We start from the raw sequence: 53,759 nt of genomic DNA on the forward strand, positions 1-53,759 counted from the left end.
ACAAGGGCCGCACCGCGTGGCGTAACAAGGGCAGCGTGTTCATGATCTCGAAGCCGATCGACGGCGAGCCGGCGAGCGCGGGCAACGGATCGACCATCGGCTTCGCCTTCGACACGCCCGAGGAGGTCGACGCGTGGCACGCGCGTGGGCTGGCGGCGGGGGGCAAGGCGATCGAGGATCCGCCGGGCATCCGCTCGAACGCGTTCGGGTCGCTCTACCTCGCCTACCTGCGCGATCCCGACGGCAACAAGCTGTGCGGGCTCCACCGCCCGGCGCAATAGCGCCTATTGCACCACCGGCGCGGTCGCCTGCGGCACCCGGCGAACGATGTGCGGGGTGACGATGATGAACAGCTCAGTCTTGGTCTTGCTCTTCCTGTCGGTGCCGAACACCCGGCCGAGGATCGGGATGTCGCCGAGCAGAGGCACCTTGACCCGCGTGTTGAGCTCGTCCTCCTGAGTCAGCCCGCCGATGACGAAGCTGTCGCCGTCGCGCACCGTCGCCGAGGTCTCGGCCTCGCGCTGCGAGATGGTCGGATAGCCCTGGCTGTAGCCGGTGACGCTCGAGACCACCGCGAACACATGGCTCGAGACGTAGCCGTCGGCCGACACCCGCGGCGCGATCTGCAGCGTCACGCCGACGTTGACGTACTGGACCTGCTGGCTGACCCCATTGACCCCCGACAGGGTGATCGCGGTCAGGATCGGCAGCGCGTCGCCGGTGATGATCTTGGCGGTCGAGCCCGACTGCGCGGCGATCCGCGGCTTGCTGACGATCCGCCCGTTGCCCTTGGTGATCTGGGCGTAGACCGCGGCCTGCACCTGCGCGCTGGTCAGTCGCCCGCCGACGAGATCGCCGTTCGGATTGAAGTGGCCGCCGTTGCTGGGGGTTTCGCCGATCGGAATGAACGAGCCGCTGGTCAGCGTCCCCGCGAAGATCTGCCCGTTGGCGTTGGTGAAGTCGATCCCGATCGCCTTCGACGCGCTCTCGGTCAGCTCGATGAACTGGGTTTCGAGGATCACGCTGTCGAGCGGGATGTCGATCGCGTTGATCATCGCCTTCATCCGCGCGATGTAATCGGGCGACCCGCGCAGCCAGATCGCGTTGAGGCGACGGTCGATCGCCATGCCGCTGTCGATCCCCTGGCCGAGCGGATCGCTGTCACTTCCCGGTGCCTGGCTGCTCGGCCCGGGATTATAGCTGTTGCCGGTCAGGCTGTTCGACCCGAACGCGGGCTCGCGCGGGACGAACAGGTCGTTCGACTTGACCGTCGCGCCCTGCGACAGCAGCCCGACGATCTCCGACACGTCGGCATATTTTAGCTGGACCAGCTCGAACGTGTCTCCAGCGCCGGGCTGGTAGGCCGCCCCGAGCGGCGCATTGGCGACCGCGGGCGTGGTCGCGAGCCCCGGCGCATTGGCGGGCGTGTTGATCGAGATTTTGACGTCGATCGCCTTGTCGTCGATCGGCTTGGCGACGATCGCCGCGTCGCGCGTCGTGGCGAAGCGCAGGATGAGCACCGTGTCGGCCTGGTCGAAGTCGATCTGGCGGACCAGCCCCTTGAGCCCCGACGGAGCGACCGCCCGCTGGCCGCGCACCGTCAACCCGAAGCCGAGCGAGGGGCGGCGCGTATCGGTGCCGACCGGGGCATAGCCGTTCGCCTTGGGCGCGAACACGAGGCGGAACTCGGCGTCCTGGTCGGACTGGCCGATCAGCTGGATGTCGGTGAGGATCGCCTGGCTGGCCGGCGGGCGCGTGCCTTGCGCGACGGCCGGAATGGCGAAGAAGATGGCGAGCAATAGCGCGAGCGACGCGCGAACTCGCCTGGGAAGCCCCCTCCCCGAATCAAGCTTCATTCGTCCCGCCCGCAAAAAACGCTTTAGATTGAACAAATTGATAGGGGTCCGCGTCGCCGGCCACAAGGCCATAAACGCGAACCCCCTCAATCGATCGCTTCGGTGGCCCTTAGAGGCCGGCAGACCCGATCGGCGTGCCGCGACCGGTCGGACCGTCATAGCCCGCGCCCGCAGTGCAGAAGTAGGTGCCACCGCAGCTGCCGTTGGTGCCCGACGTCACGTCGTTGAAGCCACCGGCCGCATCGGCATAGATAGTCGAGGCGGCGTTGGCGGTCTTGCCGCTCGCCCCGTACATGCCGCCGATCAGCGGCGCCGAGACGCTGGTCCCGCCGAACACCAGCCAGCCCGACTGCGAACCCTTGCCGGTCGGCCCATAGACCGCGACGCCGGTCGCTGGGTCGCCGACCGCCGAGATGTCGGCTTCCATGCGCATCGTGCAGAGCGAGTCGCTCTGGTAGCTCGGCTTGGCATAGACGGTCGAGCAGCCCGAGCTGCCAGACGACCAGGCGGTCTCGGCCCAGCCCCGGGCGTTCGACGCGCGCTTCAGATTGGTCCCGCCGACCGCGATCACGTGGTTCGAGGTGGCCGGGAACTGCGCGCCATAGCCGCTGTCGCCGGTCGACACGGTCACCGCGATGCCCGGGTGGTTGTACGCGCTCTCGTAGCTCGACGAGCCCGATTCACCGCCGCCGTAGCTGTTCGAGATCACGAACACGCCCGGCGTCGCGGCCGCGGTGTTGACCGCCGCCGCCAGGTTGGCGAGCGACGCCGACGAGGCCTGGACCAGCAGGATCTTGCAGTCCTGGCACATGGCCGACGCCATATCGAGGTCGAGCGCCTGCTCCTGCGCCCAGCCGCTGTTGTAGCGCGGAAGCGAGCTTCCGCCGCTCTGGTTCACGACCTTGAAGCAGCCGTTCGCCGTGGTGCAGGCCGGAAGGCCGTATTGCGCGCGGTAGACCGCCAGGTCGGCCTCGGCATTCGGATAGCCGTAGGCGTCGACGATCGCGATCGTCCGGCCCGCACCGCCGGTGCCGCTAGTGCTGTAGGCGCTGCGCAGGTCGGCCGGGCCATAGCCCGACGGAGTCACGTTCGGCGAGGCGGTCGGCGCCTTGCCGGCAAACGGGTTGCCGCGCGCATCGACGTCGACATGGGCGAAACAACGCGCTTCGCCGCGACCGATGGCCCGCGCGCAGACCGCCTGGTGAAGGACGTTGCCGCTGCGCTCGACCGGCTCGCCCGCGAACGCCATGGATGTGCTAACGACACTCAGGGCCCCCAGGCCCAACAGCTTCCAATTCATTGAATTGACCCTCCCATCGTCACGCACGACGCGCGGCGAGAACCGCAGAGACTGGCCAAGAATTTGACATTGGCAAGACTTAATTTCAGTTTACCGCGTCACGATTTTCGGCGCGAAAACATGGCTTTAGAGCATGGCGTCATGCGTGTCCCAGCGCGGGATAACGCAGGTTAAGAAAGGCGTCGTGCTGGCCAGCGCGACGCGTTCGGGCTAGGCGTCGCGGCGTGATCGAGACCATCAGCGAAACGCGCAGCCACGGCGGCGTCCAGGGCGTCTATCGCCACCAATCGGCGGCGACCGGAACCGACATGAGCTTCTCGGCCTTCGTCCCCGACCACCCGGCCGGAACGCGGTTACCCGTGCTCTGGTATCTTTCCGGCCTGACCTGCACGCAGGCCAATGTGACCGAGAAAGGCGAATATCGCGCCGCCTGCGCCGCGGCGGGGATCGTCTTCGTCGCCCCCGACACTTCGCCGCGCGGCGAGGGCGTCGCCGACGACGAGGGCTACGATCTCGGCCAGGGTGCTGGCTTCTATATCGATGCCACCGAGTCGCCGTGGGCGCCGCATTTCGCCATGTGGCGCTACGTCGCCGAGGAATTGCCCGCGATCGTCGCCGATTCCTTCCCGGTCGACCTCGATCGGCAAGGGATCACCGGCCATTCGATGGGTGGGCACGGCGCGCTCACCCTCGCGCTTGGCCTGCCGGGGCGGTTCCGCTCGGTCAGCGCCTTCGCCCCGATCGTCGCCCCGTCGCAGGTGCCGTGGGGCCGAAAGGCGCTCGGCGCCTATCTGGGCGGCGACGAGGCCAAGTGGCGGCGGCACGACGCGGTCGCGCTGATCGAGGACGGCGCGCGCGTCGACGCCCTGCTGGTCGACGTCGGCGAGGCCGATCCCTTCCTCGAGCAGCAGCTTCGCCCCGAATTGCTCGAGCAGGCCTGCGCGAAGGCGGACATCCCGCTGACGCTTCGCCGCCAGCCCGGCTACGACCACAGCTATTATTTCGTCTCGACCTTCATGGCCGACCATGTCGCGTGGCACGCCGAGCGGCTGGCGCCGTGAGGATCGGCTATGCCGGCGCGCCGGGGGCGTTCGGCTACCTCGCCTGCCGCGAAGCCAGGCCCGATGCCGAGGCGGTCGCGTTCGACTCGTTCGCGGGTGTCGCCGAGGCGGTGGCGAGCGGCGCGGTCGACGCGGGGATGCTGCCGATCGAGAACAGCATCGCCGGGCCGGTGCCGGGCAACCGCGAGCTGGTCGCGGCGCATGGGCTTGGCGTGGCGCGCGAGCTCGGGCTCCCGGTCGCGCTCCACCTGATGGCCCGGCCCGGCGTCGCCCTGTCCGATCTGCGGCGCGTCGCCAGCCACCCGATGGCGCTGGCGCAGTGCGCGGGCTCGATCGAGGCGCTCGGGCTTGAGCCGGTCGCCGCCGACAATACGGCGGGGGCGGCGCGCGACCTTGCCGACGGCGAGACCGCGGTGCTGGCGTCGGAAGAGGCGGCGGCGCGCTATGGGCTCGCGATCATCCGCCGCGATCTCCAGGACCGCGCCGGCAATATGACCATGTTCTGGATGGTGACCCCTACGGGAATCGAACCCGTGTTTCAGCCGTGAAAGGGCCGCGTCCTAACCGCTAGACGAAGGGGCCGTGATCGGCAGCCGCGCGGTTAGGCGAGCCGGGGCGGCGGGTCAAGTATCGCGGGTCAGGCGGCGGCGAGATCGTCGAGGTGCATCTCGGCCGCGTTGCCCCCGGTCCACTCGTCGCGCCGGATCGACCCGGCGAGCCACCAGCGCGCGTCGGGCGCGGCCGACAGCATTGCCTGCCCGAGCGGCGTGTCGGCGGCGCGGAAGGCGATCAGCTTGAACGATTTGCCGTCGTCGCCCGCCGCGATCGCGCGGACGTGGCCGTTGCCGACGATGCCGGGCTTGACCAGCCGCGCCGGCCCGACCGCGAGGCGGGGGCCAGGCCAGCCCGCGCCATAGGGCCCCGCCGCCTCCAGCTCGTCGCACAGCGTCCCCGCGACCCCGCCCGGCGACACCAGCGCGTCGATCGTCAGCGCGCGCCCCCCGACCGCGGCCTCGACCGGCGCGGCGAGACGTTCGACCAGGAAGTCGCGCAGCGCGGAAAGCCCGCCCGGCGCGACCGTGACCCCCGCCGCCATCGCGTGCCCGCCGCCCGCGCGGAGCAAGCCGTGGTCCTTCGCCGCGAGCACCGCCGAGCCGAGGTCGACCCCGTTGATCGAGCGCCCGCTGCCCTTGCCGGTGCCGTCTTCTTCTTCGGCGACGACCAGCGCGGGCCGCCCGAAGCGTTCCTTCAGCCGGCTGGCGACGATGCCGACCACCCCGGGGTGCCAGCCGCGGCCCGACACGAGGATCACCGGCGCGCCCGCCTGCTGCGCCGCCTGCTCGAGCGCCTGGTCGGTGACGAGCTGCTCGATCGCGCGGCGTTCCTCGTTGAGCCGGTCGAGCTCGGCGGCGATGGCGCGGGCTTCCTCGGGGTCGGTCGCGGTGAGCAGGCGAACCCCGAGATCGGACTTGCCGACCCGCCCGCCGGCATTAATCCGCGGGCCGAGCGCGAAGCCAAGGTCGCGCGCGGTCGGGGTGCGGACCAGCCGCGCCGCCTCGGCCAGCGCGACCATGCCGACGTTCTGCCGCGCGGCGAGCACTTTCAGTCCCTGAGTCACGAAGGCACGGTTGAGCGACTTGAGCCGCGCCACGTCGGCGACGGTGCCGAGCGCGACGAGGTCGAGCAGGTCGATGATCTTCGGCTCGGCGCCGTCCGCGAACCGCCCGCGCCGCCGCAACTCGCGAAGCAGCGCCACGCCGAGCAGGAAGGCCATGCCGACAGCGGCGAGGTGACCGTGCGCCGCGCCGGTCTCGCTCTCGTCGAGCCGGTTGGGGTTGATGAAGGCGGTGGCGACCGGGTGCCGCGCGGCGCACTGGTGATGGTCGCAGACGATCACCTCGAGCCCGGCGGCGGCGGCCTCGTCGAGCGCTTCGAACGCCTGCGCGCCGCAATCGACGGTGATCGCGAGGCTCGCACCGCGCGCTTTCAGCTCGACCAGCGCGCGGCCCGACGGGCCATATCCCTCCATCAGCCGGTCGGGAATATAGACCAGCGGCTCGACCCCCAGCCGGCGGAGCAGCAGGGTCAGCAGCGCCGCCGAGGTCGCGCCGTCGACGTCGTAATCGCCGAAGATGGCGATCGTCTCGCCCGCGTCGATCGCGTCGGCTATCCGCGCCGCCGCCGCGTCCATGTCGGCGAAGTGGCTCGGGTCGGGCAGGAAGTCGCGGATCGTCGGCTCGCGGTGGCGGGCAAGCTCGGCGCGGTCGACCCCGCGCCCCAGCAGCAGCTGGTCGGTCAGCGACAGGCCGAGCTCGTCGCCGCCGCCGCGCCGCCAGCGCCACGGCTGGCCGACGACCGACTGCGCCACCCCGCACACCAGATCCTCGCGGCTCATCGGGTCCTTATGATTCGGCCGCGGTGTCGCTTCAAGGGCCGCGACCCCGACGGCGGCGCGGTGGCTATTGCGCGCGGTGGGTCTTGTCGAGCGTCTCGGGCTTCTTCTTGTCGTCGCCCTTGGCGTCGATCGTCGCCGCCAGCTGCTCGGCGTCCTTGGCGATCGCCGGCGCGAGCTTCATCATGTCGGGCAGGGCGTCGTAGAAGCCGCGGATCACCTCGGGCTCGAACATCAGGCCGAAGGTCGCGCGGCCATAGGCCTGGCCGGTCGGGGTGGCGTAAAAGGCGTTGATCTGCGCCAGTTGCGCGACGTCGAAGCGGCGGGCCAGCGTCCGCGCCATCCCCTCGCGGAGCCGCGGCTCGAACGTCGCGCCGACCTTCAGCAGGGTGGTCCGCAAAAAGGCCCTGGCGGCGGCCATCTTGGCCTCGGCGTTGGGGTCTTCCTGCGCGAGCTTCGCGCGCAGCGGGACCGTGCTCGGCGAATCGCCCTTCTTTTTCTTGATGTCGGGGATGAGCGCGACCCAGTCGGCCTCGCTCATCGCCAGCCCGTTGTCGACCGCGGTGTCGATCAACCGGTCGAAGCCCTCGCCATAGGTCCCGTCGGGAAGCAGCGTCTGCATGGTGACTCGCGCCGCGGCGAGCCGCGCGGGCTCGGGCTCGGGCCCGCGCGGGAACAGCTTGTCCATCATCCGCGTGACGACCGCCATCAGCTGCTCGGGGGACATGTCGGGTTTCTTGGCGATGCTGGTGACGACCGGCGGCTTGGCCGGCGCGGGCCGGGCGGCGGGCGCAGCCGAAGTGGTGGCGGCAAGCGCGATGAACAGTCCGAACATGAAATCCCCCTTCTTGACGGGGTGCAGACTAGGCCGCGACCCTCACCCGTTCAAGGCGTCATCCGTCCTCGGCTTCATGTTCGAGCAGATGGGTGCCGACGCGGACCGAGCGGGTGCCGAGCCGGGTCTCCTGGAGGAAGATCGAGAAGCCGAACCCGGTCGAAAGCATCGCGCCGATGAACAACAGCGCGACCGCGGTGCCGAAGTGCAGCCCGGTGAGGAAGGCGGTGAACAGCAGGATCACCACCGCGCTGATGAGGACCGCGGCGAGCACGGTGACGAAGATCGCGCGGTTGACGACCTTGATCCGGCGGTCGAGCAGGTGGAGCTCGGCGAGCAGCCGGTCGTGGTCGGCGCCGCGCGACGCCAGCAGCCGCGGCTCGAGCGCGCGCGCCCGGTCGACGATCCGCGCCAGCCGCCCGACGCACACGTTGAGAAAGGCGCCGAGCCCGGCGAGCAGGAACACCGGCGCCACCGCAAGTTGGATGATCCGCGCCAGCTGCTCGAGCTCGGGGGTCGCGGCGAGACCCGGCTCAGGCATCGTCGGCGCCGATGCAGGCGGCGATGTTGAACAGCATCGCCGCGGTGATCGCGAAGCTCGCCGCCAGCGCCCAGGCGAAGCTGGCGATCATCGCCGGGGTCGGGCCGAACAGCAGGACGACGAGGTTGGCGATCGAAAGCCCGACGACGAAGGCGGCGCACAGCAGCAGGTCCATTGCCGCGGCGAAAAAGGTCCAGCGCCGGACCGCACCCCGCGCCCGGCGCCCGGCGACGAACAGGGTGGCGCTGCGCAGCGCCAGCCAGCCGGCGACGATCTGCAATGCCGAGAGGAAGTGGGTCGCCGAACGGGTGAGGAACAGCAGCCCCGCGACCATCGTCAGCACGCCCGCCAGCATCGCCGGCGCGCGCGCCGCGTGCCGCTGGTTGCCGGCGAATAGCTCGGCCGCCCCCGCGCCGAACAGCAACGCGCCGATCACCGGCGCGCCGCGCGGCACGTCGAGGCCGGGGGACAGCGCCGCGCCGACGCCCAGCGCCATGACGACGAACGCCGCGCCGCGCACCAGGCTGGCGCGGCGGGTCGGGTCGCCGGGGATCGCTTCGCTCATCGCCCGCCTGCTAGCAGAGGCGGGCGGTCAGCGGCAATCGATCAGGGAAAACCGATCGCGCCGCTGAACGACTGGTAGCTGCCCCCGGTATAGGCGTCGCCAAGCGGGCCGTAGCCGGGGTAGGGGCCGTAGCCCGCGTAGGGGCCATAACCGGCGTAGGGGCCGTAGCCGCCGCGATAACGCCCCTGAGCGGTGCCGTAGCTGAACGAGGCGAAGGCGCCGTGGCCGAAATCGATGTTGGTCGTCGCGTGCGCCTCGCGGTAGCCATGATTGCCGACGGACACGCCCATCTCGCCGCTGACCAGCGGATAGTGCGGCTGGGCGGCGGCCTCGGCCGCTTCGCGCCGCGCCTCGGCCTCGCTCAGCACCTGCTGGATCTGCGCATCGGTCAGCCGTCGCTCGTCCGTAGGGGAGGCTGGGGTTGAAGAAGCAGGGGCCGGCGGATCGGCGAACGCCGGGACCGCAAGGGGCAGCAGCAACAGGGCCGCGATGGCGCGCATGATCGATCTCCCTTTGGCGCTCGCCTGCGCCCCGCCGCCTGTCGCCGCGATGAACGGCATCAGCCCTTCAGCATCTTCCTGATCCCGCGCGCGGCTTGGCGGAGCCGCTGCTCGTTCTCGACCAGCGCGAGCCGGACGAAGCCCTCGCCCTCCTCGCCGAAGCCGACCCCGGGGGCGACCGCGACCCCGGCCTCGACCAGCAGCTTCTTGGCGAATTCCATCGAACCGAGGTTGTGGAACCGCTCGGGGATCGGGGCCCAGGCGAACATCGACGCCTGCGGCACCGGAATGTCCCAGCCGGCGCGGGCGAAACTGTCGACCATCACGTCGCGGCGCCTTTTGTAGAGCGCGCGGTTCTCGGCGATGATGTCCTGCGGCCCGTTGAGCGCGGCGACCGCGGCGGCCTGGATCGGGGTGAAGGCGCCATAGTCGAGGTAGCTCTTCACCCGGGTCAGCGCGGCGATCAGCCGGCGGTTGCCGACCGCGAACCCCATCCGCCACCCGGCCATCGAATAGGTTTTCGACATCGAAGTGAATTCGACCGCCACGTCCTTCGCGCCCTCGACCTGGAGGATCGAGGGGGTCGGGACGTCGCCGAAGTAGATCTCGGCATAGGCGAGGTCGGAAATGACGATCAGCTCGTGCTCGCGCGCGAAGGCGACCAATTTCTCGTAGAAGGCGAGGTCGGCGACATAGGCGGTCGGGTTCGACGGATAGCCGACCACCAGCACCTTGGGGCGTGGCACGCTGTAATGCATCGACAGCCGCAGCCGCTCGAAGAAATCGTCCCCCGGCGCGGCGGGGATCGAGCGGATCGCGGCCCCGGCGATGATGAAGCCGAAGGTGTGGATCGGATAGCTCGGGTTGGGCGCCAGCACCACGTCGCCCGGCGCGGTGATCGCCTGCGCGAGGTTGGCGAGGCCTTCCTTCGACCCCAGTGTGACGATCACCTCGCTGTCGGGATCGAGCGTCACGCCGAAGCGGCGCTGGTAATAGGCCGCCTGCGCCTTGCGCAGCCCGGGGATGCCCTTCGACGCCGAATAGCGGTGCGCGGTCGGCTTGGCTGCGACCTCGGCCAGCTTGGCGATGACGTGCGGCGGCGGCATCCCGTCGGGATTGCCCATGCCGAGGTCGATGACGTCCTCGCCGCGGCCGCGCGCGGCGGCCTTCATCGCGTTCACCTCGGCGAACACGTAGGGCGGCAGGCGCTGGATGCGGTAGAAGTCGTCGTCGCTCATGATGACGACCCTTAACGACCGTAGGCGGGCAGGCTCAACCCCCGCGCGATCGCCGCCGCGCGAAGAGCGAAGCCGGCGAGCCCGCCGACCAGCGCCCCGAGCAGCGCCGGCCCGCCCGCGATCGCGACCAGCACGTAGAGGCCGGAGGCGAGCGCGGCGGCGGTGACGTAAAGCTCGGGCCGCATCAGGATCGACGGCTCGCCCGCCAACACGTCGCGGATGATCCCGCCGACGCAGGCGGTCATCACCCCCATCGCGAAGGCCGGGACGGGGGCGACGCCATAGGCCAGCGCCTTCGACGCGCCATAGGTGGCGTAAGCGGCCAGCCCGACCGCGTCGAACCATAGCAGCGCCTTGTCGGCGATCGCGTGGCGCGAGAGGAACCACACCCCGAAGGCGGCGGCGATGCAGATCAGCAGGGTCGAATTGGTGTGCACCCAGAACACCGGCGCGCCGATCAGCAGGTCGCGCATCGTCCCGCCGCCGACCCCGGTGACCACCGCGAAGAAAATGAAGGTGACCAGCGTCTGCTTCTTTTCCGCCGCCAGGATCGCGCCCGACACCGCGAACACCGCGATCCCGACATAGTCGAGCAGGACCAGCGCGTCGGGCAGGATCGGTGGAGGCAGCATTGTCGGGGGCAGGGCCATGGGCCCCCATGCCCTGCGTCGCCTTCGTTCGCAATCGGCGCTAAGCAGGCGCCATGACCGACGACAGCACGACGATTCCGACGCTCGAGGACTGGCAGCACTGGGGGCTGGTGATGGCGCGCGCCAACCAGATGATCCTCGAGGCGTGGGCCGACAATCTGACCAAGGGGGCCAACCAGCCCGGCTTCGGCTTCGGCCCGGCGGCGGGCGGGGGCGACCCGATGCAATGGATGACCGCGGGGGCCGAGGCCTGGTCGAAGGGGCTCGAGGCTTGGGGCCAGATGATCGGCCAGGCAACCAAGGCGGGGGAGGCGCGCGACCGCCGCTTCGCCGGCCCCGAGTGGCAGGACCCGATCTTCGACACGGTCAAGCAGAGCTATCTCGCCATCTCCGACCGGCTGCTCGGCACGGTCGACGAGATCGAGGGGATCGACGAGGCTGCGCGCGACCGGCTGCGCTTCGCCACGCGCGGGTTCGTCGAGGCGATGAGCCCGGCCAATTTCATGGCGCTCAACCCGCAGGTGATGAAGCGCACCCTCGAGACGAAGGGCGACAATTTGCTCGCGGGGCTGAAGAACATGCTCGCCGACGTCGCCCGCGGTCAGGTGACGCAGAGCCCGCAGGGCGCGTTCGAACTCGGCCGCAACCTCGCCACCACGGTGGGCAAGGTGATCCACGAGACCCCGCTGTTCCAGCTAATCCATTACGCGCCGACGACCGACAAGCTGCTGGAAACGCCGCTGGTGATCTTCCCGCCGTGGATCAACCGCTTCTACATCCTCGACCTCACGCCCGAGAAGAGCTTCGTCAAATGGACCGTCGACGAGGGCGTGTCGCTGTTCATGGTCAGCTGGAAGTCGGCCGACGAGACCATCCGCGACGTGACCATGGACGATTATGTCGCGGCGCAGGTCGAGGCGGTCGAGGTGATCCGCGACCTGCTCGGCGTGAAGTCGGTCCACACCATCGGCTATTGCGTGGCGGGCACGACATTGATGGCGAGCCTCGCCTACCTGACCGCGACCGGCGGGGCGGACAAAGTCGCCAGCGCCACCTTTTTCACCGCGCAGGCCGATTTCGAGGAGGCGGGCGACCTCAAGCTGTTCCTCGGCGACGAAGTCATGACCACGCTCCAGAACCTCACCGCCGAAAGCGGCATCCTCGACGGGCGGGTGATGGCGGCGACCTTCAACCTGCTGCGCGGACGCGACCTAATCTGGAACTATGTGGTCAACAATTACCTGCTGGGGCAGGACCCGCCGCCGTTCGACCTGCTCCACTGGAACGGCGACGTCACCAACCTGCCGGGCGAGTGGCACCGCGACTATCTGCAGCGGCTCTATCGCGAGAACCTGCTGGTGAAGCCCGGCGCGGTCGCCGTGAAGGGCGTCCCGATCGACCTGTCGACGATCGCCAACCCCGCCTACATCCAGGCGGGGCGCGAGGACCATATCGCCCCGGCGGCGAGCGTGTGGAAGCTGATGAAGCTGCTCAAGGGCGACAAGCGCTTCGTGCTTGCCGGCAGCGGCCACATCGCCGGGGTCGTCAACCCGCCCGCCGCGGGCAAGTACCAATATTGGACCAACGAGGCCGACCCGGCGCCCGCCAGCCTCGACGAGTTCGTCGCCGGCGCGACCGAGCACAGGGGAAGCTGGTGGCCTGACTGGATCGAGTGGCTTCGCGCCCGCGCGCCGAAGACCGTCGCGGCCACCGGCGCGCGGATCCCGGGCGCGGCCGGCAGGCCGGCGATCGAGGACGCGCCGGGGCGCTACGTCAGGACGCGCTAGGCCCGCGCAGCCGCTCGACGATCAGCTGGAACACCGCCGGGTGGAACGGATTGTCGAACTCGACCCCCGCCTGCCAGTCGCGCATCCACGCGATCCGGCCGTGGATCGCGTCCATTCCCGGCACCTTCAGCCACACCTGCTGACCCGCCTCGACCCGGACCGGCGGGCTGATCCGCGCGCCCTCGGGCGAAATGTCAAAAATGTCGACCGGGTAGCGCGACCCGCCGTGCTTGCGAAACTCGAGCTCGCATCGCATCGCGACGCGGCCCGATTGCCGCTGGTTTTCGCTGTCGTCGGTCATATTCAAGCCTGTTCGACGGGGCGAAACGCGCCCCCACCCCTATGTCCATCGCCCCGTTAAGCGATCAACGCGCCGGTCGCCAAGCGCGATTGCGTCCGATCGGCGCGGCTAAAGGATACCGTGGCCGAGAATCAGGCGGACGACGCCGATGACGATCACGAAAATGTTGAGGTTTCGACCTGCCTTGTGGCGCGAGATCATGCCGATCCCCGCACCGACCAGCGCGAGCGGGATGATCAGCCAGTTGGCCCAGCCGAGAAGCGGGAGGAAGGCGACGACCGCGAGCAGCAGCGCGACGAGCCCGATGATCAGCGAGACGAGAGCGAACATGGCCCGCTTCCTTAATCGCTCGACGCGCGATTGTCATGAGGACGACGCTGCCCCGCGACGAACAGCCCCAGCGCGATCCAGATCGCGCCGAAGGCGACCGCGTGGGCATGGGTGAAGCGCTCGTGATAGGCGGCGACGGCAAGCAGGAACTGGAGCGTCGGGGCGATGAACTGCAGCATTCCGACCACAGAATAGGGCAGTCGCCGCGCGGCCTCGGTGAACAGGAGCAGCGGCGTGCAGGTGACGACCCCCGACACGGCGAGCAGCGCCAGCGTCGCGCCGCTCGCGTCGCCGAAGATTGGGCGCCCGGCCGCGAGCCCGAGACCGAGCCAGAGAAGCGCTAGCGGGACGAGGACGACGGTCTCGATCACCAGCCCGGTCAGAGAATCGACCGCCACCTTCTTGCGGACGAAACCGTAGAGCGAAAAGCTGATGCACAGCGCGAAGCTCAGCCACAGCGTCGACAGCGCGCCGACCGCCAGTACCGATACCCCCGCCGCGGCGATCGCGACCGCAAGCCACTGCATTCGCGACAATCGCTCGGACAGGAAGAAATAGCCGAGCAGGATGTTCGCCAGCGGGTTCATATAATAGCCGAGGCTGCCGGCAAGGACCTGACCGCTGTCGATCGCATAGACGTAGAGCAGCCAGTTGGTCGCCACCAGCGCCGACGAGAGCAGCAGCAGGCGGATCACCGCGCGGTCGGCGAAGGCGGCGCGAAGCTTCGGCCAGCCCCCGATCGCGGTGACGACGAGCGCCAGCGTCAGCAGCGACCAGCACACCCGATGGGCGACGAGGTCGACCGGCCCGACGCTTTCGACCGCCTTGAAATAGACCGGAAGCACGCCCCACGCGGCATAGGCCGCAAGCCCGCAGGCAAGCCCCGTGCGGTCGAGCCGCTGGTCCGTCGCTGGCGAAGCCCCCATCGCCCCGGCGGTGCGTGTCGCGCCGGGACAAGTCAAGGCGCGATGGACCGCTTAACGGTTGCAAGCGTTCGTCCTCGCTGTCACCTTCCCACCATGCCGAGAGGGACCAGGGGAATGCGCCGCGATTTCGCCTCGCCGTCGATCGCTCTTCCATCGATCGTCCTCATCGCCGCGCTCGTCGCGGGATGCCAGACGACGCCCAAGCCCGTCGCTCACCCGGTGGTGGTCGCCCCGCGCACCAAGGCTGACGCGTGGATGAGCGTTGCCTCGGTCGCCGACCAGAACCGGCTGGCGCGGATCGGGATGGCGTGGAGCGAGGGGCTGGCCGAGGCCAGGAAGACCCAGGCCGGCCGCGATATCGTCCGCGACGAAGGGATTTTGCTCAAACCGCTCGCCGGGCTGCAGCGCCCCGCGCCGACTCCGGGGAGCTATAATTGCAAGCTCGTCACGCTCGGCCGCGACAAGCTGAAAAGCCCGGTGGCCGAGCGGTTCAAGCCCTTCTTCTGCTACGTCAACCTCGAAGGCGACCTGTTCACCATCGTCAAGCAGACCGGCAGCCAGCGCCCCGCCGGGCGCCTGTGGGAAGACGACACGCCGACCCGCTACGTCTTCCTAGGAACGCTCGCGCTCGGCGACGAGTCGGAGGCGCGGGCCTATGGCGACGACCCAAAACGCGACATGGCTGGCATCTTCGAGCGGATCGGCCCGTTCCGCTGGCGGCTGACGATCCCCTATCCGCAGGACGGCGCGAAGCTCGACGTGTTCGACATGACCCCGGTCGCCGACCAGCCCAAGGACTGATGAGCCTCGCCGACCCCGACGAGGTCCGCGCGCACCTCGTCGGCGCGGCGGCGGCGGGGCATCCGCTGACCTATTCCGAGCTGCTCGCCCGTCTTGGCCACGGCTTTTCGCGCCCGAAGATGCGCGCTCTGTGCAAGACGCTCGGCGCGGTCGACCGCGACGGCGCCGCGCGCGGCGAGCCCGAGCTCGCGGTGCTGGTCGTGCGCCAGTCGGACGGGCTGCCGGGGCAGGGCTGGTGGGTCGACGGCGGCGCGCGCGATCATGGCTATGACGGCCCGTGGGAGGGGCCGCGGGCGGCGGCCTTCGTCGCCGGGCTCCAGCAACGCGCGTTCGATTACTGGGCGGTGGCGCGCGAAGGCCGGCTCGACTAAGGCGCATCGCATGAGCGGCCCCGACAACGCCCGGACCTTTCGCGTCGGCGACGACGACGACGGCATTCGCCTCGACCGCTGGTTCAAGCGCAATCTGCCCGACGTCAGCTTCAACCTCGTCTCGCGCTGGGCGCGGACCGGGCAGCTGCGCGTCGACGGCAAGCGCGCCACCCCCGGCGACCGGCTCGAGGCGGGGCAGACGCTGCGCGTGCCCCCCGCCGAAGCGGCCCCGATCGAAGGCGCACGGCCGAAGCGGATCGTCAAGCCGCTCAATGACGACGAGCAGGCGTTCGTGCGCGAGATGGTGATGGCGGAGGGGCGCGACTGGTATTTGCTCAACAAGCCCCCGGGCCTCGCGACGCAGGGCGGGACCAAGACCCACCAGCACCTCGACCGGCTGCTCGACGGGCTGGCGAACGATGAGGGACAGCGCCCGAAGCTGGTTCACCGGCTCGACAAGGACACGTCGGGGGTGCTGCTCGTCGCACGCTCGGCGCGCGCGGCAGCGCATTTCTCGAAGGCATTTTCGGGCCGCACCGCGAAAAAGATCTACTGGGCGATCATCACCGGCGCGCCAAGCGTCGAGGACGGGCTGATCGACCTGCCGCTCGCCAAGCAACCCGGCACCGGCGGCGAAAAGATGCACGTCGACATGGAGGAAGGGCTGGCCTCGAAGACCCGCTACCGGGTGATCGACCGCGCCGGCAATCGTGCCGCCTTCGTCGAGCTCCAGCCGCTGACCGGGCGCACCCACCAGCTTCGCGCGCACATGGCGGCGATCGGCCACCCGATCGTCGGCGACGCCAAATATGGCGGGGCCGAGGCGATGCTGACCGGCGGGATCAGTCGAAAGCTCCATCTCCATGCGCGGCGGCTCAAGGTCGACGGAAGCGACGCCAAGCCGATCGAGGGCACCGCCGAGCTGCCGCCGCACTTCGCCGAGAGCCTCGCCGCGCTGGGATTCGAGGCGATCGCGGGCGACATGATGCCGATCGACCAGCCGCCCCGCGCGACCCCCGAGGCCAAGGCCAAGCGCGCCGCCGCCAAGGCCAAGGACGCGCGTCGCGCGCGCAAGGGCGAGCGGCGCAACCGCGGCGGCGATTCGAGAACCGCCGCGCGGCCCAAGGCCAAGCCCCGGCGCAAGTGATCCGTCTCGCCATCTTCGACGTCGACGGCACGCTGGTCGATTCGGGCGCGACCATCCACCGCGCGCTCGCGGCCTCGCTCGACGCGCACGGCCACCCCTGCCCGCCGCGCGCGACGACGCAAAAGGTGATCGGGCTCAGCCTCGAGCGGGCGATCGCCTCGCTCGCGCCCGACGCCGATCATGAAGCGGTGGTCGGCAGCTACAAGCAGGCCTTCGCCGACCTGCGCAGCGCGGGCGACGCCGACGAGCGGCTGTTCGACGGGGTCGCGGCGATGCTCGAGGCGATGGAGGAGGACGGCTGGCTGCTCGCCATCGCCACCGGCAAGAGCCGCCGCGGGGTCGACCATCTCGTCGATCTCCACGGCTGGCAGGGCCGCTTCGTGTCGATCCAGACCGCCGACACCAACGCGTCGAAGCCCGACCCGGCGATGGCGCTGGCGGCGATGGCGGCTACCGGGGCCGATCGCGCACGCACCGTGTTCGTCGGCGATACCGGCTGGGACATGGGCTGCGCGCGTGCCGCCAGGATCCACCCAATCGGGGTCGCATGGGGCTATCATGACGCCGACGACTTGCGCGGGGCGGGGGCCCACTACATCGCCGGGGCGCCCGCCGAGGTCGCGCCGCTGGCGAGGGCCTGCGTCGATGGATGACGACCGGGTCTGGCAGCGGCGCCTCCTCGCACTGACCGCGCTTCGGCTCGCCGGGGTGACGATGATCGGGCTCGGCGCGGCGATCGCGGTGACCGACTGGGTGCGGCCGGGGGGCGATCGCACCGTCGGGGCGTTGCTGATCGTGGTCGGGACGCTCGATTCGGCGCTTGCGCCGTTTCTCCTCAAGCGGCTGTGGAAACCGCCGTCGTGAAGCGCTTCTGGACCGAGGTCGCGATTTCGGCCGACGGGGCGGGGCACCAGGTGACGCTCGACGAACGCCCGGTCCGCACCCCGGCGCGCCACCCGCTAGCGGTGCCGACCCGCGCGCTGGCCGAGGCGATCGCGGGGGAGTGGAGCGCGGTCGACGGCGAGATCGACCCGCGCGCGATGCCGCTGACCGGGCTCGCCAACGCCGCGATCGACCGGGTCGCGCCCGACCCAGCGCGTTTCGCCGCCGACCTCGCGCGCTACGGCGAGAGCGACCTTCTCTGCTATCGCGCCGACTCGCCGCCCTCGCTCGTCGCTCGGCAGGCGGCGGCGTGGGACCCGCTGCTGGCCTGGGCGCGGCGGCGGTTCGACCGCGATTTCGCGGTCACCGACGGGCTGGTCCACGTCGCCCAGCCCGACGCGACGGTGGCGCGGCTGGCGCACGCGGTGGCTGCGCTCGACCCGTTCCGGCTCGCCGCTTTGTCGCCACTGGTGACGATCGGCGGGTCGCTGGTCGCCGCGCTCGCGCTGCTCGAGGGAGCAGCGACGCCCGCGGCGGCGTGGGACGCGGTCAGCCTCGACGAACGCTACCAGCTCGACCAGTGGGGCGCCGATGCCGAGGCCGAGGCCGCGCTGGCGGCGAAGCGGCGCGATTTCCTCGCCGCCGCGGCCTTCCTCGCCCTAGTTGGGCCGCTCGACCAGCTCGCGCACGAAGCCTAGCAAATAGGGCTGCCGTTCGCGCCGCAGCCGCTCGGCGGCGACGATCGCGCGGACCTTGGCGGTGCAGGCCTCGACCTCGTCGTTGATCAGCACATAGTCATATTCGGCCCAGTGCCCGATCTCGGCGGCGGCGCGCTTCATGCGGAAGTCGATCACCTCCTGCGCGTCGGTGCCGCGCGCCTCGAGCCGGTGGCGGAGCTCGGCCATCGACGGGGGCAGGATGAAGATCCGCACGAGGTCGGTGCGGAAGGCATATTCGAGCTGCTGGGTGCCCTGCCAGTCGATGTCGAACAACGTGTCGCGGCCGTCCTTCAGCGCGTCCTTGATCGGCTCCTTCGGGCTTCCGTAGCGATGGCCGAAGACATAGGCCCACTCGGCCAGCTCGTCCTCGTCGACCAGCTTCTGGAACGCCGCTTCGTCGAGGAAATGATAGTCGACGTCGGCGACCTCGCCGGGGCGGATCGGGCGGGTGGTCGCGCTGATCGACATCGAAATGGTCGGATCGTCGGCCATCAGCTTGCGGCTGATCGTCGACTTGCCCGCGCCCGAGGGCGATGAGAGCACGATGAGCAGGCCGCGGCGGCGGCGATCGGCGGTTGGCGCGACGTCCATGACCGCTCTTGCCGCGCGGGCGCGCGGGGCGTCAAGCGCCGACCCGAAAATGCCTTTTGTGCGACGCAACAAAATCGCTTGAATGTTGTTTTGCACTGCATTATATTGCACCGCAGCAAAGGAGATTATACGGTGGCGAACGAGACGATTGAAGCGATTGCGGACAAGGCCAGCGAAGCGGTCGAGGCGGTCAAGGCCCCGGTCGCCGAAGCGGTCGCCGCGGTCGAGAAGACGGTGGCCAAGCCGGTCCGCAAGGTCCGCGCCAAGGTCACCGCCCGCCGCGCCCGCAAGGCGCCGGCGAAGGTCGTCGAGACCGTGACCAAGCTCAACAAGCGGACCGCCAAGGCGGCCAAGCGCACCACCAAGGCGGCGGTTGCCGCCGTGACCAAGATCGAAAAGGATGTTCCGATGGCTTATGATTTCACCAAGTTCTTCAACGGCTTCGAATTCCCGGCCGTGGGCGGGTTCGACTCGTTCGTGACCGAGGGCCGCGAAAAGGGCGAAGAGTTCGTCGCCAAGGCGCAGAAGGGCGCCGAGCAGGCGGTCGAGCTGACCAAGGCGAATGTCGAAGCGATGGTCGAGGCGGGCAAGATCACCGTCGCCGCGGTTCGCGAACTCGGCCAGGAAGCGCTTGCCAACGGCCGTGACGGCTTCGAGCGCGCTAGCCAGAACGCCAAGACGCTCGCCGAGGCGACCAGCCCGACCGAGTGGCTGCAGCTCCAGTCGGAGTTCGCCCGCGCCTCGTTCGACCGCATGGTCGCCGAAAGCTCGAAGCTGACCGAAAAGATGGTCAAGCTGGCTGGCGAAGCGGTGCAGCCGCTCCAGGCCCGTGCGAGCCTCAACGCTGAAAAGATCAACGAGCTGATGGCCTGACCCCTCTCCTCCTCTCCTGAGGGTTGGACCATTGAAGGGCGGTCGCCTCCCCAACGGGAGGCGGCCGTTTCCTTTTGCGGGACGAAGCGGTCGCCTGCCGACTTGCAGCGCGTCCGGCAGTTGCCATATTTCAGGCGAAGCGATGACCGAGCGACTGACGATTCTCATGGCCGGCGACGAGCCGGGCCGCGGCGACGGCCTCGACGATGTCGAGACCGGCGTCGTCACGCGCACGCGCCCGAAGACCAAGAAGCCGAGCAACTACAAGGTGCTCATGCTCAACGACGACTATACCCCGATGGAGTTCGTCGTCCTGATCCTCCAGCGCTACTTCTCGATGGATATCGAGGCCGCGACCCGGGTGATGCTCCAGGTCCACCAGCAGGGGGTCGCGGTGTGCGGGGTGTTCACCTACGAGGTGGCCGAGACCAAGGTCAGCCAGGTGATCGATTTCGCGCGCGAGAACCAGCACCCGCTTCAGTGTACGCTCGAAAAGGCCTGACCCGCCCCGCCACCGGCATCTTGTGAGTCGCGACCGCTGCGTTAAAGCGCGTCGATGGACTCGATCAGAATTATCGGCGGAAAGCGCCTCAGCGGCGAAATCCACATCTCGGGGGCGAAGAACAGCGCGCTGACGCTGCTGCCCTGCGCGCTGCTGACCGAACAGAAGCTGACGCTCGGCAACCTGCCGCGGCTCGCCGACGTCGACAGCTTCGGTCACCTGCTCAACGAGCTCGGCGTGTCGACCAAGGTGTCGGGCGCGCGAAAGGGCGACGGGCCGAAGCGGCGGATGACGCTCGAGGCGCGGGACATCGCCTCGACGACCGCCCCCTACGACATGGTGCGCAAGATGCGCGCCTCGATCCTCGTGCTCGGCCCGATGCTGGCGCGGATGGGCGAGGCGACCGTGTCGCTGCCCGGCGGCTGCGCGATCGGCGACCGCCCGATCGATCTCCACTTGAAGGCGCTCGAGGCGATGGGTGCGACGATCGAGATCGCCGCCGGCTTCGTCAAGGCGAGTGCGCCCGGCGGGCGGATCGCGGGGGGCGACTACAGCTTCCCGGTGGTGTCGGTCGGCGCGACCGAGAATGCGGTGATGGCGGCGGTGCTGGCCAAGGGCACCAGCCAGCTGTTCAATGCCGCGCGCGAGCCCGAGATCGTCGACCTGTGCAACCTTCTGGTCGCCATGGGCGCGAAAATCGACGGAATCGGCAGCTCGCACCTCACCATCCACGGGGTCGAGGCGCTCGGCGGCGCCGACTACGACGTGATGCCCGACCGGATCGAGGCGGGCAGCTATGCCTGCGCGGCGGGGATCACCGGCGGCTCGGTCGAGCTGGTCGGGGCCAAGGCCGACGACATGCTGGCGATCACCAACGCGCTCGCCGCGGCGGGGCTCATGATCGAAATGACCGGGCGCGGTATCAAGGTGACCGCCGACAGGCCGCTCAAGCCGCTCGCCATCTCGACCGCGCCCTATCCGGGGTTCCCGACCGACATGCAGGCGCAGTTCATGGCGATGCTGTGCGTCGCCGAGGGGCAGAGCTTCCTTGAGGAGACGATCTTCGAGAACCGCTACATGCACGTTCCCGAACTTCGCCGGATGGGCGCCGAAATCGAGGTCCACGGCCGCTCGGCGATCGTCAAGGGCGGGGCGAAGCTGACCGGGGCCAAGGTGATGGCGACCGACCTGCGCGCGTCGATGAGCCTGATCCTCGCCGGGCTCGCGGCCGAGGGCGAGACCGAGGTGATGCGCGTCTACCACCTCGACCGCGGCTACGAACGGCTCGAGGACAAGCTCGGCGCGGTCGGCGCGACGATCGAACGAATCGGCGGCGGCTAAAGCGGTTTCGCGAAGCGCAGGCTCGGCTGGTCGTAACCGAGGCGCGCGTAGAAGGCGTGCGCCTCGGTCAGCCGATGGTTGCTGGTCACCTCAACCATCGCGCAGCCGAGCGCCGCGAGCCGACGTTCGGCTTCCTCGACCAGCCGCCGCCCGACCCCGCGCCCGCGGACCTCTGCATCGACGACGAGGATCGTGATCCGCCCGACCGGCGTCTCGCGATGAAGATGCTCGGTCACCGCCAACCCGCACAGTCCGACGACGCGCCCGCCGACCTCGGCGACGAGTTGCGGCGGGTGGACCCTGCTGAGGCGCGCGGCGACTCCCTCGACGGTCACCTCGTGCCCCAAGAGGGCGATCAGCTCGGCGAGCCGCGCCGCATCCCCCACCGCCGCGTCGCGGACGATCATCCGAGCGTATCGAGCGCGTGGAGCAGGACACCGACGCTCCCGCCGACCAGCGTGCCGTTGATGCGGATATATTGTAGGTCGCGGCCGACCGCCTGTTCGAGCCGGTCGGTGACGGTGCGCGCGTCCCAGCCGCGGATCGTCTCGCTGACCAGCTTGACGATCGACCCGCCATAGCTTGCCGCCATGCCCGCCACCGCGCGGCGGGCGAACTGGTTGATCGCGCGGCGCATCCGCTCGTCGGTCTCGAGGCTCTGGCCGACCGACTTCAACACCTCGCCGAGCTTGCCGGCCATCGCCGCGTCGGGGTTGCGCGCCGCCTTGACCATCGCCTCGCGCGCCTTTTGCCACAGCGTGTCGAGCCACAGCGCGACCGATCGATTGTCGAGCAGGTCGTCCTTCATCCGCTCGACCCGCTCGCGGGTTTCGCTCTTGTGCTGGAGGTCGTCCGCGAGCTGGACCAGCGCCTCCTCGATCTTGCGGCGCACCGGGTGGTCGGGGTCGGTGTGCATGTCGGCGGTCAGCTTGCGCGCCCCCTCGAGCAGCGAATCCGAGATCCGCCCGTCGACCCCGGCAAGCTTGAGCACCCAGTTGGTGCGCTTCTTGACCATCGCCCGGATCAGCTCCTCGTTGGCGTCGAGCGCGCGCGCCGACCAGCGGATCGCCGCCTCGAGCATCGGCACGTGGCGATGCTCGTCGATCGCGCTGGCAAGCGCAGCGCCGAGCAGCGGCGACACCTCGGTCTGACGCAGCCGGTTGGCGACCGCGGTCTTGACCAGGCCGCCGAGCCGCTCATCGCCGAGGCTTTCGAACAGGTCGGCGATCAATCGGGAGGCGCCGCGACGGATCCGGGTCTCCTGCCCCGGCGGCGCCTGCAGGAAGCGCCCCGCCGCGCCCGCGAGATCGAGCCCGCGCATCCGCCGCGCCACCACCGGCGCGATGAGAAAATTGGTCTTGAGGAAATTGGCCAGCGCCTCGCCGATGCGGTCCTTGTTGCGCGGGATGATCGCGGTGTGCGGGATCGGCAGGCCGAGCGGGTGGCGGAACAGCGCGGTCACCGCGAACCAGTCGGCCAGCCCGCCGACCATCCCCGCCTCGGCGAACGCCTTGACCCAGGCAAGACCCGGATAGGCCGGCTGAAGCGCGCGGCACAGGGCGAACAGCGCGGCCATCGCCACCAGCAGCCCGGTCGCCGCGACCTTCATCCCGGCGGCGCCTGGCTGGGCGGGATTGAAACGGGCGAGGGCAGGGGACCGGCGCATCGCGCTCACCCTAGCGGCCGGGACGGCGAAGTCACTCCGCGGGAAGCGGCTCCGGGCTGGGGACATGCTCCTCGCCATTGTCGATCACCCGGCGGAACCCGCGCCCGATCCAGCTCTCGATATCGACCGCGAGCGAGAAATAGGCGGGAACCAGCAGCAGCGTCAGCACGGTCGAGAAGATGAGCCCGCCCATCACGGTGATGCCCATCGGCGCGCGCCAGCTGCCGTCGCCGGTCAGCGACAGGCTGACCGGGACCATGCCCGCGACCATCGCCACCGTGGTCATCACGATCGGCTGCGCGCGCTTGTGCCCCGCCTCGACGATCGCCTCGTCCTTGGTCATGCCGTGGTCGATCATCTCGACCGCGAAGTCGATCAGCAGGATCGAGTTCTTGGCGACGATGCCGAACAGCATCAGCAGCCCGATGAATACCGGCAGCGACAGCGGCTGGCCGGCGATGTGCAACGCCAGCGCCGCGCCGAGCGGGCACAGCAGCAGCGAGCCCATGTTGACCAGCGGCGACAGGAAGCGGCGGTAGAGCAGCACCAGCACCGCGAACACCAGCATGACGCCCGACAGCAGCGCGATCAGGAAGTAGTAGACCAGCTCGGCCTGCCACTTGTCCGCGCCCAGCTTCAGCACCTGTACCCCGTGGGGCAGGTTCTTGACCGTCGGAAGCGCGTTGATCTGCTTCCACGCCTCGCTGGTCACCACGCCGGGCGCAAGGTCGGCGCCGACCGCCAGCCGGTCCTGCTGGTCGGTGCGGTTGACCGAGGCCGGACCCGAGCCGAAGCCGATGTCGGCGACCGATTTCAGCGGCACCGACCCCCCGGTGGTGGTCGGCACCGGCAGGTTCTCGAGCGTTGCGATGTCGGTGCGGTCCGACTGGGGCAGCGCGACGCGGATCGGTACCTGCCGGTCGGACAGCGAGAATTTGGCGCTGTTCTGGTCGATGTCGCCGATCGTCGCGACGCGGATCGTGTTCGACAGCGCGGTGGTGGTGACGCCAAGGCTGGCGGCGAGGTCGAAATGCGGGGTGATCCGGATTTCGGGCCGGACCTGCTCGCCCATCACGCGCGGCGCGCGGATGACGTTCAGCCCCTGCATCTCGGCGCTGATCTTCTCGGCGGTCTTCTGCAGCAGGTCGCCGTCGGAGGAGCCGAGGAACAGCATCAGGTCGCGCGACGAGCCGCCGGGGCCGCCGTTGGTGCGCGACTGGAAGCTGACCTGCGCGTCGGGAATAGCGGCGAGCTGCGGCTTCAGCCGGTTTTCGAACGCGCTGGTCGTGTCGGGCCGGTCCTTTTTGAGGTTCACCACCAGGCTGGCCGAGCCGACGTAGATCCGCTCGAACACGTCGACCACGTCGGGGTCCTTCTTGAGCAGCGCGGCGACCCGGTCGGCCACCGCCTGCGAATCGGCGAGCGTGGTGCCGGGGGCGAGCCCGACGCGGACATCGGTGTTGTCGACGTTGACGTCCGGCTGGAACTGCATCGGCAGCGTCGCGATCAGCCCGATCGTCGCGATGAAGCAGAGAATGCCGACGCCCGCCATGCGGATGCGATGGTCGTAGATCATCGACCGGATCGCGGCGAGCTTGCCCGGATGTTCGGCGCGGTAGCGGTCGGCCTTTTCGTGCGACAGGCTCCAGCGCAGGATGCCCATGTAACGGTCCATCCACTTGCCCGAGGCATGTTCCTGGACGCCGTGACTCTTGAGGAAATAGGCGGCGATCAATGGCGTGATCATCCGCGCCACGAACAGGCTCATCAGAACCGACAGCACGACGGTGAAGCCGAAGCTCTTGAAGAACTGCCCCGAAATGCCGGGCATCAGCGCGACGGGAAGGAACACCGCAACGATCGACATGGTCGTCGCCAGCACCGCCAGCCCGATCTCGTCGGCGGCATCGAGCGAGGCCTGGTAGGCGCTTTTGCCCATCCGCATGTGCCTGACGATATTCTCGATCTCGACGATCGCGTCGTCGACCAGCACCCCCGCGACGAGGCTCATCGCCAGCAGCGACAGCCCGTTCAGGTTGATGTCCATCAGGTGCATGAAGGCGAAGGCGGGGATCGCCGACAGCGGGATGGCAAGCGCCGAGATGGCGGTGGCGCGCCCATCGCGGAGAAACAGGTAAACCACCAGCACCGCCAGCGCCGCGCCTTCGAACAACGCCTCCATCGACGATTTATACTGGGCCCGGGTGTAATCGACGCTGTTCGAAATCTCGTCGAAATGAATGCGGGGATCGCTCTTCTCGATCTCGTGAAGCTTCTTCCACGTCCCATCGTAGACCGACAGGTCGGACGTGCCGTTCGATCGCTGGACGTAGAAGCTGACGACCTGCTGGTTGCCCAGCTTGGCGATCGTGCGCTGCTCCGAATAGCCGTCGACCACCTGCGCGATGTCCGACAGCCGTACCGAGCGTCCACCGCCGACGTTGATCTGGGTCTGCGACAGCTCGTAGGCGGTCCCGGCGTTGCCGACGACGCGCACCGACTGCTCGGACCCGGCGACCTCGGCGCGTCCGCCGGTGGTGTTCAGGTTGACCTGTCGAAGCGACTGGTTGACCTGCGCGGCGGTAATGCCCTGCGCGGCCATCGCCGCGGGATCGAGGATGACCTTGATCTCGCGGTCGACCCCGCCCTCGCGGCTGACCGCGGCGACGCCGGGGACGCTGCGGACCTGCCGCGCGACGTCGTTGTCGATGTACCAGCTGAGCTGTTCCAGCGTCATGTCGTTGGTGCGCGCGGCGACATAGGTGATCGGGTCGCCGGTAATGTCGACCCGGCTGACCTGCGGCTCGAGAATGCCGTCGGGCAGGTCGCCGCGGATCTGGGTGATCGCGTCGCGGATGTCGTTGACCGCGCGGTCGGTCGGGGTGCCGATCTGGAACTGGACGAAGGTCTGGCTGTTGCCCTCGCGGACCGAGCTGTTGATCTCGTCGATGCCGGTCACCCCGCGCACCGCCGCCTCGACCTTCTGGGTCACCTGCGTCTTCATCTCGCTCGGCGCGGCGCCGGGCTGGGCGATATTGACCACCGCCGCCGGGAAATCGATGTTCGGGTTCTGCGTCACCGTCATCTGCGAAAAGGCGTAGAGCCCCGCCAGCATCAGCGCGACAAACAGGACGATCGGCGGAACCGGGTTCTTGATCGACCAGGACGAGATATTCCGGAAGCTCATGGATCTACGCTCTCGCTCGGTCGATTATCGCGCCGCGGTCCGGCGCGGCTGGACCTTCTGGCCCTCGTTGAGGAACGGCCCGGCCGAGGCGACGATTGTCTCCTGCCCGGTCAGCCCGCCGGCGATCGCCACGCCCGCGTCGGTCACCTGCCCGATCTGGACGTTGCGGCGGCTGACCTTGTCGTCCTTGCCGACGACATAGACGTAGGTCCCCTTGTCGTCGCTCAGCACGGCGCTCTGCGGCAGGACCGGCGAGTTGATCGTACCCGCGCTGATCCGCGCCTCGGCGAAGCCGCCCGGACGGACGTTGGCCGAATAGGGGATCGAAATCCGCACCTCGCCCTGGCGCGAGGTCGGGTCGATCACCGGCGACACCAGCCACACTCTCCCCGCCACGCTTTGCGTGCTGCCAACCGGGGTCACGGTCGCGGGCATCCCGACATGGACCCGCGCCAGGTCCTGCTGCGATAGCAGCGCGCGCATCTCCATCTCGCCGCCGGCGGCGATGCGGAACAGCGCGGGCGAGCCGGCGCTGACGATCTGCCCGAGCTCGACCGAGCGCGACAGCACCAGCCCCGCGGTCGGCGCGCGAACGTCGAGCTGACCGATCTGGGCGCGGGTCGCGCCGAGCTGCGCCTGCGCAACGCGAACCTGCGCGAACGCCGAATCGCGCGCCGCCTTTTTCGCGTCGAGGTCGGCCTTCGAGATGAAGCCGTTGCCGACCAGCGCGAGCGCGCGATCGTAATTGTTCTGCGCCAGCGCCGCGTTGGCGCGCGCCGAGGCGATCGCGGCGGCGAGCTGGTCGGCCTGCTGCACCTGCACCGACCGGTCGACGGTCGCCAGCGGCTGGCCCGCGCGGACCCAGCTGCCGGCATCGACCAGCACCCGGGTCACCCGCCCGCCGGTCCCGGCGATCCCGACCGGCTGGTCGCGCCGGGCGGCGAGCGCGCCCGAGGCGGTCACCACGTTCGCGCCGCCCGCCTGGCCGGGGACGATCACCGTCACGGTCGGCACCTGCCCGCCCGCCGCGCCGCCGCTCGCCGCCGGGGTGGCAGACTTCGACGGCTTCATCAGCGCGAAGGCGCCGACCAGGATCAGCGCGATCGCGGCAATCGCGGCGACCACGAGGATGATCTTGCGGCGCGAGCCGGAGCGATCGATCACGATCAGGTCGTCGGAATGGCGGATCATGGTTTCCCGGTTCATGGCTTCTTGAGTTCTCGTGAGCGTTGGACTGTATTACGCGAATATATCAGTAACCGCAATTGCACCCATTGGGAACGGTGGCGGAACCAAAATTCGACAAGCGACGGAAACGGCTCCACCGGCGCGCGTTGATGGCCCGACACGATCGACAAGGAAGGGGAGTGTGGCGATGATTGAACATTATGGCTGGCTGGGCTGGATCATCATCGGCGGTCTCGCCGGGGCGATCGCCAAGATGCTGATGCCGGGCAAGGACCCGGGCGGATGCATCGTCACCGTCGTCCTCGGCATCGCCGGCGCGTTCGTCGCGGGATATGTCGGCAAGATGGTCGGCTGGTACAAGGACGGCGATGCCGCCGGGTTCGTCGCGGCGATCGTCGGCGCCTTCATCCTGCTGCTAATCTATCGCCTCGTCGCGGGGCGCCGTCGCTACTAGGACTTTCCGCCGATCCCTGTTCATGGTCGGGCCATGACGGCGGCGTAATCGTCCGCCGCATGGTTCGATCAATCAGGGAGACAGAGATGATCACTCGTTATGCCGCCGCCCTGGCGCTTGCCGGTGCGGCAGTCTTCGTGCCTGTGCAGGCGTTTGGGCAGGACAATGTCGCCGCGGTGCGGACGATCAACGGCACGCGGCTCGACGTCAGCGCATCGGGGTCGGTGACTCGCGTGCCCGATATCGCGACGATCAGCGCGGGGGTCGAAACCCGCGCGACGGGCGCCGCGGCCGCGCTTGCCGACAATGCCGCGCGGATGCAGCGCGTGCGCGCCGCGCTGAAGCGCGCGGGAGTCGCAGACCAGGACGTCCAGACCAGCGCGATCAGCCTCAACCCCGATTATGCCTATGAAAACAACCAGCCGCCGCGGCTGACCGGCTACCGCGCGTCGAACACGCTGTCGGTCAAGTTCCGCGACCTCAAGCGCGCGGGGCCGATCCTCGATGCGCTAGTCGCCGAAGGCGCCAACCAGATCGGCGGCCCGAGCCTCGGCATCGACCATCCGGAACAGGCGCTCGACGAGGCACGGGTCAAGGCGCTCGCCGCCGCCCGCGCTCGGGCCGACCTCTATGCGCGGGCGCTCGGGATGCGGGTGGTGCGGATCGTGTCGCTCAGCGAAAGCGGTGGTTACACGCCGCAGCCGCCGATGCCGATGTTCGCGCGCGCCGAGATGGCGGCGGCCAAGACCGCGGTCGATCCGGGCACCCAGAACCTCGAGGTCGGCGTCAACGCGGTGTTCGAGCTGCAGTAGGTACAAACGAAAGGGGCCGCCCGGTCGCCCGGACGGCCCCTCGAAACCGTAACTTTGCGTCGCTTAGCGGACCGAACCGCGGCGAACGAGGTTCACGATCGCCAGCAGGATCACCGCGCCGACGAGCGAGATGAGGATGTTGGTCAGATCGAGCGGGTTGCCGCTGTTGATGTTGCCGCCGCTGAAGATCAGGCCGGCGATGAACGCGCCGACGATGCCGACGACGACGTTGAGCACGATGCCCTGCTGCGCATCGGTGCGCATGATGAGGCTGGCCAGCCAGCCCACGACACCGCCGATGACGAGCCAAAGAATGATACCCATAACTGCGTTCCCTCCTGTTATGCGGCCGCGACTCGATGCGGCCTTCCGGCCCTAAGACGCGCAGCCGCCGATGATTGTTCCGGCGCAACGAACGCAACTTTCGCGCTCCCGCGACGAAAAAGGGCCCCGCCGTCGCCGGCGAGGCCCCGAGTGTTTGGGAAGAAACGAAGGGTAATGAACGCTTAGAAGCGCTGCTGGCGCTCGTACTGGTCCCGGTAATGCTTGATCCGCGTCACGCGCAGGCCCGGCATTCCCGAACGATCGACCGACCGTTGCCAGCTGGTGAATTCCTCGAGGCTCAGCGAATAGCGCTGGCACGCCTCGTCGACGGTCAACAGACCCCCGGCGACCGCCGCCACCACTTCCGCCTTGCGCCGCACGACCCAGCGGGTGGTGCCGACCGGCGGCAGCGACTCGAGCGTCAGCGGCTCGCCCAACGGGCCGATCACCTGTGCGGGACGGATTTTCTGATTCTCAAGCATTCAATTCGCCTCAACGCCGTTAATTCGTGGTCGATGGTCCCTGATTAAACGACGGCCCTTATCAACATCTCAAACCGTCTGGTTTCCCGCCTCTTCATCGTTCCTTACCGGCCGTTAACCATGTTTGCCCGGCAAGCGGCCCGGCGAACGTCCCGCCAAGGCACTCCGCGGCATGTTTCCACCCGCTTCCCCCGGAGAGGAGGCAGGCCATCGCCGAGCGGCGGCCATCGTCGTCGAGGTCCGCCGAAACGACCGTGCGAATCAGCGCCGACAGGTCGACATCGACCTCGTGCGCCGCTTCAAAATCTTTCGTGAACCGTGACAATGCCCGCCCCGCAACGCATGAAAACCAATCCCGGCTCTAGCCGAATAGGGTGAATTTCGAGTAAAGACCTGCCCCGAATGTCCCTCCATTTCGGTCTTGAATCCTGCGCCGGCCGGCGTCCGCGGATCGTCGTCGCCATGTCGGGCGGGGTCGATTCCTCGGTCGTCGCCGCGCTCGCCGCGGGCGGCAGGGCGGAGACGATCGGGGTCACGCTCCAGCTCTACGACCATGGCGAGGCGGTGAAGCGCAGCGGCAGCTGCTGCGCTGGGCAGGACATCTACGACGCCAAGACCGTCTGCGACCGGCTCGGCATCCCGCATTACGTCCTCGACTATGAAAGCCGCTTCCGGTCGAGCGTGATCGACCGGTTCGCCGACGATTATGCCGCGGGCCGCACCCCGGTGCCGTGCAGCCTGTGCAACCAGGGGGTCAAGTTCGTCGACCTGATCGCCTTCGCGCGCGAACTCGGCGCCGACGCGCTGGCGACCGGCCATTACGTCCGCCGCATCGTCGATGGCGACCGGGTCGAGCTGTGGAAGGGCAAGTCGCCCGATCGCGACCAGAGCTATTTCCTCTACGGCACCACCCGCGACCAGCTCGACTACCTTCGCTTCCCGCTCGGCGAGCTGCCCAAGGACGAGGTGCGGCGGCTGGCGGGCGCACACGGCCTCGCGGTCGCCGCCAAGCCCGACAGCCAGGACATTTGCTTCGTCCCCGACGGCGACTATGCCTCGCTCGTCAAGAAACTCCGCCCCGCCACCGCCGCGCCGGGCGAGATCGTCGATCTTCGCGGCCGGGTGCTCGGCGCGCATGAGGGCGTCGTCCACTTCACCGTCGGCCAGCGTCGCGGGCTCGAGATCGGGGGGCAGGCCGAACCGCTCTACGTCGTCCGCATCGAGCCCGAGGCGCGGCGGCTGGTGGTCGGGCCCAAGCGCGCGCTCGCGGTGTCGGGCGCGCGGGTCGAGGGGGTCAACTGGCTGGCAGAGGATCAGCGCCGGGTCGCGGTCAAGGTCCGCAGCCTCGCGCGCCCCGTCAGTGCGTCGTGGGACGGTGAAACGGTGCGCTTCGACGTCGACGAATTTGGCGTCGCGCCGGGCCAGTCGGCGGTATTCTACGACGGCGACCGGCTGCTCGGCGGGGGCACCATCGTCGAGACGGTCGCGGCCGCCGGCGTCGCTGCCTGACCGGACGCACAGCAAGGAGCAGGATCATGGCCGACTTCACCCTCGTCGACGTGTTCGGAAGCGGCGGGCCGAGCGGCAACCCGCTGCCGGTGATCCACGCCGCCGACGCGCTCGATACCGAGACGATGCAGGCGATCACCCGCTGGTTCGGCCTGTCCGAGACGACCTTCCTGTGCGTGCCAACCGACCCCGGCGCCGACTTCCGCGTCCGCATCTTCACGCTCGACCGCGAGCTGCCCTTCGCCGGCCACCCGACGCTCGGCACCTGCCATGCCTGGCTCGAGGCCGGGGGACGCCCGCGCGATCCGGCGACGATCGTCCAGCAGTGCGGTGCCGGGCTGGTCCCGATCCGCCGCGAGGCACAGCTCGCCTTCGCCTCTCCGCCGCTGGTCCGCTCTGGCCCGGTCGCCGAGGCCGAGCTCGACACGCTCGCCGCCTTTCTCGGCATCGCGCGCGCCGACATCGTCGACTCGCGCTGGATCGACAACGGTCCCGGCTGGGTCGGGGTCATGCTCGCCTCGGCCGCGCAGGTGCTCGCGCTCGACCCGCCGCGCCACTGGCCCGATCGGATCGAGGTCGGAGTGGTCGGACCGCACCCCGACGCGCGCGACGGCGCCTACGAGGTGCGCGCCTTTTTCAGCGGCCCCAATCGCGAGATCATCGAGGACCCGGTCACCGGCAGCCTCAACGCCAGCGTCGCCGAATGGATGGTCGACACGGGCCGCTTCGCCCCGCCGTTCGTCGCCTGCCAGGGCACCGCGCTCGGCCGGCGCGGGCGGGTCTCGGTCAGCGGGGAAGCGGGGGCGCTGTGGATTGGCGGGCGGACCGAGACGATCGCGCGCGGGACGACCAGCCTAGCCTAGCGCGTCTCGGTGAGGTCCGACGACAGCATCGTCTCGCGGTCGGTGTGCCCCTCGGGGTCGAGGTGGATGATGATCTCGGTATTGGGAAAGCGCGCCTGCAGCGCCTCCTCGACCCGGTCCATCACCGTGTGCGCATGCTCGACCGTCCATTCGCCCGGGACCCAGGCGTGGAACTGGACGAAGCGGTGGGTGCCGCTGCTGCGGGTGCGCAGGTCGTGGAGCCCTTCGAGCTCGGGATAGTCGGCGGCGGCGGCAAGGAAGGCGGCGCGCTCCTCGTCGGGCCACTCGCGGTCCATCAGCTGGCCGATCGCTTCCTTCGACGCGCCGTAGGCGTTCCACCCGAGCCACAGCGCGATGCCGATCCCGAACAAAGCGTCGGCGCCCTTCAGGTGAAGCATCTGCTCAAGCGCGAGCGCAAGCACCACCGAGCCGTTGAGCAGCAGGTCCGACTGGTAATGGGCGTGGTCGGTCGAAATGGCGACCGATTCGGTCCGCCGCACGACGTAGCGCTGGTAGCTCGTCAGTCCAAAGGTCAGCACGATCGCGATCAGCGACACGACGATCCCGAACTCGGCGTCCTGCGTCTGCTGCCCGCCCGCTAGCCGGTTCGCCGACCGCGCGAAGATCGCCAGCGCCGACAGCGCGATCAGGATGACCTGGACCATCGCCACCAGCGCCTCGGCCTTGCCGTGGCCAAAGCGATGCTCGCGGTCGGCGGGCTGCGCGGCGATCCGCACCCCCGCCAGCGTCACCAGGCTGGCCATCAGGTCGAGCCCCGAGTCGGCGAGGCTACCGAGCATCGCCACCGACCCGGTCTTCGACGCCGCGATAGCCTTCAGCGCGATCAGCACGATCGCCGAGGTCACGCTCGCCACCGCCGCGCGGGTCGCGAGCGAAGAGCGATGATCGTGGCTGATCCCGGTCCCGCTCACGGGTAAAGCAGTCCTTCGTCCCAAGAGCCGTCGTTCTGCGCCAGGAACAGTCGCCGCTCATGGAGGCGATGCGGGCGATCTCGCCAGAACTCGATGGTGAGAGGCTTCACTCTGAATCCGCCCCAATGTTGCGGGCGGGGGACCGGCTTGCCGTCGAACTCACGGGCGGCTTGCTCGACCTTTTGCAGGAAAACGTCGCGCGAAGGCAGGGGCCGCGACTGTTCCGAGGCCCATGCACCCAGCTGCGATTCGCGACCGCGACTCGCGAAATAGGCATCGGCCTCCGCGTCGGAAACCCGTTCGACCGAGCCTTCAATGCGCACTTGTCGTCGGAGCGTTTTCCAATGGAAGAGCAGCGCGGCATTTGGATTCTCCGCCAGCTCGCGACCCTTGTTGCTTTGCTCGTTGGTGTAGAAAACGAAGCCGTCGGGGCCAAAACCCTTCATCAGCACCATACGAACGGACGGATTGCCCACCTCGTCCGCCGTCGCCAGCGCCATCGCGTTGTGATCGTTTGGCTCGGCGCCCTCGGCCTCGGCCAGCCAGGCGCGGAACAGTTGGATCGGATCGTCGGCCATCGTCTCGCCCTAGGGCGCGCGGCGGCGGGCGGCAACCGGGCTTTGGGACCGGGGCTTCGGCCCGGGGCGGTTGCGGCGCGGGGCGCGAGACGCCATCTGGCGCTCGGCCCGGTTCAACGGCTAGGGAAGCGCATGGATCTTTATCAACGGCTGGGAATCAAGCGCGGCGCGAGCGAGGCCGAGGTCAAAAAGGCCTATCGCAGCCTCGCCAAGCAGCTCCACCCCGACCGCAACAAGGACAATCCCAAGGCCGCCGAGCGCTTCAGCCAGGTGACCCAGGCCTATGACATCCTGTCCGACAAGGACAAACGCGGCCAGTACGACCGCGGCGAGATCGACGAGACGGGCCAGCCGAAGTTCGCCGGTTTCGGCGGAGGCTATGGGGGCGGCGGCGGCTTCGGTGGCGCGGGGGCGCGCCCCGGCGGCGGGTTCGGCGGCCAGCCCGGCGCGGGCGGCTTCGAAGGCTTTCCCGGCGGCGCGGAGGGCTTCGACACGATGCACACCGCCGACCTCAACGACCTGTTCGAAGGGCTTTTCAGCGGCGGCGCGGGCGCGCGCGGGCGGAGCGCCGGCGGCTTCGGGCGCCGCGCCCCGCAAAAGGGCGCCGACGTCGCCTACCGGCTGAAGGTGCCGTTCGCCGATGCCGCCGCGGGCAAGCCGCAGCGGGTGACGCTGGCGGGGGGCAAGACGGTCGACCTCAAGCTCCCCAATGGCGTCGAAAGCGGGACGAAGATCCGGCTCGCCGGGCAGGGGCAGGATGGCCCGGCGGGCAAGGGCGATGCGATCGTCACCATCGAGATTGCGCCCCACCGCTTCTTCACCCGCGACGGCAACGACGTCCGGCTGAACCTGCCGATCAGCCTCAAGGAGGCGGTCGCGGGCGCCAAGGTCAAGGTGCCGACCGCCGACGGCGCGGTGATGCTGACGGTGCCCAAAGGCTCGTCGTCGGGCAAGGTGATGCGAATCCCCGGGCGCGGCTTTGCCGACCGGCAGGGCAAGCGCGGCGACCAGCTGGTGACGCTCCAGATCGAGCTTCCGGCGGGCGATCCCGCACTCGAACAGTTCGTCGCCGGGTGGAGCGGCGGGGGGAACCCGCGCGAAGGGCTCGGCGTCTAGGGCGCGGTGAAGGACTATCATCCCCAGTCGCCCGAAGCGCGGCGCAGGCGGCTGGCGGCGCTCCACGCGCGCTTCGGCCCCGACGCGGTCGAACTCGTTCGCCAGCGCGGGACCAACGCCTGGGAAATTGCCAGGCGAGTGCTGACCGGCACCTACGACGACGGCTTCATCCACGCCGGCAACCTCGCCTACATCTCGCTGGTGGCGATGTTCCCGTTCATCATCGTCACCGCCGCGCTGGCCAAGATCATCGGCCGCAGCGAGGATGCGCAGCTGACCGTCATTGCGCTGCTCTCGCGCCTCCCGCCGCAGGTGTCGGCCGCGCTGTCGGGGCCGATTGACGAGATGCTCCAGGCGCGGACCGGGCCGCTGCTGTGGTTCGGCGCGATCGTCGGGCTGTGGACCACCGCCAGCTTCATCGAGACGATCCGCGACATCCTCCGCCGCGCCTATGGCGTGCGCTACTGCTCGCCATTCTGGGAATACCGGCTGCTATCGATCGGGCTTATCGTCGGGCTGGTGGTGCTTCTGCTGTTCGCCTTCGCGGCGACGGTGCTACTGACCTCGGTCCAGCATTACATCACCGCCGCGCTGCCCTTTTCGAGCGGGCTCGGCCACCGGTTGGGGCTTTACCGGCTGGTCCCGGCGATCACGCTCTACATCACCTTCTACGCCATCTTCCTCGCGCTCACCCCGCAGCGTTACCGCACGCTCGAATGCCGCAAGTGGCCCGGCGCGCTGCTGGTCACCGGCTGGTGGCTGGTGACGGTCGAGCTGCTGCCGCTCGCGATCGGGATGTTCGGCGGCTACGCGCTGACCTACGGCAGCCTCGCCGGGGTGATGGTCGCGTTGATCTTTTTCTGGATCATCGGGCTGGGGGTGGTGATGGGGGCCGAACTCAACGCGGCGCTGGCCGACGCGGGGGATACGGCGCTAGAGGGCGAGAATTACAAGGGGCCGTATCGCGGCGAAGTGCCGACGACCGAGGCGGCGCCCGACGAGGTGGTGAAAAAGGAAGGGATCGCCGCATGAGCGGACTGATGACGGGCACGCGCGGGCTGATCATGGGCCTCGCCAACGACAAGTCGCTGGCATGGGGAATCGCGCAGAAGCTCGCCGCCGAGGGGGCCGAGCTCGCCTTTTCGTTCCAGGGCGAGGCGCTCGAGAAGCGAGTCCGCCCGCTCGCCCAGTCGCTCGGCAGCGACTTCTGCTTCGACTGCGACGTGTCCGACCCGGCCAAGCTCGACGCCGCGTTCGAAGCGCTCGGACAGTGGTGGGACGGGCTCGACTTCGTCGTCCACGCGATCGGTTTTTCGGACAAGAACGAGCTTCGCGGCAAGTTCGTCGATACCAGCCTCGACAATTTCCTGATGACGATGAACATCTCGGTGTTCAGCTTCGTCGCGGTGGCGCAGCGCGCGGCGCGGATGATGAAGCCGGGCGGATCGCTGCTGACGCTGTCCTACTACGGCGCGGAAAAGGTCATCCCGCACTACAACGTGATGGGGGTCGCCAAGGCGGCGCTCGAGACCAGCGTCAAATATCTCGCCGCTGACCTCGGTCCCGACGGGATAAGGGTCAACGCGATCAGCGCGGGGCCGATCAAGACGCTCGCCGCCTCGGGAATCGGCGACTTCCGCTACATCATGAAGTGGAACGAATATAATGCGCCGCTTCGCCGCAACGTGACGATCGAGGACGTCGGCGGGGCCGGGCTCTATCTGCTCAGCGGCTTGGCGAGCGGGGTGACGGGCGAGATCCACCACGTCGATTCGGGCTACAACGTGGTCGGCATGAAGGCCGAGGACGCGCCCGACATGACGGTCGCCTGAGGAGGCTCAGCGGCTCGGGGTCAATCCGATCTTGCGCTGCATCTGGCGGATTTCGGGATTTGCCATGAACGAGCGCCAAACGAGGCCGGTCCGACCGTTTTCGATCATCACCGTTTGCGGCGCCTGGTTGAGGCCCATGGTGATGCCCGACACCCAGTCCTGTTGCTGGTTGAAGGCGTCGGGGAAACCATAGATCCCCCACAGCCGGTCGCCGAGGTCGCGATACCAGTGGCGGATCGCCGCCAGCGACGCGTCGGGAGTATAGGCATAGCTCGCCACTGCGCCGGTCGGCGCGATGGTGCCGTCGTCTTCTAGGAACGGCTTATATTCGTGATAGGTCTCGTCGGGCCCGTCGACCGCGGTCAGGCCCCAGCTGTTCGCGCCGTAGCCATTATATTTGCCGGGATTGGCGATCGAATAAGCCTGGCTGATCTGCGCCAGCGCGCGGTTGCTTTCGAAATAATCGCCATATCGGTCACGGACCCCGCGCGGGTCGTAGCCCATGTAGGAATAGTGGGTGAAGAACAGCGGCCCGGTGCTGCCCGGCGAGGTGGCGGTCGGGGGGTAATAGCTTTGGTTGGTGGTGATCCCGAAGTAGGTGCGCGGTACGCCGTACGGCTCGCTTCCCCCGGCGCGGGTGTAGCCGCTGTAGTAGATCGACGCCGGCATCGGGTGGGTCGGCGAGGCGATCGCCAGCAGGTAGGTGATCATCACCTCGTTCCAGCCCTCGAGCCGGAAATGGATCGCCCAGCCGTAATCGGGCGACCAGTGCCAGTAGAGCGCGTCGCGCTTCGGCGTCGCGCGGAACCAGTCCCAGTCGACCCCCTGCCACAGCCGCGTGATCCGCGCGCGAAGCTCGCGCTCGGCGGGGGTGTCGCGCGTATAGTAGCCCCGCGCGGCGAGCAGCCCCTGGATCATGAACGAGGTTTCGACGAGGTCGGCCCCGTCGTCGTAGATCTGGAAATGCGGGATGACGTGCCCGGTCTTGCCCGAGATGAAATGGCCCCACGCCCCGTGGAAGCGGTCGGCGCGTTCGAGGAAACGGGTGATCTTGAGCATTCGCTCGACTGCCGCCTCGCGCGGGACGAAACCGCGATCGGCGGCGACGATGGTCGCCATCACGCCGAAGCCGCTGGCGCCGAGCGCGATCATGTCGTCGTTGCCGGGCTGGCTTTCGAGCGTCATTCCCGAATTCGGCTCGGCCGCGTCCCAGTAATAATGGAAGCTCGCGTCCTGGACCATCGTCAGCAGCTCGTCGTCGCTCATCGCCCGCGTCGCGGCGCCGGCCTCCGCCGAGGCGGGCGATTCGGCGAGCGCCGAGGTGCGCGCCGAGATTCGGTAGCGTGCGTGCGCGCCGACCCTGCCGATCCAGTCGACGTAGCGGGTGACGCCCGCGCGCTGCACGCCGACCGGGCGCCACGGCCCGCCGTCGAGCGAGCGGTAGATGACATATTGGGCGAGGTCGGGGTCGTCGACCGGCCGCCAGCTCAGCAGCGCGTGTCGCTCGTAACCGGTGACGACGAGGCCGCTGGGGGCGGGCGGGGCGGCGGCCGGCCCGGGATCGGGCTGGATGCGGATATCGTCGAGCACCAGCGTGTGCGGCCGGCCGTCGCTCGCCGCGCCTTGCGAGAAAACCAGCTTGCTGACCCGCGACGGGTCGAATCCGTCGATGTTGGTGCCCTTGAACCGCGTTAGCGGCACCGCGAGGCGGACCCACCGGCGGGCCGGGATGTCGCCGCTGAACTGCGACAGGGGAAGGGGCGCGGTCGGGTTGTTCGACCAGTCCTTGGTGAGCGAATCGACCAGCGCCAGTTGCGGCAGGTCGCGCGCGGCGATCGATTCGTCGCTCCATGCCCAGACGTAGAGCGTCGTCCCGGCCCAACGGGTCGGTCGATTGCGCCAGCGATAGCTGCGGATCTCCGCCGACCAGTTCCCGCCCTGGCTCGAGGTCCAGGCGAGCTTCAGCGCATTGGGTCCGCTGATGAACTGCGTCGCGGTGACCGGCAGCTTGCCGTCGACCAGCTCGAGCCGGCTTGCGCCCGAGGCCTGTCCGCTGCTGTAGAAATAGGCGTCGGGAACGAGGCTGGTGTCGAAGAAGACTTCGTCCGAATAATGCTGGTCGGCCCAGGCCGGGGGACCGGCAAGAACGATTGAAAGGGCGGCAAGGACGAAACCTCTGGTCATCGGCGGCAATCCCTTCCTCCCGTGGTCGGACGACAGGGTGACGCAAAAGGCGGCCGGTCGCAAACGCCCTCACGTGACGGAGCGACGACCTCGAGCTTTTCGCGGAGGGGTGGAAAGCGCGCCCCGCGCGGTTATGGCGGGGCGATGAGCTTTCGCCTGATCGCCCTGTGCTGCCTGATGGCCGCCGCGCCCGCCCGCGCCGAGGCGCCGCACGGGACGACGATCGCGAGGCAGCCGTTTTCGCCCGCGGGATCGGTCACGGTCGTCAACTTCTGGGCGAGCTGGTGCGCGCCGTGCCGGGCGGAAATGCCGGTGCTGGACGCCACTTACCGCCGCCACGCGGCGCAGGGGCTGAAGATGGTCGCCATCTCGATCGAGCAGGGCGCGTCGGTGGGGCGGCTGGCGAAGGCGACCGCGGGCTATGCCTTTCCGGTCGCGAGGGTCGCCGACATGAAAATCGCGCGGCGCGACATCCCGACCGTGTTGCCAGTGACCCGCGTCTACGACCGGGCGGGGCGACTGGTGTTCGAAACGCGGGGGGACGGGCGCACGCCGATCGACGCCGCCACGCTCGAGCGCGTGGTGTCCCCCCTGCTTCGCGACCGTTAAAGGTGCATCAGCAGCCCGACCGAGGCCTTGGCGCGGGGGGTCAGCTGGTAGCCGTTGACCCGGTTGTAGAGCGGCAGCTCGACATTGCCGAAGCCGACCAGCCGGTCGCTGAGCTTTGCCGACAGGCCGGGGGCGAGGTTGACCTGGGTCCCGCCGCTGTTGGGCCGGTCGCTGTCGATCCCGCTGTCGCGCCAGCTGTGGCGGACGCTTAGCTGGAGCTGCGGGGTCACCCCGTTCCAGCCGGTCCAGTTGAGCGCCGCCGAGGCCTGGACGAAGCCGCCCGGGCGATAGCCGGCGCGTTGGTCGAGCGCCCACTGTCCGCCGGCCTGGAGAAAGTAGCCGACCGACCTGGCGACCGCGCCGAGGCGGTAGACGCCGGCGACCGCCTGCACCGTTCCGGTCCCCGGCTGGAGCCCGCGATCGACCCGCTCGCCCGCCTCGGGCCCGCCGTCGAAGGCCTGGCGGAAGCCGCCGGTGGGAAGGACCAGCCCGGCCTCGATCCCGGTGACGCTGCCCGGGGTCGACAGCCCCTGCCACCGCCCGACCACGCGAAGGTCGCCGATCCCGCGCGTGTCGCTGTGCGAGAGCGCGACCGTATCCTCGGCATAGGTCGCGTGCGGCCGGGTCAGGATCGGCAGCTGAACGTCGATCCCGAAATCGTTGGCGAACTGGTGGTCGAGCGTGACGGTCAGGCTGTGGTTGTAAGTATAGCGCTCGATCTCGCGGTCGGCCGGGAGCGCGATCTGCGAACGGTCGAGGATGGTGGTGCCCGACTGGAGCCGGGTCTGCGGGATATAGTCGTAGCGCAGGCCGAGCGTCGTGCCCGGCTGCGCGGCGAGGCCCTGGCTAAGCCAGTCGGCGGTCAGCGTGCAGCCGCAGCTCGCGCAGGCGGCGGCGGGGGTCGAGCCGAGGAGGGTCGGCAGGAAGATCGACGCCGCGAGCGCGCGGCGAAGCAGGTGGTGAGTCATTGGAAAATGCCCTGTTGGCCGCCCGCGAGGCATGGCGGCGCGAGAAAGAAATTTGGGTCGGTCAGGCCGCGGTGGGCGGACCGCGGACGGGCGGGCGGGCATAGCCGGTGTAGGGCGACAGCAGCGCGGGGGTCCGGTCGGCCGCGTTGAGGGGGACGCGCCAGCCGGGCTGGCCGAGCGGGGGCGGCTGGGCGAGGTCCGCGGCGGCGTGGCCGCCGATCGCGAACGGGCAATGGCCGGGCTTGGCCCCCTTCGCGCCGTGGACGTGCCCGTGGTGGGAATCGAGCGCGGGCAGGGTCGGGCCGTCGTCGGGGCAGGCGACGATCGCGAAGCCGCTCGCGCCCGCGCTCGGCATGAACCCGACCGGGACCAGCAGCCGCGCGGCGAGCAGCAGCGCGAGGAGCACGGCCCCCAGCCGGTGGCGACGGGACGGATGCGGCGCGCGGGTCACGGGCGCAGGTTAGCCGATTCGCGGCGGCAAGTCAGGATCGACCGGTGCGCGCCGACCCGCTCAGCCCGCGAACGGGTCGCGGACGAGGATGGTGTCCTCGCGCTCGGGGCTGGTGCTGACCAGCGCGACCGGGCAGCGGATCAGCACTTCGATCCGGCGGACATATTTGATCGCCTGCGCGGGCAGGTCGACCCAGCTTCGCGCGCCCGCGGTGGTCTCGCTCCAGCCGGGCATTTCCTCGTAGACCGGTTCGGCCGCCGCCTGGTCGGCGGGGTGCGGCGGGAGGTGGTCGTAGTGCGAGTCGCCGAGCCTGTAGCCGGTGCAGATCTTGACCGTGTCGAGCCCGTCGAGGACGTCGATCTTGGTCAGCGCGATGCCGGTGATGCCGCTGACCGCCGCCGACTGGCGGACCAGCACCGCGTCGAACCAGCCGCAGCGGCGCTGGCGCCCGGTGACGGTGCCAAATTCGTGACCGCGTTCACCCAGGCGCTGGCCGACCTCGTCGTCGAGCTCGGTCGGGAAGGGGCCGCTGCCGACGCGGGTGGTGTAGGCCTTGACGATGCCGAGCACGAAGCCTGCCGCGCCGGGGCCCATGCCGCTGCCGCTGCCGGTGGTGCCGGCGACGGTGTTCGACGAGGTCACGAACGGATAGGTGCCGTGGTCGACGTCGAGCAGCACGCCCTGCGCGCCTTCGAACAGGATGCGCCTGCCCGCGCGGCGCGCCTCGTCGAGGTCGCGCCACACCGGGCGGGCGAAGGGGAGGACGAAGTCGGCGATCGTGGCGAGGTCGGCCTTCAGCCGCGCGCGGTCGACCGGGGGCTCGCCGAAGCCGGCGCGAAGCGCGTCGTGGTGCGCGCACAGCCGGTCGAGTTGCGGGTCGATCTGGTCGAGGTGGGCGAGGTCGCACACGCGGATCGCGCGGCGTCCGACCTTGTCTTCATAGGCCGGGCCGATGCCGCGGCGGGTGGTGCCGATCTTGCCTGCGCCCGAAGCATCCTCGCGAAGACCGTCGAGGTCGCGGTGGATCGGCAGGATCAGCGGGCAGGTCTCGGCGATCATCAGCACGTCGGGCGTGATGGTGACGCCCTGGCCGCGCAGCTTCTCGACCTCCGCCTGGAGCGCCCACGGGTCGAGCACGACGCCGTTGCCGATCACCGAGGGAGTGCCGGTGACGATCCCGCTGGGGAGGAGCGAGAGCTTGTACACCTTGTCGCCGACGACGAGCGTGTGGCCGGCGTTGTGCCCGCCCTGGAAGCGGACGACGACGTCGGCCTGGGAAGCGAGCCAGTCGACGATCTTGCCCTTGCCCTCGTCGCCCCACTGGGCGCCGATCACGGTGACGTTTGCCAAAGTAAGATTCCTTTCCGCGCGCCCCTAGCGGCTGGGGGGGCGGAAGGCTAGCGGCGCTTCGATTTCGCGGGGTGGGCCTTGCGGGCGTCGGCGATCAGCGCGGTGAGGCCGGTGGCGGACAGCGCGCCATCGGCCTGTCGGTTGCCGACGATGAAGGCGGGGGTGCCGGAAAAGCCGGTCGCCTCGCTGAGCGTCTCGTTCCACTTGATCTGTGCGTCGATCGCCTTCGACCGGGCGGCGAGGTCGCGGGTGAGGCGCGGCCAGTCGATCCCGGCGACCGACGCGGCATGGCGGATCGCGGCGTCGGTCAGCGGCAGCTTTTCGGCCATCAGCGCGCGGTGAAACGCCTCGTGCCGGCCCTGAAACTGGCTGGCGATGGCGAGGCGCGCGGCGGCTAGCGAGCGCGGGCCGAAGATCGGGGTGTCGCGGTAGATGACGCGAAGCTTGTGGTCGCGGTCGAACGCGTTGCCGACCTCGGGGGTGAGCTTGCGGCAGGCGGGGCACTGGTAGTCGAAGAAATAGACGATGGTGACGTCGGCGCCCTTGTCGGCGCGGGTCGGGGCGAGGCGCGGGACGAAATAGTCGGCCCTGGTCGGGGCGGGATCGACCCCGGCGAACTCGTCCTGCGTGACGGCAGGCGCGGCGATAAGAAGCAAGGCGAACAGGGCGCGGCGAAGGGTCATGCGGTTTTCATCGTTCCATGGCAGGCAGGACGGGACAAGCCGATGGAGGGCTAAACATGAACCGGGTCGGAATCGCGGGGATCTGGGCGGGGCTGGCGGCGAGCATCGCGGTCACCGGGGCGGCGGTGGCGCAACGGCAGCGGCTTCCCGCCGAATGCCGACAACAGCTGGTCGAGAGGTGCCGCGGCGCGGGGCTGGGCGGGGTTCGCCAGTGCCTCGCCACCGCGCTGCCGACGCTGAGCGACGACTGCCGCAAGGCGATCGGCGCGCGCGAAGGCACCCCGGCGGCGGGGATGCGGACGCTGAGCTACGGGCGCGATCCGAAGCAGGCGCTCGACCTTGCCGTGCCCGCCGGTGGCCATGCGCCGGTGCTGCTGTTCGTCCACGGTGGCGGCTGGTCGATCGGCGACAAGGCGGCGAACGAGGCGGGGCGGGTCGCGCATTTCGGCAAGGCCGGCTGGGCCTATGCGAGCGTCAACTACCGCCTTGTCCCGCAGGCGAGCGTAGAGCAGCAGGCGGCGGACGTGGCGAGCGCGGTGGCCTATCTGCGCGCCAACGCGGCGCGGTTGGGGATCGACGCCAACCGGATCGTGCTGATGGGGCATAGCGCGGGGGCGCACCTCGTCGCGCTGGTCGGGACCGACGAGCGCTATTTCCGCGCGGTCGGGGTGCCGGTGAGCGCGATCCGCGGGGCGGTGCTGCTCGACGGGGCGGGGTACGACATCGCCGGGCAGATGGCGCGGCCGGACAACCCGGTCGCGGCGATGTACGACGCCGCCTTCGGGCGCGATCCGAAGCGGCAGGCGGCGCTGTCGCCGACGCGCTGGACCGCCGCGCCCAACGTCGGCGCGTGGCTGATCCTGCCGATCGCGCGGCGGGCCGATTCCCTGGCGCAGTCGCAGGCGCTGGCGGCGGGACTGTCGAAAGCGGGCGCGCGGGCGCGGGTCGAATCGATTCCCGACAAGAGCCATGGCGGGCTCAACAAGGCGATCGGCGAGGAGGGCGATTACGCCACCGGGCTGGTCGACGCGTTCCTTGCCGGCGTGAATTAGTTCGGGGCTGCAACGAAAATCGGGCGGGGCGGTTGAGGGGGGATGGCCGAGCCCGAGTCCCGCCCCGCGATCATCGCCGCGCTGCTCGGCAATCTCGCGATCGCGGCGACCAAGGGGGCGGCCTTCCTGTTCACCGGCAGCTCGGCGATGCTGAGCGAGGCGATCCATTCGGTGGTCGACACGGGCAACGAGGTGCTGCTGCTCTACGGGCAGAAGCGCGCCGCGCTGCCGGCGGACGAGGAGCATCCGCTCGGCCATGGGCGCGAGCTATATTTCTGGAGCTTCGTCGTCGCGCTGCTGATCTTCGCGGTCGGGGCGTGCGCGTCGATCTACGAGGGAGTGGCGCGGATCCGCGCGCCCGAGCCGATCGCCAAGCCGTGGATCGCCTATGTCGTGCTCGGCTTTTCGCTGCTGTTCGAGGGGATGTCGTGGCGCTTCGCGTGGAAGGTCTTCGCCAGGACGCGGCGCGGGCGCGGCATCTGGCGGACGGTCAACGAGAGCAAGGACCCGACCAGCTTCATGGTGCTGTTCGAGGATTCGGCGGCGCTGATCGGGATCGTCATCGCGCTTGCCGGGACGTTCCTCGCCGACCGGCTGGATCAGCCGTGGCTCGACGGGCTGTCGTCGGTGCTGATCGGGCTGCTGCTGGCGGCGGTGGCGGCGATCCTTGGGCGCGAGACCAAGGACCTGCTGATCGGCGAGCGTGCGAGCCCGAAGCTGGCGGCGACCATCCGCGCGTGCATCGAGCAGGAGCCGAGCGTCGAGCAGGTGACGCAGATCCTGACCTCTCAGCTGGCGCCCGAGCAGGTGGTGGCGACGGTCGGCGTGCGCTTCACCGAGGGGCTGGAAGTGCGCGAGGTCGAGGCGCTGATCGAGCGGATCGAGACGCGGATGCACGGCGAGTTTCCCGACCTGTTCGGCATCTTCGTCCGGCCGCAGCGCGAGGCACGGGAGGGGCCGGGGCCGAGGTTCGATCCGTGAGGGGCGTGTGGCCGACGCTTGAAGAAGATAAATTCAATCTATCCCGGTCGGCCATCCATCTCAGGATCGAAGTGAACCTGCCGCCCTTACCGAATGGTTCATCCTTCGACGCCGGAAGGAGAATATTGGGCGGAGTTCTTGGCTGCGTGTTTGGGCGCTTTAACGGCGCCAACCACGATCAGCGATGCGACGATGGCAAAGGCAGAAAGGCCCCAGATTTTTCGTCGGCGCCGTGAAACCTTGCGATACTCGGCCAAATATTGTCGTTCGCGTTGACCCCCGATCCAGTGCCTGATGAGCAGCCAGCAAGGAAATAGGACGATCGCTGAAGTCAGACGGCTGTTCGCAGAGATCGCCGCCGCCACCGGTCCTCGCGTGGGCAACAAGACAATTATCGGCACAGCAACGATGAGCGCGACCAATGCTTGCGCGGCAAGTCTCCGCACGAACGGATCTTCCTGGTTCCCCTTGGCTTCACGGACCGTGAAATACGGTATCAGGAGCAGCCAGCGTAGCGACGTCCAGTTGCGCATCGCGCGGTGGTTATCGGCGTGGGAATAGCCTCCGCAATGAAATTCTGGCCGACGCTAGAACTTCAGCGCGACCACCTTTCGTACGCCGTCGAGCGCGCACAGCTTCTGGACCACCTGCGCGTCGATCGTGCCGTCGACCGCGAGCAGCGCGGCGGCGTCGTCGCGGGCGGCGCGGCGGCCAAGGTTGAAGGTGGCGATGTTGATGCCCGCCTCCCCGAGCGCGGTGCCGAGCTTGCCGATGAAGCCCGGCGTGTCGGTGTTGACGATATACAGCATCGCGCCCTCGAGCGCGGCCTCGATCTCGATCCCGAACAGCTCGACCAGCCGCGGCTCGGCGTTGCCGAACAGCGTCCCCGCGACCCGGCGCTTGCCCTTTGCGGTGGTCGCCTCGACCGCCACCAGCGTCTGGTAGGCGCCCTCGCGGTCGTGGCGGGTCTCGCGCAGGTCGAGCCCGCGCTCCTTTGCCAGCACCGGCGCGTTGACCATGTTGACCGTGTCCGAATAGGTGCCCATCAGCCCGGCGAGCACGGCAGCGGTGATCGGCTTCATGTTGAGCTGCGCGGCGGCGCCCTCGACCTCGATCGCGACCGATTTGATGTCGTCGCCGAGCACCTGGCCAACGAGCTTCCCGAGCTTTTCCGCGAGCGCCATGTAGGGCTTGAGCCGCGGGGCCTCCTCGGCGCTGAGGCTGGGCATGTTAATCGCGTTGGTGACGCCGCCGAGCAGGAGGAAATCGCTCATCTGTTCGGCGACCTGGATCGCGACGTTGACCTGCGCCTCGCTGGTCGACGCGCCGAGGTGCGGGGTCGAGACGAAGCCCGGGGTACCGAACAGCGGGCTTTCCTTCGCGGGTTCGGTGGCGAACACGTCGAGCGCGGCACCGGCGACATGGCCGCTGTCGAGCGCTTCCTTCAGCGCGGCCTCGTCGACCAGCCCGCCGCGCGCGCAGTTGACGATGCGGACGCCCTTCTTGGTCTTGGCAATGTTTTCGCGGCTCAAAATATTGCGAGTCTGGTCGGTGAGCGGGACGTGGAGGGTAATGAAGTCGGCGCGGCGAAGGAGGTCGTCGAGCTCGACCTTTTCGACCCCGAGGTCGACCGCGCGTTCGGGGGTGAGGAAGGGATCGTAGGCGACGACCTTCATCTTCAGCCCCAGCGCGCGCGAGGCGACGATGCTGCCGATGTTGCCCGCGCCGATCAGCCCGAGCGTCTTGCCGGTAACCTCGACCCCCATGAAGCGATTCTTTTCCCACTTGCCGGCCTGGGTGCTGGCGTCGGCCTCGGGAAGCTGGCGGGCGAGCGCGAACATCAGCGCGATGGCATGTTCGGCGGTGGTGATCGAGTTGCCGAACGGGGTGTTCATGACGACCACGCCGCTGGCGGTGGCGGCGGGAATGTCGACATTGTCGACGCCGATCCCGGCGCGGCCGACGACCTTCAGGTTGGTCGCGGCGCCGAGGATCGCCTTCGTCACCTTGGTCGAGCTGCGGATCGCCAGCCCGTCATAGTCGCCGACCCGCGCGGCGAGCTGTTCGGGGGTTTCGCCGGTGATCTCGTCGACGTGGATCCCGCGTTCGCGGAAGATGGCGGCGGCGCGGGGGTCCATCTTGTCGGAAATGAGGACCTTGGGGATGGTGGTCATGGGGGACTATCCTTGTTCGGGTCGCCGGTCTTGGTGCGGCGGTGAAAACGGGGGCGCGCCGGCGTTGGCCGGCGTGGGAGGGGGTCAGACCGAGAGCTGCGCCCTGGCCCAGTCGAGCCACGGGCCGAGCGCCTCGATATCGGCGGTGTCGACCGTCGCGCCGCACCAGATGCGGAGCCCCGGCGGGGCGTCGCGATAGGCGCCGATGTCATAGGCGGCACCCTCGGCCTCGAGCAGCTTGGCGAGCGCCTTCGGGTCGACCCCGTCGACGGTCAGGCAGACGCTGGTGGTCGAGCGGATCGCCGGATCGGCGGCGAGATGGCCGAGCCAGTCGCGGCCTTCAACGATCGCGTCGAGCGCCGCGGCGTTGGCGTCGGAGCGGGCGATGAGGCCGTCGAGGCCGCCGACCGACTTGCCCCATTCGAGCGCGACAATCGCGTCCTCGACCGCGAGCATCGAGGGGGTGTTGATCGTCTCGCCCTTGAACACGCCCTCGGCCAAGGCTCCCTTGCTGACGAGGCGGAAGACCTTGGGGAGCGGGCGATCGGGCGTATACGTTTCCAGCCGCTCGACCGCGCGGGGGCCGAGGATGAGGACGCCGTGCGCGCCTTCGCCGCCGAGCACTTTCTGCCAGCTGAAGGTGGCGACGTCGATCTTGTCCCACGGGATGTCGTAGGCGAACACCGCGCTGGTCGCGTCGGCGAAGCTCAGCCCTTCGCGGTCGTCGGGAATCCAGTCGCCGTTCGGGACGCGAACGCCGCTGGTGGTACCGTTCCAGGTGAACAGCACGTCGGTCGACCAGTCGACGGCGCCCAGGTCGGGGACCTGGCCGTAATCGGCGCGAAGCACGGTGGGGTCGAGCTTCAGTTGCTTGACGGCGTCGGTGACCCAGCCCTCGCCGAAGCTTTCCCACGCCAGCGTGGTGACGCCGCGTTGCCCCAGCATCGTCCACATCGCCATTTCGAACGCGCCGGTGTCCGAGCCGGGGACGATGCCGATGCGGTGGGTGTCGGGCAGGCCGAGCAGCTCGCGCATCAGGTCGATGCAATATTGAAGGCGCTGCTTGCCGAGCGCCGAGCGGTGCGAGCGGCCGAGGCTGTCGGTGGCGAGCTTGTCGGGGCTCCAGCCCGGCGGCTTGGCGCAGGGACCGGACGAGAAAAACGGACGCGCCGGAAGCGGCGGCTTGGTATCAGTCATGTAACTCTCCTCACAGAGAGCACGCGCCGCGTTGGGACGGCGTGGCCCGGCGCCGCTGATAAAGGCAAAATGCTGCAATGCAAGAGCGGACCCGTGAAGGGCGCGCGGGGTGCGACCAGTTGATTCGAATGGGGCGGAAAGCGAGGCGCGCCGTTAAATTCGGAGAAAATCATTGATCTGAATCAAGGTCTTCGCACCGTTCATCGCGGTGAAGGGACCGTTCATCCCCCGAAACGGAACCCGAGGTTGTATTTGTTAACCGTCCGGGCAGAAGTTTCGGCCGGTCGAGGCGTGAGGGCAATCGCGCGCGACCGATCGGGGCCGGGGCGCCTCTGGACATGATGGGATCGGGAGCCGGCGCGGGGCAAGCCGGGGCCGCGAGTTTGGGAGCGGACGGGGAATGTCGAGTCTGGCGGTTTCGGAGACAGCGTTGCTGCGCAAGCGCGAGTTCTTCCTTCACGACGGTGCCCATCTTCGCCGCATCAGCCTGACCGTTCCGGTGCAGGCGCTGTTCGCCTTCATCCTCGTCGCGATGGTCGGCTGGAGCGGCTTTGCCACCGCGCGGCTGCTGACCGGCGGGACGGCGGCGTCGAGCGACGTGGTCGCCGCGACCGAGGCGCGCACCGCCGCGCTCGAGCAGCGGCAGGAAATGATCGAGAAAATGCTCGCCGGCGAGCGGGTCGACCCGGCGATGGTCGCCGCGACGCGCGCGAGCGGCAAGCTGCCGCCGCGGGTCGAGGCGCTGCTGGCGCGGGCCGAGCGCGCGACGACCGTCCAGGCGCAGCTGCTCGCGGCGAAGCTCGACCAGCGCTACGAGGAGCAGGTCGCGGCGATGAAGGCGCTCGGCTTCCAGCCGGGGGTCGGCGGCGGACAGGGCGGCCCGTTCGAGGCGATCAAGAGCGGCGACGCGACCTTCCGCAACCTGTTCAACAGCTGGAAGAAGCTCGACAACCTCGCCGACGGCGCGATCGCGGTGCCGTCCGAAAAGCCGGTGCAGACCGCCGCCTTCACCAGTGGCTTCGGGGTTCGCGCCGACCCGTTCCACGCCGGGGCGGCGATGCACCCGGGGATCGACCTTGCCGGGCCGGTCGGCACCCCGATCTACGCGACCGCCGATGGCACCGTGCTCCGCGCCGGTTGGAACAGCGGCGGCTACGGCAACCTCGTCGAGATCGACCATGGCCGCGGCATCACCACCCGCTACGGCCACATGTCGGCGGTGCTGGTCCACGCCGGGCAGCACATCAGCCGCGGCCAGCAGATCGGCCGGATGGGCTCGACCGGGCGTTCGACCGGCAGCCATCTCCACTACGAGGTTCGTATCGACGGGCGCGCGGTCAACCCGATTCCGTTCATGAAGTCGAACGACTACCTCATCGCGATGCAGAAGAAGGGCCCGGGCGTGCAGTCGATGGACGCGGTCGCGCTCGGCGGGCCGCAGCGCTAAGCGCCTTGTCGGGGCGCGGCGCCGCCCTTATTTCTAACCCATGAGCGTCACCCTCACCCAAAGCGCCGCGCGGCGCGTCGCGGCGATTGCCGACCGGCAGGGCAAGCCCGCGGTGCTTCGGCTCGCGGTCGACGGCGGCGGGTGCGCGGGGTTCAGCTACAAGTTCGAGCTCGGCGAGATCGCCGAGGACGACAGCCAGAGCGACACCGAGGGCGCGACCCTGGTGGTCGATCCCGTCAGCCTCGACTTGCTCGACGGCAGCGTGGTTGATTTCGTCGAGGACCTCGGCGGGGCGGCGTTCAAGGTGACCAATCCCAACGCGCAGAGCGGCTGCGGCTGCGGGTCGAGTTTCTCGATCTAACCGGCTAGGGGGATGCGGATGCGCATCACCTCCTTCAACATCAACGGAATTCGCGCGCGGCTGCCGCGGCTGCTCGACTATCTGGCGCGCGAGGCGCCCGACGTCGCCAGCCTGCAGGAGCTGAAATGCGCCGACGACGCGCTGCCGATCGGCGAGATCGAGGAAGCGGGCTATCACGCGGTGTGGCACGGCCAGAAAGGGTTCAACGGGGTCGCGATCCTCGCGCGCGCCGGCCAGCCCGAGTTGCGGCAGGTCGGGTTGCCGGGCGATCCTGACGATACCCACAGCCGCTATATCGAGGCGGCGGTGGACGGGGTGGTGGTCGCCTCGCTCTACCTGCCCAACGGCAACCCGGTCGGGACCGACAAGTTCGCCTACAAGCTGGCGTGGATGGAGCGACTTCGCGGCCGCGCGGCGGCCCTGCTGAAGGAGGAGAAGCCGGTGGTGCTGGCGGGTGACTGGAACGTAATTCCGGAGGACCGCGATACGTTCAGCCGGCGGGCGATGGCGAACGACGCGCTGTTCCAGCCCGAAAGCCAGGCGGCGTTTCGCGCGATCCTGGGCCAGGGCTGGACCGACGCGTTGCGGACGGTGCATCCCGACGAGGACAAGCTCTATACCTTCTGGGATTATCAAGCCGGCGCCTGGCCGCGCGACGCGGGGTTCCGGATCGATCACTTCCTGTTGTCGCCGCAAGCGGCCGACCGGCTGGTAGGGGCGGATGTCCATAAGTGGGCGCGGGCGGAGGAGAAGGCCTCCGACCACGCGCCGGTCATGATTGAGTTGAGGCCCCGCGATTAGCGTAAGCGGCGCGAAGCAAGCGTCGCTAATCAAGAGAGGCCGAAACGCGGCCGACGGGTCGCGCCAGCGAACCCGATCGACGGGCCGGATTTACTCCGGCCCGCGAGGCACTCGTCAAGCAATTGGTCCTAGGCGTGGGGCTTGCGGCGACCGGCGATTTTGCTGGGCGGTGGAGATTGTCTTGTCGCGGTGAGGTGGCTGTCACGGAGTTAATCCGTGACGTCGATCCGGTCGACTAGGGCCGCCGGTCGGCCGGCCGGCGCCGGCTCTTCGCGCAAGCGGCGTTCGCTTCGCTTCACGTCGCTTGCGCTCGGGGGCGCCGTGACGTCGATTCGGTCCGCTATGGCCGCCGGTCGGCCGGGCGGCGCCGGCTCTTCGCGCAAGCGGCGCTTGCTTCGCGCGCTTGGCTTTCGCGAGGAGGCGCCTTGGTTACCCGTTGACGATTTCGCCGCCGTTGGGGTGGAGCACCTGCCCGGTCATGTAGCTTGAATCCTCGCAGGCGAGGAAGAGGTAGGCGGGGGCGACTTCGTTGGGCTGGCCGGGGCGGCCCATCGGGGTCCATTCGCCGAACTGGGCGAGCTTCTCGGGGCTCGACCCGCCGCAGGGGTTGAGCGGAGTCCAGATCGGGCCGGGAGCGACCGCGTTGACGCGGATGCCGTCCTTGACGAGGTTTTGCGACAGCGAGCGGGTGAAGGCGACGATCGCCCCCTTGGTCGAACTATAGTCGAGCAGCTCCTTTTCGCCCTGGTAGGCAGTGATCGACGTGGTATTGATAATCGCCGCGCCTTTCGTGAGATGCTCGCGCGCCGCCTGGACGGTGAAGAACATCGAGTAGATGTTCGACTGGAAGGTGCGGCGGAGCTGCTCCTCGGTGATGTCGCGAATGTCCTGGTCGGGGTGCTGTTCGCCCGCGACATTGACGAGGATGTCGAGCTTTCCGAACGTGTCGACGGTCTTCTGGACCGCGGCATGGGCGAACCGCTGGTCGCCGAGATCACCGGCAATGGCGATGGCGCGGGCGCCTTCTTCCTCGCATGCTTTCTTGGTGATCTCGGCGTCTTCATGTTCGCTGAGATAGACGATGGCGATGTCGGCACCTTCGCGCGCGAACAGCACCGCGGTGGCGCGGCCGATGCCGCTGTCGGCGCCGGTGACGATCGCGACCTTGCCCTTCAGCCGCCCCGAGCCGGGATAACGCGGCTTCCATTCGGGCGCGGGGGTGAGCCTCGCCTCGCTGCCCGGCTCGGCGCCTTCGTGGATCGGCGGATCGATGGTCTGGGTCGACATGGATAAACTCCTCGGCGGGTCATAACCCGCGAGGCGCGCGCACGTTGCGTCGGGTCGACGACGTTGGGGGTCGGGTCGGCGGGCGGTTGGGGCGTACTGGCGCAGGGGCGGGCCGCGCAGGCCGGCCGGCGGGCTCGGCTCTGCGCCCATGCGGCGCTCGCTTCGCTCCGCTCCCCTCAGGCTCGGCCGAGACTCCGCTCGAAGATGCGGTAGGTGTGGTTGATCCCCGCGCCCGGGAGCTGGGCGATCGACATCATGCCCTGGTTGTCTTCGAGCACCCAGCCGAACTCGCCGGTGTAGATGCCGTATTTGTTCACGCAGACGCGGCGGGTGAATTCGATCAGCATGAAGGCGAGCTGGGTCGCGAGGCGGCCGTGCTGGTGCTTTTTTCGCACCCCCATCAACGGCACGCGGACTCGCTTGGTGGTCACCTTGTGAAGCCGCCACAGCAGCTTGGCGAAGCCGAACGGGAACAGCTTGCCGTCGAGATCGGCGATCATCTCGTTCAAGTCGGGAATGGTCAGCATGAAGGCAGCAGGCCGGAAACCTTCGCCGTCGTCGACCTCGGCGATCTTGACGAGGTCCTCGACGATGATCGGCTTCAGCTTCTTGCCGGCATAGGCGATCTCGGCATCGGTCAGCGGGACGTAGCCCCAATTGTCCGACCAGGCGTCGTTCAATATGTCGAGGATGATCGCCGCTTCCTGATCGAACTTCGACTTGTCGACGTTGCGGATGCGGATCCGCGGGCTCTTCTCGCCGGCCTTGATGAGGCGGTCGATCATCGGCTCCATCTCGCAGCGGATGTCGAGCTCGAAGGTGTGGAGGTCCTTCGCCTTGGAATAGCCCGCCGCCTCGATCCAGCCGCGATATTGCGGGCGGGCGTGGCCCATCATCACGATCGGGGGCTCGTCGAACCCCTCGATCAGCAGGCCAGGCTCGTCCCAGATGGAGATGGTGATCGGGCCCATCGCCTTCGTCATGCCCTCGCCGCGCAGCCACTCCTCCGCCTTGGCGATCAGCGCGGCGGCGGCCTCGCCGTCGAGCGCGTCGAAGAAGCCCCACTGGCCGAGGCCCTGTTCCATGTGCGTCTGGACGAGGTCGTCGACCTGCGCCGAGATTCGCCCGACCACCTTGCCGCCGCGCCGGGCGAGGAAGAAGGCGGCGCGGCCGTGACCGAACCACGGGTTCTTCTTCGGGTTCATCAGCCCGTGGACCTCGTCCTTCAGCGGCGGGATCCAGGCGGGGTCGTCCTTGTACGCTTCCCACGCGAAATCGACGAAGGCGTTGCGGTCGGCCCTGGTGGCGACGGGGGAGATGGTGAGGTCGGTCATCGGCGCGAAGGGCTAGGCCGGGGCGGGGGCAATTGCAAATCGCGGGACCGACGCCATCTTATCGCCACGTTGGCGGGGCAATTGCCCGCGCGGACAAGAGGTTATGACCAGCACGACACTGACCCGAGACGCCCGCGAGGCACCCGCGCCGCGCCGCGAACGGCCCGCCGACGACAAGGCGATGCTCAAGGCCGCCGCCGACCTGACGCGCGAGCTCAACCGGCCGAGCAAGGCCGTTTACTGGGGCGACATGATCGCCTCGGCGGTGATCGGCTATGCCGCGCTCGGGGTGGCGATCGCCGCCGCCTCGCCGTTTGCGATGGTCGCGGCGGGGCTGGTCGCGATTCTCGCCCTCTACCGCGCGGGGCTGTTCATCCACGAGATCACGCACCTCAAGGCGGGCGCGCTGCCCGGGTTCAAGGCGGCGT

General features: G+C 69.0%; 59 protein-coding genes and 1 tRNA gene (2 of these 60 cut by a window edge). 27 read left to right on the forward strand and 33 right to left on the reverse strand.

Annotated features, from left to right (window positions below; genetic code table 11):
• On the forward strand, nucleotides 1-281 hold the 3' portion of the coding sequence (locus tag ABDK56_RS07895; protein WP_349807689.1) for a VOC family protein. 91 nt of this gene lie to the left of the window's left edge; only the last 281 of its 372 coding nucleotides appear in the window; the start codon falls outside the window, past its left edge; its stop codon occupies nucleotides 279-281.
• Between the two features lie 3 nt (nucleotides 282-284).
• On the opposite strand, the gene ABDK56_RS07900 is transcribed toward ABDK56_RS07895, so the two are convergent.
• A complete protein-coding gene (locus ABDK56_RS07900) occupies nucleotides 285-1,856 on the reverse strand; it encodes a secretin GspD/PilQ domain-containing protein (RefSeq protein ID WP_349807690.1) in 1,572 nt (523 codons plus the stop codon).
• A 109-nt stretch (nucleotides 1,857-1,965) separates the two neighbouring features.
• Nucleotides 1,966-3,105: a S53 family peptidase gene (locus ABDK56_RS07905; RefSeq protein WP_349807691.1), complete on the reverse strand. Its 1,140-nt coding sequence runs from the start codon at nucleotides 3,103-3,105 to the stop codon at nucleotides 1,966-1,968.
• A 278-nt stretch (nucleotides 3,106-3,383) separates the two neighbouring features.
• Here ABDK56_RS07905 and fghA point away from each other — a divergent pair, with 278 nt between their 5' ends.
• On the forward strand, nucleotides 3,384-4,217 hold the full coding sequence (fghA, locus tag ABDK56_RS07910; protein WP_349807806.1) for an S-formylglutathione hydrolase: 834 nt from the start codon (nucleotides 3,384-3,386) through the stop codon (nucleotides 4,215-4,217).
• Nucleotides 4,214-4,765 (forward strand): prephenate dehydratase domain-containing protein, encoded by a 552-nt coding sequence (locus tag ABDK56_RS13145; RefSeq protein WP_502959285.1) that lies wholly within the window; start codon nucleotides 4,214-4,216, stop codon nucleotides 4,763-4,765. The genes fghA and ABDK56_RS13145 overlap by 4 nt, the downstream gene beginning before the upstream one ends.
• Here ABDK56_RS13145 and ABDK56_RS07920 read toward each other — a convergent pair.
• The 8 genes from ABDK56_RS07920 to ABDK56_RS07955 all read right to left on the reverse strand — a co-directional run bounded on the left by ABDK56_RS07920 (nucleotide 4,725) and on the right by ABDK56_RS07955 (nucleotide 10,938).
• Nucleotides 4,725-4,799, reverse strand: a tRNA-Glu gene (locus ABDK56_RS07920). The genes ABDK56_RS13145 and ABDK56_RS07920 overlap by 41 nt on opposite strands.
• Before the next feature lie 55 nt (nucleotides 4,800-4,854).
• Entirely contained in the window at nucleotides 4,855-6,612 is a 1,758-nt protein-coding gene (recJ, locus tag ABDK56_RS07925) for a single-stranded-DNA-specific exonuclease RecJ (RefSeq protein ID WP_349807693.1), read from the reverse strand.
• 64 nt (nucleotides 6,613-6,676) lie between these two features.
• Complete coding sequence (locus tag ABDK56_RS07930; RefSeq protein ID WP_349807694.1) at nucleotides 6,677-7,444, reverse strand: DUF2059 domain-containing protein; 768 nt, start codon at nucleotides 7,442-7,444, stop codon at nucleotides 6,677-6,679.
• 58 nt (nucleotides 7,445-7,502) lie between these two features.
• Nucleotides 7,503-7,985, reverse strand: coding sequence for a DUF2721 domain-containing protein (locus tag ABDK56_RS07935; RefSeq protein WP_349807695.1), 483 nt, complete (start codon nucleotides 7,983-7,985; stop codon nucleotides 7,503-7,505).
• Nucleotides 7,978-8,550: a hypothetical protein gene (locus ABDK56_RS07940; protein WP_349807696.1), complete on the reverse strand. Its 573-nt coding sequence runs from the start codon at nucleotides 8,548-8,550 to the stop codon at nucleotides 7,978-7,980. Before ABDK56_RS07940 ends, ABDK56_RS07935 begins: the two co-directional genes overlap by 8 nt.
• A gap of 41 nt (nucleotides 8,551-8,591) precedes the next feature.
• On the reverse strand, nucleotides 8,592-9,050 hold the full coding sequence (locus ABDK56_RS07945; protein WP_349807697.1) for a hypothetical protein: 459 nt from the start codon (nucleotides 9,048-9,050) through the stop codon (nucleotides 8,592-8,594).
• Nucleotides 9,051-9,109: 59 nt separating this feature from the next.
• Nucleotides 9,110-10,288, reverse strand: coding sequence for an LL-diaminopimelate aminotransferase (locus tag ABDK56_RS07950; protein ID WP_349807698.1), 1,179 nt, complete (start codon nucleotides 10,286-10,288; stop codon nucleotides 9,110-9,112).
• Nucleotides 10,289-10,299: 11 nt separating this feature from the next.
• Nucleotides 10,300-10,938 (reverse strand): trimeric intracellular cation channel family protein, encoded by a 639-nt coding sequence (locus ABDK56_RS07955; RefSeq protein WP_349807699.1) that lies wholly within the window; start codon nucleotides 10,936-10,938, stop codon nucleotides 10,300-10,302.
• Nucleotides 10,939-10,991: 53 nt separating this feature from the next.
• Here ABDK56_RS07955 and ABDK56_RS07960 point away from each other — a divergent pair, with 53 nt between their 5' ends.
• Entirely contained in the window at nucleotides 10,992-12,725 is a 1,734-nt protein-coding gene (locus tag ABDK56_RS07960) for a PHA/PHB synthase family protein (protein WP_349807700.1), read from the forward strand.
• On the opposite strand, the gene ABDK56_RS07965 is transcribed toward ABDK56_RS07960, so the two are convergent.
• From ABDK56_RS07965 to rarD, 3 genes are all read right to left on the reverse strand, one after another.
• On the reverse strand, nucleotides 12,712-13,026 hold the full coding sequence (locus tag ABDK56_RS07965; RefSeq protein WP_349807701.1) for a PilZ domain-containing protein: 315 nt from the start codon (nucleotides 13,024-13,026) through the stop codon (nucleotides 12,712-12,714). The genes ABDK56_RS07960 and ABDK56_RS07965 overlap by 14 nt on opposite strands.
• 108 nt (nucleotides 13,027-13,134) lie before the next feature.
• Entirely contained in the window at nucleotides 13,135-13,356 is a 222-nt protein-coding gene (locus ABDK56_RS07970; protein WP_349807703.1) for a hypothetical protein, read from the reverse strand.
• 11 nt (nucleotides 13,357-13,367) lie between these two features.
• On the reverse strand, nucleotides 13,368-14,282 hold the full coding sequence (gene rarD, locus ABDK56_RS07975) for an EamA family transporter RarD (protein ID WP_349807704.1): 915 nt from the start codon (nucleotides 14,280-14,282) through the stop codon (nucleotides 13,368-13,370).
• A gap of 114 nt (nucleotides 14,283-14,396) precedes the next feature.
• Between rarD and ABDK56_RS07980 the strand changes: the two genes are divergently transcribed.
• The 6 genes from ABDK56_RS07980 to ABDK56_RS08005 are packed head-to-tail and all read left to right on the forward strand — an operon-like array spanning nucleotide 14,397 to nucleotide 18,181.
• A complete protein-coding gene (locus ABDK56_RS07980; RefSeq protein ID WP_349807705.1) occupies nucleotides 14,397-15,083 on the forward strand; it encodes a DUF4893 domain-containing protein in 687 nt (228 codons plus the stop codon).
• Entirely contained in the window at nucleotides 15,083-15,454 is a 372-nt protein-coding gene (locus ABDK56_RS07985; protein ID WP_349807706.1) for a ribose-phosphate pyrophosphokinase, read from the forward strand. Before ABDK56_RS07980 ends, ABDK56_RS07985 begins: the two co-directional genes overlap by 1 nt.
• 10 nt (nucleotides 15,455-15,464) lie before the next feature.
• Nucleotides 15,465-16,601 carry an RluA family pseudouridine synthase gene (locus tag ABDK56_RS07990; protein WP_349807707.1) on the forward strand — a complete coding sequence of 379 codons (1,137 nt, stop codon included), beginning with the start codon at nucleotides 15,465-15,467 and terminating at the stop codon, nucleotides 16,599-16,601.
• Nucleotides 16,598-17,254: an HAD-IA family hydrolase gene (locus ABDK56_RS07995; RefSeq protein ID WP_349807708.1), complete on the forward strand. Its 657-nt coding sequence runs from the start codon at nucleotides 16,598-16,600 to the stop codon at nucleotides 17,252-17,254. Before ABDK56_RS07990 ends, ABDK56_RS07995 begins: the two co-directional genes overlap by 4 nt.
• Entirely contained in the window at nucleotides 17,247-17,465 is a 219-nt protein-coding gene (locus ABDK56_RS08000) for a hypothetical protein (RefSeq protein ID WP_349807709.1), read from the forward strand. The genes ABDK56_RS07995 and ABDK56_RS08000 overlap by 8 nt, the downstream gene beginning before the upstream one ends.
• Entirely contained in the window at nucleotides 17,462-18,181 is a 720-nt protein-coding gene (locus ABDK56_RS08005) for an ATP12 family chaperone protein (protein ID WP_349807807.1), read from the forward strand. The genes ABDK56_RS08000 and ABDK56_RS08005 overlap by 4 nt, the downstream gene beginning before the upstream one ends.
• Here ABDK56_RS08005 and gmk read toward each other — a convergent pair.
• Nucleotides 18,143-18,793 (reverse strand): guanylate kinase, encoded by a 651-nt coding sequence (gene gmk / locus ABDK56_RS08010; protein ID WP_349807710.1) that lies wholly within the window; start codon nucleotides 18,791-18,793, stop codon nucleotides 18,143-18,145. The two genes, ABDK56_RS08005 and gmk, sit on opposite strands and share 39 nt — an antisense overlap.
• Before the next feature lie 132 nt (nucleotides 18,794-18,925).
• On the opposite strand from gmk, the gene ABDK56_RS08015 reads away from it, so the two are divergent.
• From ABDK56_RS08015 to murA, 3 genes are all read left to right on the forward strand, one after another.
• The gene (locus tag ABDK56_RS08015; RefSeq protein ID WP_349807711.1) at nucleotides 18,926-19,666 is read left to right on the forward strand and encodes a phasin family protein; all 741 of its coding nucleotides are present in this window, start codon (nucleotides 18,926-18,928) and stop codon (nucleotides 19,664-19,666) included.
• Between the two features lie 166 nt (nucleotides 19,667-19,832).
• Complete coding sequence (gene clpS / locus ABDK56_RS08020; RefSeq protein ID WP_349807808.1) at nucleotides 19,833-20,168, forward strand: ATP-dependent Clp protease adapter ClpS; 336 nt, start codon at nucleotides 19,833-19,835, stop codon at nucleotides 20,166-20,168.
• Nucleotides 20,169-20,222: 54 nt separating this feature from the next.
• Entirely contained in the window at nucleotides 20,223-21,509 is a 1,287-nt protein-coding gene (gene murA / locus ABDK56_RS08025; protein ID WP_349807712.1) for a UDP-N-acetylglucosamine 1-carboxyvinyltransferase, read from the forward strand.
• Here murA and ABDK56_RS08030 read toward each other — a convergent pair.
• Genes ABDK56_RS08030 through ABDK56_RS08045 form a run of 4 tightly spaced genes read right to left on the reverse strand, consistent with a single transcriptional unit; the run spans nucleotide 21,506 to nucleotide 27,568 of the window.
• Nucleotides 21,506-21,916 carry a GNAT family N-acetyltransferase gene (locus tag ABDK56_RS08030; protein ID WP_349807713.1) on the reverse strand — a complete coding sequence of 137 codons (411 nt, stop codon included), beginning with the start codon at nucleotides 21,914-21,916 and terminating at the stop codon, nucleotides 21,506-21,508. The two genes, murA and ABDK56_RS08030, sit on opposite strands and share 4 nt — an antisense overlap.
• Nucleotides 21,913-23,175, reverse strand: coding sequence for a DUF445 domain-containing protein (locus ABDK56_RS08035; RefSeq protein ID WP_349807714.1), 1,263 nt, complete (start codon nucleotides 23,173-23,175; stop codon nucleotides 21,913-21,915). Before ABDK56_RS08035 ends, ABDK56_RS08030 begins: the two co-directional genes overlap by 4 nt.
• Nucleotides 23,176-23,206: 31 nt before the next feature.
• Entirely contained in the window at nucleotides 23,207-26,362 is a 3,156-nt protein-coding gene (locus tag ABDK56_RS08040) for an efflux RND transporter permease subunit (RefSeq protein ID WP_349807715.1), read from the reverse strand.
• 24 nt (nucleotides 26,363-26,386) lie between these two features.
• Nucleotides 26,387-27,568 carry an efflux RND transporter periplasmic adaptor subunit gene (locus tag ABDK56_RS08045; protein ID WP_502959280.1) on the reverse strand — a complete coding sequence of 394 codons (1,182 nt, stop codon included), beginning with the start codon at nucleotides 27,566-27,568 and terminating at the stop codon, nucleotides 26,387-26,389.
• A gap of 169 nt (nucleotides 27,569-27,737) precedes the next feature.
• On the opposite strand from ABDK56_RS08045, the gene ABDK56_RS08050 reads away from it, so the two are divergent.
• Nucleotides 27,738-28,004: a GlsB/YeaQ/YmgE family stress response membrane protein gene (locus ABDK56_RS08050; RefSeq protein ID WP_349807809.1), complete on the forward strand. Its 267-nt coding sequence runs from the start codon at nucleotides 27,738-27,740 to the stop codon at nucleotides 28,002-28,004.
• Between the two features lie 86 nt (nucleotides 28,005-28,090).
• Complete coding sequence (locus ABDK56_RS08055; protein ID WP_349807717.1) at nucleotides 28,091-28,816, forward strand: SIMPL domain-containing protein; 726 nt, start codon at nucleotides 28,091-28,093, stop codon at nucleotides 28,814-28,816.
• 63 nt (nucleotides 28,817-28,879) lie between these two features.
• Here ABDK56_RS08055 and ABDK56_RS08060 read toward each other — a convergent pair whose 3' ends face one another.
• The 3 genes from ABDK56_RS08060 to ABDK56_RS08070 form a co-directional block, all read right to left on the reverse strand.
• Entirely contained in the window at nucleotides 28,880-29,140 is a 261-nt protein-coding gene (locus ABDK56_RS08060; protein WP_349807718.1) for a GlsB/YeaQ/YmgE family stress response membrane protein, read from the reverse strand.
• A 182-nt stretch (nucleotides 29,141-29,322) separates the two neighbouring features.
• On the reverse strand, nucleotides 29,323-29,622 hold the full coding sequence (gene sciP, locus ABDK56_RS08065; RefSeq protein WP_349807719.1) for a CtrA inhibitor SciP: 300 nt from the start codon (nucleotides 29,620-29,622) through the stop codon (nucleotides 29,323-29,325).
• Between the two features lie 94 nt (nucleotides 29,623-29,716).
• The gene (locus ABDK56_RS08070) at nucleotides 29,717-29,947 is read right to left on the reverse strand and encodes a hypothetical protein (protein WP_349807721.1); all 231 of its coding nucleotides are present in this window, start codon (nucleotides 29,945-29,947) and stop codon (nucleotides 29,717-29,719) included.
• A 77-nt stretch (nucleotides 29,948-30,024) separates the two neighbouring features.
• Between ABDK56_RS08070 and mnmA the strand changes: the two genes are divergently transcribed.
• Complete coding sequence (gene mnmA, locus ABDK56_RS08075; RefSeq protein ID WP_349807722.1) at nucleotides 30,025-31,131, forward strand: tRNA 2-thiouridine(34) synthase MnmA; 1,107 nt, start codon at nucleotides 30,025-30,027, stop codon at nucleotides 31,129-31,131.
• Nucleotides 31,132-31,157: 26 nt separating this feature from the next.
• The gene (locus tag ABDK56_RS08080; RefSeq protein WP_349807724.1) at nucleotides 31,158-31,994 is read left to right on the forward strand and encodes a PhzF family phenazine biosynthesis protein; all 837 of its coding nucleotides are present in this window, start codon (nucleotides 31,158-31,160) and stop codon (nucleotides 31,992-31,994) included.
• On the opposite strand, the gene ABDK56_RS08085 is transcribed toward ABDK56_RS08080, so the two are convergent.
• Both ABDK56_RS08085 and pdxH read right to left on the reverse strand, forming a co-directional pair.
• Entirely contained in the window at nucleotides 31,991-32,926 is a 936-nt protein-coding gene (locus tag ABDK56_RS08085) for a cation diffusion facilitator family transporter (protein WP_349807725.1), read from the reverse strand. The genes ABDK56_RS08080 and ABDK56_RS08085 overlap by 4 nt on opposite strands.
• The gene (gene pdxH, locus ABDK56_RS08090; protein ID WP_349807726.1) at nucleotides 32,923-33,504 is read right to left on the reverse strand and encodes a pyridoxamine 5'-phosphate oxidase; all 582 of its coding nucleotides are present in this window, start codon (nucleotides 33,502-33,504) and stop codon (nucleotides 32,923-32,925) included. Before pdxH ends, ABDK56_RS08085 begins: the two co-directional genes overlap by 4 nt.
• A gap of 132 nt (nucleotides 33,505-33,636) precedes the next feature.
• Between pdxH and ABDK56_RS08095 the strand changes: the two genes are divergently transcribed.
• Genes ABDK56_RS08095 through fabI form a run of 3 tightly spaced genes read left to right on the forward strand, consistent with a single transcriptional unit; the run spans nucleotide 33,637 to nucleotide 36,452 of the window.
• A complete protein-coding gene (locus tag ABDK56_RS08095) occupies nucleotides 33,637-34,620 on the forward strand; it encodes a DnaJ C-terminal domain-containing protein (RefSeq protein ID WP_349807727.1) in 984 nt (327 codons plus the stop codon).
• A 6-nt stretch (nucleotides 34,621-34,626) separates the two neighbouring features.
• Nucleotides 34,627-35,652, forward strand: coding sequence for a YihY/virulence factor BrkB family protein (locus ABDK56_RS08100; protein ID WP_349807728.1), 1,026 nt, complete (start codon nucleotides 34,627-34,629; stop codon nucleotides 35,650-35,652).
• On the forward strand, nucleotides 35,649-36,452 hold the full coding sequence (gene fabI, locus ABDK56_RS08105) for an enoyl-ACP reductase FabI (RefSeq protein WP_349807729.1): 804 nt from the start codon (nucleotides 35,649-35,651) through the stop codon (nucleotides 36,450-36,452). Before ABDK56_RS08100 ends, fabI begins: the two co-directional genes overlap by 4 nt.
• 6 nt (nucleotides 36,453-36,458) lie before the next feature.
• On the opposite strand, the gene ABDK56_RS08110 is transcribed toward fabI, so the two are convergent.
• The gene (locus ABDK56_RS08110) at nucleotides 36,459-38,636 is read right to left on the reverse strand and encodes a glucoamylase family protein (RefSeq protein WP_349807731.1); all 2,178 of its coding nucleotides are present in this window, start codon (nucleotides 38,634-38,636) and stop codon (nucleotides 36,459-36,461) included.
• Between the two features lie 144 nt (nucleotides 38,637-38,780).
• On the opposite strand from ABDK56_RS08110, the gene ABDK56_RS08115 reads away from it, so the two are divergent.
• Nucleotides 38,781-39,245 carry a TlpA family protein disulfide reductase gene (locus ABDK56_RS08115; protein WP_349807732.1) on the forward strand — a complete coding sequence of 155 codons (465 nt, stop codon included), beginning with the start codon at nucleotides 38,781-38,783 and terminating at the stop codon, nucleotides 39,243-39,245.
• On the opposite strand, the gene ABDK56_RS08120 is transcribed toward ABDK56_RS08115, so the two are convergent.
• From ABDK56_RS08120 to ABDK56_RS08135, 4 genes are all read right to left on the reverse strand, one after another.
• Nucleotides 39,242-40,213 (reverse strand): hypothetical protein, encoded by a 972-nt coding sequence (locus ABDK56_RS08120; protein WP_349807733.1) that lies wholly within the window; start codon nucleotides 40,211-40,213, stop codon nucleotides 39,242-39,244. The two genes, ABDK56_RS08115 and ABDK56_RS08120, sit on opposite strands and share 4 nt — an antisense overlap.
• A gap of 61 nt (nucleotides 40,214-40,274) precedes the next feature.
• A complete protein-coding gene (locus ABDK56_RS08125) occupies nucleotides 40,275-40,664 on the reverse strand; it encodes a DUF2946 family protein (RefSeq protein ID WP_349807734.1) in 390 nt (129 codons plus the stop codon).
• A 60-nt stretch (nucleotides 40,665-40,724) separates the two neighbouring features.
• Nucleotides 40,725-42,014, reverse strand: coding sequence for an adenylosuccinate synthase (locus ABDK56_RS08130; protein ID WP_349807736.1), 1,290 nt, complete (start codon nucleotides 42,012-42,014; stop codon nucleotides 40,725-40,727).
• A gap of 47 nt (nucleotides 42,015-42,061) precedes the next feature.
• Nucleotides 42,062-42,697 (reverse strand): DsbA family protein, encoded by a 636-nt coding sequence (locus tag ABDK56_RS08135; RefSeq protein ID WP_349807737.1) that lies wholly within the window; start codon nucleotides 42,695-42,697, stop codon nucleotides 42,062-42,064.
• A gap of 56 nt (nucleotides 42,698-42,753) precedes the next feature.
• Here ABDK56_RS08135 and ABDK56_RS08140 point away from each other — a divergent pair, with 56 nt between their 5' ends.
• Both ABDK56_RS08140 and ABDK56_RS08145 read left to right on the forward strand, forming a co-directional pair.
• Complete coding sequence (locus tag ABDK56_RS08140) at nucleotides 42,754-43,749, forward strand: alpha/beta fold hydrolase (RefSeq protein ID WP_349807738.1); 996 nt, start codon at nucleotides 42,754-42,756, stop codon at nucleotides 43,747-43,749.
• 42 nt (nucleotides 43,750-43,791) lie between these two features.
• Nucleotides 43,792-44,730 carry a cation diffusion facilitator family transporter gene (locus ABDK56_RS08145; protein ID WP_349807739.1) on the forward strand — a complete coding sequence of 313 codons (939 nt, stop codon included), beginning with the start codon at nucleotides 43,792-43,794 and terminating at the stop codon, nucleotides 44,728-44,730.
• Nucleotides 44,731-44,828: 98 nt separating this feature from the next.
• Here the strand turns inward: ABDK56_RS08145 and ABDK56_RS08150 are convergent, their stop codons facing one another.
• The 3 genes from ABDK56_RS08150 to ABDK56_RS08160 all read right to left on the reverse strand — a co-directional run bounded on the left by ABDK56_RS08150 (nucleotide 44,829) and on the right by ABDK56_RS08160 (nucleotide 48,101).
• Complete coding sequence (locus ABDK56_RS08150) at nucleotides 44,829-45,263, reverse strand: hypothetical protein (RefSeq protein ID WP_349807741.1); 435 nt, start codon at nucleotides 45,261-45,263, stop codon at nucleotides 44,829-44,831.
• Between the two features lie 54 nt (nucleotides 45,264-45,317).
• Complete coding sequence (serA, locus tag ABDK56_RS08155; RefSeq protein WP_349807810.1) at nucleotides 45,318-46,895, reverse strand: phosphoglycerate dehydrogenase; 1,578 nt, start codon at nucleotides 46,893-46,895, stop codon at nucleotides 45,318-45,320.
• A gap of 93 nt (nucleotides 46,896-46,988) precedes the next feature.
• A complete protein-coding gene (locus tag ABDK56_RS08160) occupies nucleotides 46,989-48,101 on the reverse strand; it encodes a phosphoserine transaminase (protein WP_349807742.1) in 1,113 nt (370 codons plus the stop codon).
• 430 nt (nucleotides 48,102-48,531) lie between these two features.
• On the opposite strand from ABDK56_RS08160, the gene ABDK56_RS08165 reads away from it, so the two are divergent.
• From ABDK56_RS08165 to xth, 3 genes are read left to right on the forward strand one after another with little or no spacing between them, the layout of a single operon-like run.
• Complete coding sequence (locus ABDK56_RS08165) at nucleotides 48,532-49,548, forward strand: M23 family metallopeptidase (protein WP_349807743.1); 1,017 nt, start codon at nucleotides 48,532-48,534, stop codon at nucleotides 49,546-49,548.
• A gap of 40 nt (nucleotides 49,549-49,588) precedes the next feature.
• On the forward strand, nucleotides 49,589-49,909 hold the full coding sequence (locus ABDK56_RS08170; RefSeq protein WP_349807745.1) for a HesB/IscA family protein: 321 nt from the start codon (nucleotides 49,589-49,591) through the stop codon (nucleotides 49,907-49,909).
• 18 nt (nucleotides 49,910-49,927) lie between these two features.
• A complete protein-coding gene (gene xth, locus ABDK56_RS08175; protein WP_349807747.1) occupies nucleotides 49,928-50,710 on the forward strand; it encodes an exodeoxyribonuclease III in 783 nt (260 codons plus the stop codon).
• Between the two features lie 429 nt (nucleotides 50,711-51,139).
• On the opposite strand, the gene ABDK56_RS08180 is transcribed toward xth, so the two are convergent.
• Together ABDK56_RS08180 and ABDK56_RS08185 are read right to left on the reverse strand one after the other, a co-directional pair.
• Nucleotides 51,140-51,997: an SDR family oxidoreductase gene (locus ABDK56_RS08180; RefSeq protein WP_349807749.1), complete on the reverse strand. Its 858-nt coding sequence runs from the start codon at nucleotides 51,995-51,997 to the stop codon at nucleotides 51,140-51,142.
• A gap of 176 nt (nucleotides 51,998-52,173) precedes the next feature.
• Complete coding sequence (locus ABDK56_RS08185) at nucleotides 52,174-53,331, reverse strand: N-acetyltransferase (protein ID WP_349807750.1); 1,158 nt, start codon at nucleotides 53,329-53,331, stop codon at nucleotides 52,174-52,176.
• Between the two features lie 103 nt (nucleotides 53,332-53,434).
• Between ABDK56_RS08185 and ABDK56_RS08190 the strand changes: the two genes are divergently transcribed.
• Nucleotides 53,435-53,759, forward strand: partial view of a fatty acid desaturase family protein gene (locus tag ABDK56_RS08190; RefSeq protein ID WP_349807752.1) — the beginning only. 764 nt of this gene lie beyond the right edge of the window; 325 of the gene's 1,089 nt are visible here — the first part of the coding sequence; it begins with the start codon at nucleotides 53,435-53,437; its stop codon lies beyond the right edge, outside the window.

This window comes from Sphingomonas sp. ASV193, from assembly GCF_040203355.1.
Lineage (GTDB): Bacteria > Pseudomonadota > Alphaproteobacteria > Sphingomonadales > Sphingomonadaceae > Sphingomicrobium.

Coding starts and splice junctions, on each gene's coding strand:
- ABDK56_RS07900 (WP_349807690.1), bottom strand. CDS start 1,856: ATGAAGCTTGATTCGGGGAGGGGGCTTCCCAGGCGAGTTCGCGCGTCG.
- ABDK56_RS07980 (WP_349807705.1), top strand. CDS start 14,397: ATGCGCCGCGATTTCGCCTCGCCGTCGATCGCTCTTCCATCGATCGTC.
- ABDK56_RS07950 (WP_349807698.1), bottom strand. CDS start 10,288: ATGAGCGACGACGACTTCTACCGCATCCAGCGCCTGCCGCCCTACGTG.
- ABDK56_RS08120 (WP_349807733.1), bottom strand. CDS start 40,213: ATGACTCACCACCTGCTTCGCCGCGCGCTCGCGGCGTCGATCTTCCTG.
- ABDK56_RS08160 (WP_349807742.1), bottom strand. CDS start 48,101: ATGACTGATACCAAGCCGCCGCTTCCGGCGCGTCCGTTTTTCTCGTCC.
- ABDK56_RS08110 (WP_349807731.1), bottom strand. CDS start 38,636: ATGACCAGAGGTTTCGTCCTTGCCGCCCTTTCAATCGTTCTTGCCGGT.
- ABDK56_RS08180 (WP_349807749.1), bottom strand. CDS start 51,997: ATGTCGACCCAGACCATCGATCCGCCGATCCACGAAGGCGCCGAGCCG.
- clpS (WP_349807808.1), top strand. CDS start 19,833: ATGGCCGGCGACGAGCCGGGCCGCGGCGACGGCCTCGACGATGTCGAG.
- gmk (WP_349807710.1), bottom strand. CDS start 18,793: ATGGACGTCGCGCCAACCGCCGATCGCCGCCGCCGCGGCCTGCTCATC.
- ABDK56_RS07930 (WP_349807694.1), bottom strand. CDS start 7,444: ATGTTCGGACTGTTCATCGCGCTTGCCGCCACCACTTCGGCTGCGCCC.
- fabI (WP_349807729.1), top strand. CDS start 35,649: ATGAGCGGACTGATGACGGGCACGCGCGGGCTGATCATGGGCCTCGCC.
- ABDK56_RS08055 (WP_349807717.1), top strand. CDS start 28,091: ATGATCACTCGTTATGCCGCCGCCCTGGCGCTTGCCGGTGCGGCAGTC.
- ABDK56_RS08000 (WP_349807709.1), top strand. CDS start 17,247: ATGGATGACGACCGGGTCTGGCAGCGGCGCCTCCTCGCACTGACCGCG.
- recJ (WP_349807693.1), bottom strand. CDS start 6,612: ATGAGCCGCGAGGATCTGGTGTGCGGGGTGGCGCAGTCGGTCGTCGGC.
- ABDK56_RS07985 (WP_349807706.1), top strand. CDS start 15,083: ATGAGCCTCGCCGACCCCGACGAGGTCCGCGCGCACCTCGTCGGCGCG.
- ABDK56_RS08050 (WP_349807809.1), top strand. CDS start 27,738: ATGATTGAACATTATGGCTGGCTGGGCTGGATCATCATCGGCGGTCTC.
- ABDK56_RS07960 (WP_349807700.1), top strand. CDS start 10,992: ATGACCGACGACAGCACGACGATTCCGACGCTCGAGGACTGGCAGCAC.
- ABDK56_RS08030 (WP_349807713.1), bottom strand. CDS start 21,916: ATGATCGTCCGCGACGCGGCGGTGGGGGATGCGGCGCGGCTCGCCGAG.
- ABDK56_RS07940 (WP_349807696.1), bottom strand. CDS start 8,550: ATGAGCGAAGCGATCCCCGGCGACCCGACCCGCCGCGCCAGCCTGGTG.
- ABDK56_RS08170 (WP_349807745.1), top strand. CDS start 49,589: ATGAGCGTCACCCTCACCCAAAGCGCCGCGCGGCGCGTCGCGGCGATT.
- ABDK56_RS08150 (WP_349807741.1), bottom strand. CDS start 45,263: ATGCGCAACTGGACGTCGCTACGCTGGCTGCTCCTGATACCGTATTTC.
- ABDK56_RS07935 (WP_349807695.1), bottom strand. CDS start 7,985: ATGCCTGAGCCGGGTCTCGCCGCGACCCCCGAGCTCGAGCAGCTGGCG.
- xth (WP_349807747.1), top strand. CDS start 49,928: ATGCGCATCACCTCCTTCAACATCAACGGAATTCGCGCGCGGCTGCCG.
- ABDK56_RS08135 (WP_349807737.1), bottom strand. CDS start 42,697: ATGACCCTTCGCCGCGCCCTGTTCGCCTTGCTTCTTATCGCCGCGCCT.
- ABDK56_RS08080 (WP_349807724.1), top strand. CDS start 31,158: ATGGCCGACTTCACCCTCGTCGACGTGTTCGGAAGCGGCGGGCCGAGC.
- ABDK56_RS08040 (WP_349807715.1), bottom strand. CDS start 26,362: ATGAGCTTCCGGAATATCTCGTCCTGGTCGATCAAGAACCCGGTTCCG.
- rarD (WP_349807704.1), bottom strand. CDS start 14,282: ATGGGGGCTTCGCCAGCGACGGACCAGCGGCTCGACCGCACGGGGCTT.
- ABDK56_RS08145 (WP_349807739.1), top strand. CDS start 43,792: ATGGCCGAGCCCGAGTCCCGCCCCGCGATCATCGCCGCGCTGCTCGGC.
- ABDK56_RS08045 (WP_502959280.1), bottom strand. CDS start 27,568: ATGAACCGGGAAACCATGATCCGCCATTCCGACGACCTGATCGTGATC.
- ABDK56_RS07945 (WP_349807697.1), bottom strand. CDS start 9,050: ATGCGCGCCATCGCGGCCCTGTTGCTGCTGCCCCTTGCGGTCCCGGCG.
- ABDK56_RS07965 (WP_349807701.1), bottom strand. CDS start 13,026: ATGACCGACGACAGCGAAAACCAGCGGCAATCGGGCCGCGTCGCGATG.
- ABDK56_RS08185 (WP_349807750.1), bottom strand. CDS start 53,331: ATGACCGACCTCACCATCTCCCCCGTCGCCACCAGGGCCGACCGCAAC.
- ABDK56_RS08095 (WP_349807727.1), top strand. CDS start 33,637: ATGGATCTTTATCAACGGCTGGGAATCAAGCGCGGCGCGAGCGAGGCC.
- murA (WP_349807712.1), top strand. CDS start 20,223: ATGGACTCGATCAGAATTATCGGCGGAAAGCGCCTCAGCGGCGAAATC.
- ABDK56_RS08035 (WP_349807714.1), bottom strand. CDS start 23,175: ATGCGCCGGTCCCCTGCCCTCGCCCGTTTCAATCCCGCCCAGCCAGGC.
- ABDK56_RS07970 (WP_349807703.1), bottom strand. CDS start 13,356: ATGTTCGCTCTCGTCTCGCTGATCATCGGGCTCGTCGCGCTGCTGCTC.
- sciP (WP_349807719.1), bottom strand. CDS start 29,622: ATGCTTGAGAATCAGAAAATCCGTCCCGCACAGGTGATCGGCCCGTTG.
- ABDK56_RS07990 (WP_349807707.1), top strand. CDS start 15,465: ATGAGCGGCCCCGACAACGCCCGGACCTTTCGCGTCGGCGACGACGAC.
- mnmA (WP_349807722.1), top strand. CDS start 30,025: ATGTCCCTCCATTTCGGTCTTGAATCCTGCGCCGGCCGGCGTCCGCGG.
- pdxH (WP_349807726.1), bottom strand. CDS start 33,504: ATGGCCGACGATCCGATCCAACTGTTCCGCGCCTGGCTGGCCGAGGCC.
- ABDK56_RS07955 (WP_349807699.1), bottom strand. CDS start 10,938: ATGGCCCTGCCCCCGACAATGCTGCCTCCACCGATCCTGCCCGACGCG.
- ABDK56_RS08140 (WP_349807738.1), top strand. CDS start 42,754: ATGAACCGGGTCGGAATCGCGGGGATCTGGGCGGGGCTGGCGGCGAGC.
- ABDK56_RS07905 (WP_349807691.1), bottom strand. CDS start 3,105: ATGGCGTTCGCGGGCGAGCCGGTCGAGCGCAGCGGCAACGTCCTTCAC.
- ABDK56_RS08115 (WP_349807732.1), top strand. CDS start 38,781: ATGAGCTTTCGCCTGATCGCCCTGTGCTGCCTGATGGCCGCCGCGCCC.
- ABDK56_RS08060 (WP_349807718.1), bottom strand. CDS start 29,140: ATGGGTATCATTCTTTGGCTCGTCATCGGCGGTGTCGTGGGCTGGCTG.